Below are 56,651 nucleotides of genomic sequence, written 5' to 3' on the forward strand. Positions count from 1 at the left end.
ATGATCTGCACCGAGGTGATCTCTTCGTCGAGCAGGAATCGCGTCACGTCGACCTCGTGGACGAGTGAGTCCTTGACGATCATCGCGCTGTCGAAGCCGTTCGGAACTGCAGGATTGCGGTGCGCGCAGTGCACAACGAGAGGGCGACCGAGATCGCCGCTGTCGATCAAATCCTTGAGCTGGGTGTATTCGTGATCGAACCGGCGCATGAAACCGACCTGGATCAGTTTCTTTCCCAGCGCTGCTTCGGCTTTGACGATCGCCAGCGAACTGTCCGCGTCGGTGGTCAGCGGCTTCTCGCAGAGCACCGGCTTGCCTGCTTCGAGACAGGCGAGTACCTGCTTCTCATGAGTTGGACCCGGGGTTGCGAGAACAACGGCGTCGACGTCCTCGGCTGCGATGGCATCGAACGGATCGACGACGACGCGTGACCCCGGCGTCAGGGCTGCGATTTCCTCGGCGCGTGCCAGCGAGTAGTCGTTGACGACGGTGACTCTGGCACCGCCGATCTTGTTGGTGATGCGGTCGACGTGATCGGCCCCCATGATGCCGACGCCGAGCACTGCGATCCGAAGATCCTGGTTGTCAGACATGCGGTGGTACTCCTCGATTGTGTTGCTCAGCTGAAACGGACGGCGGGGACGCCACAGGTGGACAGGTACTTCTGAGTGCGCTGTGCGATGGGCAGCGGTGTGTCGGGATGGCAGGGGTACATGTCCTGCTCGACGATCGCGAACACGTCGATGCCGAGCTTCTCGATGGCCTCCAGAAGCGGCGGCATGTCCGGGATTCCGCGCGGTGGTTCGATCATCGCGCCGAGTTTGACGGCTTCGCCGAACGGCAGGTCCTCCGCCTCCACCTTGGCGACAATCGCCGGATCCACCTGCTTGAGGTGCAGGTACCCGATGCGCTCCGGATGCTTGTTGATGATGGCGAGGTTGTCGCCGCCGCAGTAGCTGATGTGGCCGGTATCGAGGCACAGGTTCACGAAACGCTCGTCGGTACCTTCGAGGAACTTGTAGACGTTGTCCTCGATGTCGACATGGCTGTCGGCATGAGGGTGGTACTGCGCCATGACGCCGTACTCCTCGAGCATTGCCTTGCCGAGAGCATTCATGCCGTCGGTCTTCTTGCGCCACTGCTCGGGAGTCAGATTTCGATCTTCGAGTACCGCTCCGGTGGAAGGATCGCGCCACATCTCGGGGATGACCACTACGTGCTTGCCGCCGACGGCTGCGGTCAACTTGGCGACGTCCTTGATCTGATTCCAGACGGCATCCCAGGAATCGTCCTGGTGCAGGTGTTCGAAAACGGTACCGGCCGAAAGCTTGAGGCCGCGTGCTCCGAGTTCGTCAGTCAGCTTGGCTGGATCGGTCGGAAGGTATCCGAACGGACCGAGTTCGATCCATTCGTATCCCGACGCGGACACCTCGTCGAGGAATCGCGTGTACGGGGTCTGCTGAGGGTCGTCCGGAAACCACACACCCCAGGAGTCGGGGGCTGATCCGACGCGAATCGCGCTCATGTCTAGATTCCTTTCGCGGGCAAAGTCTGGGGTGTGGTCAGTCGGATGGACGGAGGTACGGTCGCTGAATCTTCTTCCAGGACTCGTAGGTTGTCCGGGCATTCTTGGTCGATTCCAGTTCGGAGGTGGCCGATACCGGTACATCCCACCAGGATTCGCTGTCGGGGGCGCCGATCAGCGGATCGGTTTCGACGTGGATGACAGTGCTGGTTTCACTGGCTTTCGCGACCTTGATCGCATCGGCGAACTCGGCAGCGGTGTTGGCGCGGATGACGTCGACTCCGAGGCTGGCGGCGTTCGCGGCCAGATCGACCGGGAGCACCCCTCCGTCGAGCCGTCCGTCATTCGAGCGGTAGCGATACTGCGTGCCGAAGCGCTGGGAACCGAGCGACTCGGACAGTGAACCGATGGAGGCGAATCCGTGGTTCTGCACCAGGACGACGATGACTTTGAGGCGTTCCTGCACGGCGGTGACCAATTCGGTGGCCATCATCAGATAGGAACCGTCGCCGACCATCACGAATACGTCGCGATCGGGGCACGCCATCCGGACGCCCAGACCACCGGCAACTTCGTATCCCATGCAGGAGTAGCCGTATTCGACGTGATACCCCTTGGCATCACGGGTTCGCCACAGCTTGTGGAGGTCACCCGGCATGGACCCGGCAGCGCACACCACGACGTCACGTGCATCGGACAACGTGTTGACCAGGCCGATGACCTGATTCTGATTCAGTGAGCCGTCAGCCGCGGGTTCGGCTGGGTTGTAGACGGATTCGACGATCGCATCCCAATTGCGGGCGAGTTCACCGATCCTGGCCGCGTACTCGTCCTCCACCCGGTAGTCGTTCAGTGCGATCGCCAGAGCGTCGAGTGCCTCACGAGCGTCGGCGACAACACTGACACCGCCCTGCTTCACCGAGTCGAGAGACGCAACGTTGATGTTGACGAAGCGAACGTCGGGATTGGTGAAGGCGGTGCGGGACGCGCTCGTGAAATCGCTGTACCGCGTACCGATTCCGATGACAACGTCCGCATCGGTGGCCAGAGCGTTTGCAGCGGTGGTGCCAGTGGACCCCACCGCTCCGACGGATTGTGGATGGTCGTAGACCAATGAACCCTTGCCGGCCTGGCTCTGCCCCACGGGGATTCCGGTCTGCGCGCAGAACGCTGCCAGTGAGGCGGTGGCCTGGCTGTAGATCACGCCGCCGCCGGCGACGATCAGCGGCTTGCGAGCCGAACGGATGATCGCGGCGGCGCGTTCGATCACCGATCGCTCGGGGAGCGGGCGGGCCACGTGCCAGACTCGTTCGGCGAAGAACGACTCTGGCCAGTCGAAAGCCTCGGCCTGTACGTCCTGCGGGATGGCGATGGTGACTGCGCCGGTTTCGACGGGGTCGGTGAGAACTCGCATGCCGGCCAGTAGAGCGCTCGGCAACTGTTCCGGGCGCCATACTCGATCGAAGTATCGTGAGACCGGTTTGAAAGCGTCGTTGACTGTGACGTCACCGCTCGACGGGAGTTCGAGTTCCTGCAAGACCGGGGCACTGGCTCGGGTCGCGAAAGTGTCTGCGGGCAGAAGTAATACAGGGAGACGATTGATGGTGGCCAGGGCAGCGCCGGTGATCATGTTGGTGGCGCCCGGGCCGACGCTGGACGAGACCGCCCACGTCTGCAGGCGGTCCTTCATGCGGGCGTGGGCGACCGCCGAGTGCACCATCGCCTGTTCGTTGCGGCCGAGCACGTAGGGGAGCGTCGGCTCACGGCCGGCGTCGAGATCTTGGATCTCGGCCTGCAGAAGTGCCTGCCCCAACCCGGCGACGTTGCCGTGCCCGAAGATCCCGAAGCATCCGGCAAACAGTTTGGTGCGCTGGCCGTCGCGTTCGGTGTACTGGTTGGCAAGGAAGCGTACGACAGCTTGAGAAACGGTGAGGTGTACGGTCGGCTCGTCGCGAGGTAGACGATTGCCGGTTGCGTTGTCGGTGGGTGCCACAGCTTTCACTTCCGTCAGTTGTGGGACTGCAACGGCAGTCGAGGGTCGATGTCCTGGTGATCCCAGCTTCCACGCAGCCAGGTGTGTTGCGGATCGTCACAGATGTTCCACGCCCGGATCTCGCCCGAACCTGCCATGACGTTGAGGTAGTACATGTGGTGGCCCGGCGCTGCGATGGACGGGCCGTGATAGCCGTACGGTACGAGGACGACGTCGCCGGAGCGAACTTCCTCGAGCACCTCGATTGGTCGCTCGGCGGTTCCGTACACGCGGTGGTAGCCGAACCCCTCGGTGCCGGTGGGGCTTCGGTCGATCTCGAAGTAGTAGATCTCTTCCAGAGCCGATTCGACGTCGCTGTTCTCGTCGTGCTTGTGGCTGGGATAGGACGACCAGTTCCCGCCGGGGGTGATGACCTCACACGCGATGATGGAGTCTGCCTCGAAAGTGTCTGCGGTGGCGAAGTTGTGAACCTGTCGGCTGCAGTTTCCGGCGCCGCGAAGTTCGACCGTGACTCCGGACGCGGGACCGTATCGATGGGGAAGCTTGGCGCCGGCGCGCGCTCCGCACAGGGCGAAGCGGCCTCCGCCCGTGCTGCTGACCGAGTAGTCGGCGTCGCGACCGACGTACGCGAAATCGCTGGGACCGTCGAAAACCGATGCGCGGCCGGTCAGGGGAATCTCCGTCCCCTCGGCAACAACCACGGCTGAACCCGCCAGTGGAACGACGATTATCTCGTTCTCACCGGACTGCAGGTGGACGTCAGCGCCAGGGGCGAGTTCGAGTGTCCACAAGCTGGATTCGGTCCACCCGGCGGACTCCGGTGTGACCACTGTCGTGAAATCACCGTCGGCGGAAGAGCCGGCGGGGACGTAGTACTTGCTGAACATCTTGCTCCTGCCAGGTCGGTTCTAGTGGACGAGCTTGACGGCGGTGTCGACGGCAGCCGTCACGTCGCCGTCGGGTGGGTAGAGCAGCGCGCGCCCGACTATCAATCCGCGCACGGACGGCAGCTGAAGGGCAGCGTCCCACTTCGCATACGTCTCTTCCGGCGCGATCTGCGGATCGCCGCCCAAGAGGAGCGTCGGCAGGGTGGTCGCATCCATGACCCGTTCCATCTCGTCGACTACCGGCAGTTTCATCCACGTGTACGCCGAGGTGGAGCCGAGGCCTTGGGAGATGTGGATTGATTTGATGACGGCGTCGGGGCTGAGATCGTTGACGACCTTGCCGTTGACGCGGCTGGAGAGGAACGGCTCGAGCATCGCGATCAGTCCGGCTGCGGCCAGTTCGTCCACGGCTTCGGCACATGCCGTCATCGTGGGCAGGGTGCCTGCGTCGTCGAGGGCGATGCGCAGCAGCATCTTTCCGCCGTTCATGCCGAACTTTGCGGTGCCGGCCGCGGTGTATCCGGTCATGCGGTCGTCGAGTTCGAAGCTCGCGCCCGCCAGGCCGCCGCGATTCATCGACGAGAAGACGACCTTGTCCTCGAGGGCGCCGAGGAGGAGCAGATCGTCGAGAATATCCGCGGTACCGAGAACGCCGTCGACTCCGGGATTGTCGAGAGCAGTGCGCAAGCGGTCCAGCAGATCGGTACGACTGTTCATCGCTGTCGGCTTGCCGCCGACAGACAGTGCCCCACGCGCCGGATGATCGGCAGCGACGATCATGAGCCGGCCGTTGCCTCGAACAGTGGCGCGAGGAGTTCGTGCAGCCCAGGCCTTTTCGATGATCTGCGGATCGCTCGCACGCAGTTCCGTCACGTCGGCGTAGGTGGTGGCGAGGGGGCGGGCGGCGAGCTTGTCAGACATTGACTGCCTCCGTGGCTGTGGCTTCGGCGAGGTCGTGGACTTCTTCGGCGGTCGGCATCGCCGTGGAGCATTCGAGCCGAGATGCGACTATCGCACCGGCCGCGTTGGCGTAGCGCAGTGTCTTCTCCAGCGGCCACCCGGCCAACAGTCCGTGGCAGAGTGATCCGCCGAAGCTGTCGCCCGCGCCCAACCCGTTGACCACGTCGACGGCGTTGGGCGGCACAGTGATCGACTGCTTTCGCGTTTTGCCGAGTACACCCTTGGGGCCCTGCTTGACGATGGCGAGTTCGACTCCGAGGTCGAGAAGCGCATCGGCGGCCTTGTTGGGGTTGGTCTCACCGACCGCGATCTCGCACTCTTCACGGTTTCCCACGGCTACCGTCACGTGTGCGAGGGCTCGCTGCACCTGAGCGGTCGCTTCCTGGGGCGTCGACCAGAACATCGGGCGGTAGTCGAGATCGAGAACCGTCAGCGGGCGGCGTTCACGGGCTTCCCAGGCGGCGAAGTGTGCGCTGCAACTCGGTTCTTCGGACAGCCCAGTCACCGTCGACCAGTAGAGCGATGCTGTTCGAACGGCGTCGAGGTCGATGTCTTGCGGGGTGATCCGAAGATCGGGCGCATGCGGCTTGCGGTAGAAGTACAGCGGGAAGTCGTCAGGGGGGAAGATCTCGCAGAACGTCACGGGTGTCGGGTACTCGGAATTGGTGACGACAAACCTGTTGTCGACACCCAGACGTGCCAACTCGCGTGTGACGAACTTTCCGAAGGGATCGTTTCCTACCCCGGAGATCAACGCTGCTCGTCGTCCGAGGCGGGCGGCCGCTACCGACACATTGGCGGCGCTGCCGCCGAGGAATTTGCCGAACGTCTCGACGTCTTCGAGTCCGACACCGGTCTGAAGTGGGTAGATGTCCACCCCCGATCGGCCGATGGCAAGCACGTCGAATGGTGCGTCAGGGATGTGTGACCCGCTCTGGTGAGTGTTGATGCTTGTCAAGACTGACTCCCGAGAGTTCGTGGTGGGCTGCCCACGCAGGGCACCGATGTATGACTGAAACTGTGCGCCGCGACACAGCGATTGTCAATAGTTTGTCTGGACATTATGACTTGCGGTCAAGTGAATGTTAGTGTTCGCATACACTGCCGAGAGAAGTAGCGTCGATACGGCGCCTTCCCAAGACAGATCGGAGTTGACCGTGGTCGCAGCACTCGCCGTCGAGTTGGACCGCTCGAGCCCGGTGCCACTGTATTTTCAGCTGGCCCAGGCAATCGAGGGAGCTATTCTCGGTGGCGAACTTGCCCCAGGTGATCGCTTCGAGAACGAACTGGCGTTGGCCAAACGGCTCAATCTCTCGCGTCCGACCACGCGACGCGCGATCCAGGAACTGGTGGACAAGGGCCTACTAGTTCGTAAGCGGGGAGTCGGAACTCAGGTGGTGCAGAGTCCGGTGCACCGCCCGGTCGAGCTCACCAGCCTGTTCGACGACCTCGCGAGGGCAGGCCAGGCGCCGACGACCAAGCTGCTCGAGTTCACGGTGGGAGTTCCCGCCGAGGACGTTGCCGCGGAACTCAACCTGGAACCCGACGCCGAAGTGGCCACCATCAGGCGTCTGCGAAGCACCAACGGCGAACCGCTTGCAGTGATGACCAATTACATTCCGGTGGACATCGCACCCGATCCCGAGGAGTTGGAGACGCAGGGGCTCTACCAAACCTTGCGAACTCGCGGCGTTCACATCCGTGTGGCACGGCAGCGAATCGGCGCTCGGGCGGCGACTCGCGAAGAAGCAGGATTGCTCGACGAGAAAGTGGGTGCTGCCCTCTTGACCATGAGCCGCACTGCATTTGACGATTCAGGTAGTGCCGTCGAGTACGGCAGCCACTGCTACCGAGCGTCGCGTTACTACTTCGACACCACCGTGGTCGACCGCTAGATCTCGATCCCGGTGACACGAGTACCCGCCTGACCGAGTCAGTGGGGGTGATTTGTGGTCCCGACATTTCTGCGATCCTTCGATCATTTGACCCGAACGGAGCCTCATGACAGGCATTTCAGTAGCAGTTGCCGGATTCGGATGGATGGGCCGCGTCCACACGCAGGCGTATCTGCGTCTGCGGCAGCACTATCCCCAGCTCCCCGTGATCCGCCTGGCCGCCGTCGCCGACGAGGTGCCAGGCCGAGGGCAGGAAGCGGCGGACCAATTCGGTTTCGAGGCTTTCACCCAGGATTGGCGTGACATCGCGGCCGATCCGACCATCGACGCGGTGAGCATCACGGCCCCGAACTTCTTGCACCGTGACATCGGCATCGCAATGGCAGAGGCCGGCAAACACATCTGGATCGAAAAGCCCGTCGGATTGTCGACGGATGATGCGAAAGCTGTTGCAGCAGCTGTCTCGAAGGCCGGTGTGCAGTCGACCGTCGGTTTCAACTATCGAAATGCGCCGGCAGTCGCCCTGGCAAAAACCCTGATCGACTCGGGGGAGTTGGGCACGATCACGCATTCGCGTTTTCGCTTCCTGAGTGACTACGCGGCACATCCCGAAGGTGCTTTGAGTTGGCGATACGAGCGTGAGCGCGGCGGCGCGGGCGTCCTGGGCGACTTGGCTTCGCACGGTATCGATCTGATCAGGCATCTCCTCGGCGACATCGACGCTCTCGTTGCGGATACTGCGATCTTCATTCCGGAGCGCGCGCGTCCATCCGCCGCGACCAGTGGGCATGCCCGGGCCAGCGGTGGGGAGATGGGAGCTGTCGAGAACGAAGACTTCGTCAGCGCACTGCTGCGGCTCGGTTCGGGTGGCCGCTGCACCCTCGAAGCGTGTCGCGTCGCCGTGGGAGAGCAGAACAACTACGGATTCGAGATTCACGGCACGAAGGGGGCCGTGTTCTGGGATTACCGCCGGATGGGTGAACTGGGCACCAGTCTCGGCTCGAAGTACCAGGACCAATACGTCACGACGGTGTTGGTCGGCCCCGAATCGGGAGAGTTCGGCCGCTTCCAGCCCGGCGCGGCCAACGCCATGGGTTATGACGACCTGAAGGTCATCGAGGCTCGCAATTTCGTCTCCTCGATCGTGGGCGCAGCGCCGCAGGGCGCGACTGTCGCTGATGCCGTCGCGTCCGCGCAGGCTCTGGACGCGATGGTCGCCTCGGTCTCCTCCGGTGGCTGGATTTCTCTCGGCTGATCGAGAATTTCCCCGAAAGGCTCTGGTGCAGTGACATTTCCCCGCGGACTGGCGTTGCTGGTGGCAGCAGCACTGTTCATGGAGATGCTCGACGCGACGATTCTCACGACGGCGCTGCCGTCGATAGCCCATTCCTTCGGAGTTGACGCCGTCGACGTCAATATCGCCGTTTCTTCGTATCTCCTGGTGTTGGCCGTCCTGATCCCGGCGAGCGGATGGATGGCCGACAGGTTCGGAACGCGACGTGTCTTCATCTCTGCCATAGCCGTTTTCACGGTGGCGTCGGTGGGATGTGCACTGAGCACGTCCCTGCCGATGCTGGTGGGAATGCGCGCACTTCAAGGGGTAGGCGGCGCCATGATGGTGCCGGTAGGGCGGCTCGCGGTATTGCGAGTGACATCGAAGGCGGAACTCGTACGGGCTATCGCATACCTGACGTGGCCGGCGCTCACAGCGCCGGTCCTCGCGCCCGCTGTGGGCGGAGCCGTCGTGTCGATCGCTTCGTGGCGTTGGATCTTCCTGATCAACGTTCCGATCGGGATCGTCGGGTTTCTCCTTGCATTGCGCATGGTGCCCGATCTTCGGAAAGTGCAAAAACGAAGCCTCGACTGGCTGGGCCTGGTGGTGATCGGAGCAGGCGTCGCCGTGCTCGTTGTGGCACTCGACAGCGTGCACAGTTCCGGGACCGATTGGATTCGAGTGGGCCTCGGGATCGTTGTGTCTCTGATCTTGTTGACCTTGGCCGTCATTCACCTCCTCCGGTCGGATCACCCGCTCATTGCGCTCGGGGTCCTTCGGCTCCGATCGTTTCGGATCGTCGCGTCGAGCGGCTCGCTGTACCGGCTCGTGATCACGGGTGTGCCGTTTGTGCTGCCACTGTTGTTCCAAGTGGGATTTGGAATGTCGGCGTTCAAGGCCGGTCTGTTGGTGATGGCCCTGTTTGCGGGCAATATCGCGATCAAACCGCTCACCACGCCGCTCATGCGCAGGTTCGGGATCAGACGAGTTCTGGTGGGAAACGGAGTTCTGTCGGTGGTGTGCTTCGGTGCGCTGGCTCTGATTTCTTCGACGACACCGGACGTCGTCATAGCCGTCGCACTGTTTGTCAGTGGCGCGCTGCGATCCATCGGGTTCACCGCGTACAACAGCGTGGCGTTCGCCGAAGTCGACTCGGGGGAACTGACCGATGCCAACACCCTGCATGCAACTCTGCAAGAGTTGGCGTCCGGTCTGGGTATTGCGCTGTCCGCGTTGGTGATCACGCTCTGCACACCGTTGGCGGAGTCGGGCGATCTCGGCGGCGGAGCACCGTTTTCGCTGACTCTGGGTGTCCTCGGAATCTTGCTGGTGCCGACGGTGATCGAAAGTTGGCGGCTCCCACGCGATACAGGTGCTGTGGTGTTGGCGCGCCGATGAAGAGGGGCTTCCCGCCACTTCCATCATAACGCGGGACCCGGGGCTTGCGGCAAGGCCCGGGTGATGGTGCACACTCGTCTGCTGCGAGCAAGCAAATGCCTTGCCCGAAGGAGGGGATCGCATGAGTGACGTCATCATTGTCGGTGCTGGACCAACTGGATTGATGTTGGCAGGTGAGCTCCGGCTACAGGGCGTCGATGTCGTCGTCGTGGACAAGGACGAGGAGCCGACTCAGTTCGTCCGTGCCCTCGGCATCCATGTGCGCAGCATCGAAATCATGGAGCAGCGCGGGTTGCTGGACAAGTTCCTCGCGCACGGCCGCAAGTATCCGCTCGGTGGATTCTTCGCGGGGATCAGCAAACCGGCACCCGCGCACCTCGATACTGCGCACGGGTACGTACTGGGCATACCTCAGCCCGAGATCGACAGGATTCTTGCCGAACATGCCACCGAAGTCGGCGCGGACATTCAGCGAGGGAAGCGCGTCGTCGCGATCCGTCAAGACGCCGACAAGGCCACAGCGGAATTGTCCTACGGCACAACACTTCACGCGCGGTACCTTGTAGGCTGCGACGGCGGCCGCAGCACTGTTCGGAAGCTGATCGACGTCGGGTTTCCCGGCGAGCCGTCGAGCGCCGACACGTTGATCGGCGAAATGGACGTGACCATGCCGGCTGATGAACTGGCTGCCGTTGTCGCCGAAATCCGTGAAACGCACAAACGATTCGGAGTCGGTCCCGCCGGCAACGGCGCTTTTCGCGTCGTGGTACCCGCGGCCGAAGTTGCCGACGGTCGCACGGTTCCCACCACCCTCGACGACATCAAGCAACAGCTACTGGCCATCGCGGGCACCGACTTCGGTGTGCACTCACCGCGGTGGCTCTCGCGCTTCGGTGACGCCACCCGTCTGGCTGAGCACTACCGGCGTGACCGGATCTTTCTCGCCGGCGATGCCGCCCACATCCACCCGCCTATGGGCGGTCAAGGCCTCAATCTCGGTGTCCAGGATGCCTTCAACCTCGGCTGGAAGCTTGCCGCCGAGATCAACGGCTGGGCACCGGATGGTCTGCTCGACACGTACGAATCGGAACGGCGTCCGGTCGCTGCCGACGTACTGGACAACACGCGTGCGCAGGCAGAGTTGATCTCCACCGCGGCCGGTCCGCAAGCAGTCCGTCGCTTGGTCTCCGAGTTGATGGAATTCGAAGACGTCAAGCGCTATCTGACCGAGAAGATCACTGCGATCTCGATTCGCTACGACTTCGGCGCAGGCGACGACCTACTCGGTCGGAGGCTGAGGGACATCGCGTTGACGCGCGGCAACCTGTACGACCTGATGCGCTCCGGCCGTGGACTTCTGCTCGACCAGGGCGGCAAACTGTCGGTCGATGGTTGGAACGACCGCGTCGATCACGTCATCGACACCAGCGCTGAACTGGACGCTCCGGCTGTCCTGCTTCGACCGGATGGTCATGTGGTGTGGCTGGGGGATACGCAGGCGGAGTTGGACACTCAGCTGTCCACGTGGTTCGGTCGGCCGGCGAGGAACCGCGCGCGACCCCTCGATTTCGACAACCGAGACCCCGAGACGTCTCGGACGCACTACCGTTGACGACTATGAGGCGAAGGTCAGCACAGGTTGCGGCTGCGGCGGCGGGCTCTGTGGGAGCGCTGATGCTGACAAGCTGCGCAACCAATGTCGATGTGCCGAAAACCTTTGCCGCCACGATAACGGTGACCGGTCAGGCAGAGCAGGCCGAGGCGGGCTCCGGAGAGTGCGTGATCGACATGATCCGTGTTGCTCCGAACGACCAGATTCAGATTTTCGGGGGTAGTGGCGCAGCATCTACAAGGTCGCCACTCGAGGTCGAGGCAATCGATCAACTTCCCGACGGAACGAGCACCTGCTCCTACACCGCACACTTTGATGCCGTCCCCGCAAACCAGAGAAACTACGAGGTGAGCTTGGGGCACTTCTCTCCGGAGTCCTTCAGCTCGGACGAGTTGGAGAACGGTGTCACCTATCAACTGCGCGGGTCCTGACCGAACCAATTCTCCCTCGAGTTGTATCCGGTCCGACTGTCACTCGGCTCGCCTGGCGGTCCCGTCGCCCCCACGCTGTCGAGCCCTACCTGGGTTGATGTGGAGCCGAACACCCTCGTAGGCGACTGTGTACGGCACATCGTCGTCGTTGTCCGGATCGCCGGAGTCCGCAGGATCCGGTAGTTCCGCGATCTGTTCGACGACCGTCTGTGCTCGCGCAGCACCGGGATCGAACATCTCCTGAAACGGCCCCACGAACGAGCCACCGAGTCCGCGGCGCTTCGCCCGGACAGCCGCCCACCCGAACACCGCCAACGGGCCGACCATGGCGAACAGCACTAACAAATCCCACCCCATGCTCCGAGCGTACCGACTGACCGGCATTAAGCGGTCCAAGTCTGTTCAGCGCTGCCGTCCCTCAGGCCATTCGTCTCTCGGACTGTGCCTTCAGTAGATTTGCCAGTCGATCAGGTGAGATCCGCTCACGAACCGCCTCCGTCACGAGTTCGGCCTGCGTCTGAGGCGCGAGGCCCTCGATCGGTTGGTCTCGGTCCAGATTGGTCGGGAAGGCGTAGCCCTCGGCAGAGGCTGCGACGGCGCACCGAACTGCGTCGTCGGACCCCGCCTCGCCGAGAGCAAGCAGTGCCGGGTAGATCGCGTTGACGAGTGCTTCCCGGTCGATGGTTCCGAGGGCTCGACCGAAGGCCGACGACACCTGGAGAAGATTTGCCATACGCAGGACGTCGGCGGATTTGTTGTGGCCGGCGGCGTGGAACAGTGCAGGGTTGAAGAAGGCGGCATCTCCCTTCTTCAAAGGTAATTGGACGTAGTTGGCTTCGAAGAACTCCTTGAACTCGGGACGCTCGAACGCGAGGTATCCGGATTCGAATTGCTGAGAGTACGGCAGATACTTCGTCGGCCCCGTCTCGGCCGGCATGTCCACATGGGCGACGGCACCTTGCAAGGTGAGGGCAGGGGTCAAGCGGTGAACATGCGCCCGAAACTTCGCGGCTACGTCGCTCGACATGAAACCGAGGTGGTAGTCGCGATGTGGGTTCTGCGCGGCGCCACCGGGATTGACGACGTTGACGTCCGACGTCACCTGATACATGGGGCCCAGCCAGGCTTCCGAAACCAAATCGACGATGCTGTTCGCGTAGTAGTCCACGTAGGTCCGGGGATCTTCCAGCGCCAACTTCAGTTGTGCACCCCAGATCCGATCGTTGGCGCCAGGCTTGGCGAAGTGATCTCCGGATGCTGCGCCGGATTCGTGTTGGCGCGCAATGAGTTCACGAAAAACCGCGCTGGCGCGATCCAGTATCTCCGCGTCGAACGCGCCTTGAAAGACTGTGATGCCGGGGCCTGTGAGTAACGCCCGGGCGATCTCGTCCTGGATCTCGGCACGGATGTCAGAATTCGCCGATTGCTCGACCAGTGAGTCCGAGCGGTACAGAAGAACGCCGTCGGCCACCGAATCGGCGTACGGGTAATCGGCAAGGTCTGTCTCGTGCGTGACCAGAGCCGCGAAGGCGTCGATGTTGCAGTCTTTTCGGTGCAACCTACCCGCGAACGGCACGGTGTGGTCGGTCAGTGGGGGAGTCATTCGGGACCTTTCCTGCGGTGTTCACGATGAGCTGGTCCTCAAAGACTGCCAAGGTGAAGCCATCGAAACTACCCCTGAAATCCATCAAAAAGCCCTCAGCAAGCGGCCCCGTGGACTGGACCGGTGACGGAAGATCCGCGCGCTGCGACGGGATCACGTTCCCGGGTGAGAGCTAGAGAGTGAAGGCCTTCCGGAAAGCATCGAGTGCGGTGTCACTGTCTCCCGATGCCCACCCCTCCAAACCGATTGTGCCGGTGTATCCCTGCTCGGCGAGAACGCGTGCGATAGCGGGGTAGTTGATCTCGCCCGTGCCGGGTTCACAGCGCCCCGGAACGTCTGCCACTTGAATCTCGCCGATGTTGTCACCACAGCGCCGCACGAGTTCGATGAGATTTCCTTCGCCGATCTGAGCGTGGTAGAGGTCGAGCATCATCCTGAGGTTTGGATGTGAGACGGATTCCACCAGTGCCAGAGTGTCTTTGGCGCGGGCCATCGGTACTCCGGGGTGATCGACGATCGTATTGAGGTTTTCGAGACAGAAGACGACTCCGGCGTCTTCGCCCAGTTGCGCGATCTTCTCCAGAGCGCGTTGGGCCGTCAGCCACATCGCTCCCGTAGTTCGATATTGCGGGCGCGCAGCCTGTCCGTCGACCAGCTCGCCGGTATGGAAGTTCAGCCGGGGAACACCGAGTTTCGCTGCTGGAGCGAGGCACAGCTGCGCCGTGCGGACCAGTTCGGCGCTGCCCGCTTCGTCGAACAAATCGCCGTGGAGGTAGCCGGTCATCGAGGAGAACCGAGCCCCGGTGGCGACCAGAGCATCGAGGTCCTTGTCTTGCCAACTCCAGATCTCGACTGCAAATCCCGCCTCCGAGATCCGCTGGACACGCTCGACGAAGGCGAGTTCGGTGAACGTCATCTCGGCGGAGACCGCCAGGTCGAAGGGGCTCATCGCCGCACCGACAGCAGCGAAACGGGCAGTCCGGTCTCCACGGATTCTTTTGCCGCCAGGGCGATTTCCAGCGCATTGCGGGCATCGAGACCGTCGACTGACGGCGCAGCACCGGAGCGGATGCAGTCGGCGAAATGTGCCAGCTGGGCGACATATGCGTCATGGAACAGTTCGATGTTCACCCGAGGTGTGTCGGCCAGAATGCCCGGTGAGCTGTAATGGCGCATCGCGGTCCGCGTGACCTCGCCTGCGCTGACCATTCCACCGGAACCGAAAACCTCGCCGCGCACGTCGTAACCGTAGGTGGCCTGGAAGTTGGCCTCGGCCGACGCGAGGGCGCCGTTGTCGAAGCGCAACTGAACCATCGACGTATCGAGGTAACCCTGTTCCTTGTACTGCGTGTGGATGAGAGCATCGGCCTGTGCGAACACCTCGACGACGCGTGCGCCGGGGTTGAGCCAGAGCAGAGCGTCGAAGTCGTGAATCAGTGTCTCGTTGAAGATGGTCCACGGTTTGACCCGGGCGGCGACGTCGGCAGTGATGCCAGGATCACGCGTCAGGGAACGCAGTAGCTGTGGGGTTCCGATTCCGCCGGAGGTGATCACGTCGTGGGCCGCCGCGAAATCGGCGGCGAAACGGCGATTGAAACCGACTTGCAGCGCCACGTTGTTCGTGGCGCACGCGTCGATTGCTCGATCGGCGTCCGCGAGTGTCAAAGCCATCGGCTTCTCGCAGAAGACATGTTTGCCGGCCTCCGCAGCCGCGACCACGAGATCGGTATGTGTCGGGGCGGGCGTACTGATGAGCACCGCCTCGACGTTCGGATCGGCAATCAACGCGAGGGCATCGGTGTACGCGCGAGCGTCGGGACTGACGCGCTCGATCAATGACGCTGCAGCGCCGGGCACCGGGTCGGCGACGGCGACCAGACGTGTGCCAGGGATGCGCAGTGCGACGGATTCGCCGTGGAAGCGGCCGATCCATCCGGCGCCGATGAGACCGACTGCAACAGAGGCAGACATTGGGGCTCCGTTCGGAGTGAGAGTGAGGAACTAGATCGTTCTAGTGCTGTCAGTAAAGCGCCGGTTGCTCCTCGCGTCAACGTTTCGGTGCATTTTTTCTGGAACGATCTAGTCTGTGGAGGTGAACAGTCGACGTCCCACCTTGCAAGACGTAGCAGACCTGGCCGGTGTGTCACGCGCACTGGTGTCCATCGTCATTCGTGACGCCCCGGGTGCCAGCGATGCGACGCGCGTTCGGGTCAAGGCGGCCGCTGATCAACTCGGCTATCGACCCGATACCGCGGCGCGACTGTTGCGTCAACATCGCAGTCGCTTGATCGGCGTGAGCTACGTTGCAGCGCAGACATTTCACGCGGAGTTGCTCGACGAGATCTACGACGCGGCGGAAAGGTTGCGCTACGACGTCGTCCTCAGTGCCGTCTCGGATCGCAGGCCTGGCTCGCGCGCCGTGCGTACCCTTCTCGACGACCGATGCGAGGCGATCTTGCTGTTGGGTTCACATGCACCGGAATCGGAGATCGTCGACCTGGCCGCCAAGGTTCCCGTCGTCGTGCTCGCCCGGAAGATGCCCTCAGCACATGTGGACGTTGTCCGCACGGACGACGAGGCGGGCGCCGTGATGGCCGTGAATCATCTCGTCGAACTCGGGCACCGCTCGATCGTCCACGTCGACGGTGGACGCGGTCCCGGCGCTCAGGAGAGGCGTCAGGGCTATCGCAAGGCCATGCGGGCGGCAGGTCTGGAGTCGAGGATCCTTCCGGGCGGTCTCACGGAGGAGTTCGGCGCAGATGCCGCGCAGTCGATGGTCGAGGGGGGACTACCCGGGGCGGTCTTCGCTTTCAACGATCGCTGCGCACTCGGAGTTCTCGACGTCTTTCTGCGAGCCGGAATCTCGGTGCCGGGCGGGGTGTCCGTGATCGGATTCGACAACAGCGCATTGGCCGGTTTGGCGCACATCGATCTGACCAGCGTCGGGCAGGACACGGCGTTTCTGGGTGGCGCTGCGGTCGAGCGGATCTCCGAACGTCTCGACGGCGGAAGTGGGCCATTGGGAAAGGACATTGTCGTGCAGCCGCAACTTGTGGTTCGAGGTTCAACTGGACCCGCGGGGCGTTGACCAGCTGTTTTGGCTCCAACCATTTTGTCCGGTCTTTGATAAGCAGTCCTAATGTCAGAACAAACTATTGACATTCGACTGTGACGGGTATTACATCTTTCACATACAACCGAGCACCATCCGTTCGCGGGCCGTTGGTTGATGTCGAGAGGGAGTTCACATGTCGTTTCTCACGGGACGCAAGAGCGTTGCCGTACTGGCCGGAGCCTCAGTCGTGGTCTTGGGTCTGGCCGCCTGTTCGAGTACCGGTGGAAAGCCGGATTCCTCAGGATCCGGAATGGGTGCGGGTACGGCGGACACGCCCCGCGCCACCATCGCGATGATCACCCACGAAGTTCCCGGTGACACATTCTGGGATCTGGTGCGCAAGGGCGCCGAAACCGCAGCGGCGAAGGACAACATCGAACTTCGGTACTCTGCCGATCCCGAGGCGCCGAACCAGGCGAACCTGGTTCAGAGCGCGATCGACAGCAAGGTCGACGGGATCGCCGTCACCCTCGCGAAGCCTGACGCCATGGTTGCTGCGGTCCAAAGTGCTACTGCCGCAGGCATTCCGGTGGTCGCCCTCAATTCGGGCCTCGAAACCTGGAAGGACATGGGCGTCAAGGAGTACTTCGGTCAGGACGAGTCGATTGCCGGTGAAGCTGCCGGCGAACGACTCAACACCGAAGGCGCCACCAAGGTGCTGTGCGTCATTCAGGAGCAAGGCAACGTGAGCCTCGAATCACGTTGTGCCGGTGTGAAGAAGTCGTTCAAGGGAACGACGGAGATTCTCAACGTCAACGGCAAGGACATGCCGTCGGTGGAGTCGACGATCACCGCGAAACTTCAACAGGACCCGGCAATCGATCGAGTTCTCGCGCTCGGTGCGCCGTTTGCCTTGACGTCCGTGACGTCGGTCGGCAATGCGGGCAGCAAGGCGAAGGTCGTCACCTTCGACACCAACGCGGCGCTCGTCGACGCCATCAAATCGGGTGACGTGCAGTGGGCAGTGGACCAGCAACCCTTCCTGCAGGGCTATCTCGCCATCGATTCGCTGTGGCTTTACCTCAACAACGGCAACGTGATCGGTGGCGGCTTGCCGACCCTGACCGGACCCGCGTTCATCGACAACACCAACATCGACTCGGTCGCCGAGTACGCCAAGAACGGAACTCGCTGATCCGGGCGCACGGAGGGCTGAGACACCACCCCTCCGTGCGCCTGTCCAGCACGGAAGGGAAATCATGTCCACTCAGGCAGATCTCGACCTTGCCGCCCACAAGGTCGTCACCGATGAACGGGTGAAGGAGCAGAAGCGCATTCAGCGTCTGTTGCTCCGCCCGGAGATGGGTTCACTTGTCGGCGCCATCGCCATCTTCATCTTCTTCTGTATCGTCGCGGCACCGTTCCGTACGCCGGAAGCGCTTGCGACAGTGCTCTACTCCAGCTCTACGATCGGTATCATGGCTTGTGCCGTCGCCCTGCTCATGATCGGAGGCGAGTTCGACCTCTCCGCCGGCGTCGCAGTCACCACGTCCTCGCTCGCCGCGTCGATGATCGCCTACAACCTGCACCTCAATCTGTGGGTGGGCGCGATTCTGGCGCTGGTCGTCTCGCTCGCGGTCGGATTCTTCAACGGCTACCTCGTCATGAAGACGAAGATTCCCAGCTTCCTCATCACCTTGAGTTCGTTCTTGATGTTGACCGGTATCAACCTGGCCGTTACCAAGCTGGTGAGTGGTCAGGTTGCAACACCCAGCGTCTCCGACATGGCCGGATTCGATTCCGCCAAAAAGGTATTCGCATCGTCGTTCTCGGTTTTCGGGGTGTCGGTCAAGATCACGGTGGTGTGGTGGCTGCTGTTCACCGCCATCGCCACGTTTGTTTTGTTCAAGACCAAGATCGGCAACTGGATCTTCGCGGTCGGCGGCAATCAGGACAGCGCACGCGCGATCGGTGTCCCGGTGACCGCAGTCAAGATCGGTCTGTTCATGACCGTCGGTTTTGCCGCCTGGTTCGTCGGCATGCATCTGCTGTTCTCGTTCAACACCGTTCAGTCCGGACAGGGCGTCGGTAACGAGTTCCTGTACATCATTGCCGCAGTCATCGGCGGTTGCTTGCTCACCGGTGGTTACGGAACCGCGATCGGCGCTGCGATCGGCGCATTCATCTTCGGTATGACCAACCAGGGCATCGTCTACGCAGGCTGGAACCCGGACTGGTTCAAGTTCTTCCTCGGCGCCATGCTGCTGTTCGCGGTCATCGCCAACAACGCATTCCGCAACTACGCTGCGAAAAGGTGACACATGAGTACCACAGCTGAAGTTCCCGCTCTCTCGAACTCGGGCGGCAACGTGCCACTGATCGAGCTCAAGGACGTCGGTAAGCAATACGGAAACATCATCGCGCTCAAGGGCATCAACCTGCGCGTCGGCGCGGGTGAAGTGACCGGCGTGCTCGGTGACAACGGTGCCGGCAAGTCCACGCTGATCAAGATCATCGCCGGACTGCACCAGCAGAGCGAAGGTGAACTGCTCGTCGACGGCGAACCGACCACGTTCCACTCTCCGAAAGAAGCCCTCGGCAAAGGCATTGCGACGGTCTATCAGGATCTTGCCGTCGTCGCGCTGATGCCGGTGTGGCGCAACTTCTTCCTCGGCCAGGAACTCCGTAAGGGCGGCCTCATCAAGTCGCTCGACGCCAACGCCATGCGCGCGACGACGCTCTCGGAACTGTCGAAGATGGGCATCGAACTGCCCGACGTCGACGCACCGATCGGCAGCCTCTCGGGCGGACAGCGTCAGTGCGTTGCCATCGCCCGCGCCATCTTCTTCGGCGCGCGTGTGTTGATTCTCGACGAGCCGACCGCAGCGCTCGGCGTCAAGCAGTCAGGAATGGTGTTGCGCTACATCACCGCTGCCAAGGAACAGGGATTCGGCGTCATCTTCATCACGCACAACCCGCACCACGCCTACATGGTCGGAGATCACTTCGTACTCCTCAATCGAGGACGTCAGAAACTCGACGCCAAATACGACGACATCTCGCTCGAAGAACTCACCAAGGAGATGGCGGGCGGTGACGAGCTCGAGACACTGACCCACGAGCTTCGCCGCTAGATCGAAACCTTACGACTGCAGCCTCGGTTCGACTCGAACCGAGGCCGCAGTCGTTTCGTCAGAGGATGGTTGTCGGCCGAGCCCCGAGGCCGGAATGCACGTACGCCTCGTCGATCAACGTCATGTTGGCTACGGCGTCGGCCGGCCCGATGGGTAGCGTTGAGACCCCGGACAGATGATCGGCCAACGCCTCGAGTTGGTAGGTGTACGACGACTTCGTGCCCAGATGCTCGATACTTGTGCGCCCACTCGCCGTGACAGAGACACGGTCGTCGACGTCCGGCTGGAGGAAGTTGTGCACCAGGACGTCTCCGTTGGTTCCGAAGACCCGGAAGGTGAAGTGGTACTGCTCGTCCAACATCGTTGTCACAACGGATGCCGTGGCGCCGCCGGGATACTCGAGTTCGATGTCGAACCACGAATCGACCCCCGGAGCATATTCCTCGTGGCGGGTCTCGGTGACACTCGGTGCACCGCCGCATGCGTCACCCAGCGTCCGGGACGCATGTAATCCGTAGCAGCCCAAGTCCATCAGTGACCCGCCTGCCAAGGCGAGCTCCCACCGCGGGTCGTTCTCGGATGGTTTGGGCATCCGCAGTACGGTTTCCACCCGAGTGACCGCGCCGACTGTGCCGCTCCGAACCATATCCAACAGGCGCCGGTTCACCGGATGAAAGAGGTAGTGGAATCCCTCGAGCAGCGTCACTCCGCTCACGCATGCTGCGTCGGCTACAGCACGCGCTTCCACCGCGTTGCTCGAAAACGGTTTCTCCGTCAGCACGTGCTTGCCGGCCTGAACGGCGGCGAGATTCCACGGCCCGTGCAGGCCGTTGGGCAGCGCGTTGTAGACGACGTCCACCGCCGGATCCGAGATCAGCTCGGCGTACGAACCGACAACCCGTTCGATTCCATGTTGTTCCGCATAGGCTTCGGCCCGCTCGGGGTTGCGTGCGGCAACGGCCACCAGGCGGTGCCCAGTGGCCGTTGCAGGTTTGATCATCGCGTTCTCGGCGATGCGTGACGCTCCCAGAATGCCGATTCGCAGCGGAGTGACCGTCACAGAACCGACCGCAGATACTCGACGCTGGCTCGCACGTCGCGCACCGGTCCCTCGTCGGACGGGGCCTCGGTCAAAATGGTGTCCTGCTCGAGCACGTACCACCCGTCGAAACCGTGGCGCTGCAATATGGCTGTGACACCGGCGATGTCGACGTCGCCGCCACCGAGCGGGCGGTACATTCCCGCCTTGACTCCGTCGGTGTAGGTGAGCTCACCGCTGCGAACGCGTGATGCGAGGGCATCGTCGACGTCCTTGAGATGTACGTGGGTGACGCGCTCGGGAGCCTGACGTGCCAGGTCGACGGGATCGGTGCCCCCGATCAACAGATGGCCGGTGTCGAGGCACAGTGGGATGGCCGAGCCGTCGAGCACTCGAAGGACCTCGTCGCGTTGCTCGATCATCGTTCCGACGTGAGGGTGGACGACCGCCCGAATGCCACGCTCGGCCGCGGCGTCAGCGAGGCGATCGAGATTGTGCAGCAGGGTTTTCCAACTCTGCTCGCCTAGTTCCGGACGTGAATCGTAGCCGTCGGAGCCCGTCGCGGCAGCCAGGACCAGAACTTCGGCGCCTGAGGCGACAAAACCGTCGAGGATGGGGGAGATGCCGGGCACCGGATCATGTTCGTGATCATGCAGTAGAACCGGTGCAAACCCGCCGACTGCGCTCAGATCGTGATCCGCGAGCACTCTGGCCATCTCGGCGGGTGCTGTCGGCAGAAAGCCCTCCGGTCCGATTTCCGTTGCCGCCAGACCGACTTCGCGCATTTCGCGGAGAACCTGCGCTGGGTCGAGTTGGTAGCCCCAGCCCGGGACTTCGCACACACCCCAGGAGATCGGTGCGCCGGCGATGCGGGGAGTGCTCATGTGTGTGCCTCATTCTTGTCGTGAAGGAACAGATCTTTGACTTCGGTGATCGTGACGGGCCGACCCTGGCGCAGAGAATGCGTTGCAGCTTCGGAGATCCAGGCAGACTCGACCGCATCTGCGGGGGTACAGGGCGATTCCCGCCGCCCGGCGATTACGTCGAGGAATGCTTCTAGTTCCGCACGGTAGGCGGAGGTGAAGCGGTCCATGAAGAACGTGTACGGCGCCTTCGCGGGGAACGAGATTTCGGGGTCGAGCGAGCGGAGCGGCAAGCGGTCGTCCAGCCCCGCAGCAACCGAATCCACCGAACCGAGCACTTCGAGCCTGCAGTCGTGGCCGCGACCGTTGTAGCGGGTGTTCGACACGACCGCGATGGTTCCGCCTTCGAAAGTGAGAACCGTTGCGGCGGTATCGACGTCACCGGTCTCGGCGATCGCCCGGTCGCCCTGATTCGAACCAGTCGCAAAAACCGTGGTGACTTCGCGGCCGCTGACCCACCGGACGATGTCGAAATCGTGGATCGAGCAGTCGCGGAAGATGCCGCCGGAGTGTTCGATGTACGAGATCGGCGGGGGAGCGGGATCGAGGGTCGTCGATCGGAGAGTGTGTATCCAACCGAGTTCGCCGGATCGAACTGCGTCGTACGCCGCCACGAATGACGGGTCGAACCGGCGCTGAAATCCGATCTGGACCGGTACCGACGTCAGCTCGACGGCTTCGAGTACACGAACAGAAGATTCGATGGAATCGGCGACGGGCTTTTCGCAGAACGTCGGGATTCCCCGGCGGACAGCGGCTTCGATCAGCTCGGCGTGCGAACTCGACGATGCGGCCACCAGGACGCCGTCGACTCCCGAGGCGAAAAGCGCGTCGGGATCGGCAGCGGACTCCACGTCGAGTTCGGTTGCCACGTCCGAGGTTCGACGTGCGTCGACGTCCGTGACAACCAGTGAGTCGACGCCGTCCATAGCAAGCAAGTTTCGGGCGTGGTAGCTGCCGATTCTTCCGAGTCCGACGACTCCGATGCGAGCGCCCATCAGTCCAGCCCTCCGAAGACGTTCTGGTCCCAGTCGATGATCGAACCCGTCACGACTCCGCTGCGATCGGAGAGCAGGAACACGACGAAGTCGGCGATTTCGTCGACCTGGCCGAGCTTGCCCATGGGAAGGGTGCTGCCCGCGCGTTCCTGCCAGTCGTCACCCGCGTCGTGAAAAGCCCTCTGTGTGAGGTCTTCTCCCTCGGTCTGTGTCCACCCGATATCGAGACCGTTGATCCGGATCCGATCCCAGCGATGCGCGTGGGCGGCGTTGCGCGTCAGTCCCGCCAACCCGGCCTTCGCTGCCACGTACGGCGCGAGATACGGCTGGCCGCCGAGTTCGGACGTGGAGATGATGTTGACGATGGACCCCGCAACCGCACGCTCACGCATGTCCTTGACGGCGGCCTGCATCGTGAAGAACGGACCGCGAAGGTTCACCGCGATGTGCTGGTCGAAGAGTTCCTCGGTGGTGTCGAGCAGAGTTCCGCGGGAGGTGAGCCCGGCGGAATTGACCAGAGCATCCACACGGCCGAAGTGAGAGATCGTCTCGGCCACGCTGACGAGCGCGGAATCCGTCTGTGCCACATCGGCTTCGATGAAGTGGGTTCCCGGTAGTTCTGCCTCGAGCGCTTTTCCGACGTCCGGGCGTCGGCCGGTGAAAGCCACCTGAGCGCCCTCACGGACTGCGGCGCGCACGACGCCGGCACCGACGCCTTGGGAGCCGCCACTGACCAGCAGGACGGTGTCGGTCAGGAGTGCGGGCCTGGTTACGCCCGGCGGTGAAGTCATGGGTTTAGTCTGGCTGTGACGAAGACCTCGAGCAACAGCGAAAAACCATCAAATATCCATCATTGTGAGGTAGTTGTGGCGCATCGATTCAAAGTGCGGGAGATTGCCCAGCAGTCTGGCCTGAGTGAGGCCACCGTCGACCGGGTGCTCAACGACCGTCCTGGAGTTCGTGAGGGCACACGATCGGAGGTTCGCCAGGCGATCACGGACCTGGAACGCCAACGCTCGCAATTGAAATTGGTCGGCCGCACGTTCATCGTCGACGTCGTGTTGCAAACTCCCGCACGGTTTTCCGACGCCGTCCGTGACGCGCTCGAGGCCGAACTGCCGACCCTTGCGCCCGCAGTGGTGCGGTCTCGGTTCCACTTTCGTGAAACCGGTTCGGTAGAAGCGATGACGTCGACGCTCGACAAGATTCGCCGGCGCGGCTCCCACGGAGTCATCGTCAAGGCTCCCGACACTCCGGAAGTCGTGGCGGCGATCGACCGGTTGGTGGCGGCAAAGATTCCGGTCGTCACGTTGGTGACCGACGTTGCCGGCAGCAGGCGAGCCGCCTACATCGGCATCGACAACCGGGCCGCCGGAGCCACCGCCGCGTACTTGATAGATCAGTGGCTGGGGGATCGGGACGGCAACGTGCTGGTGAGCATGAGTAGCGAATTCTTTCGCGGGGAGGAAGAACGGGAGATGGGATTCCGCTCCGCCATGCGCGTCTCGGCTCCGCATCGACGGCTGATCGACATTCCGAACAGCGACGGACTCGATCAGACGAGTAGGAAACTGGTGCGAGCGGCACTCGAATCCGATCCACAGATCCGGGCTGTCTATTCGATCGGTGGCGGCAACGTGGCCACGGTCGACGCGTTCGAAGAACTGAACCGGGAGTGCAGTGTCTTCGTCGCCCACGATCTCGACGGAGACAACCGAAAGCTGCTGGGGGAGAGGCGAATATCGGCGGTGCTCCACCACGATCTGCGGGCGGATGTTCGCACTGCCTGTCAGGTGGTCATGAACGAACACGGCGCCATGGGCGCTCACTTCGGCTTTACGACGTCACCGGTTCAGGTCGTGACACCGCTCAACATGCCCCCGACATAGCTGTGCGCGGTTAAGGAGTCCGGAGACTCCCTAACCGCGCACAGGGCCGAAGGCCCGACTACCGAGCGAAGAGCAGCGCTCGCTTGACTTCCTGAATCGCCTTCGTCACCTGGATGCCGCGGGGGCACGCGTCGGTGCAGTTGAACGTGGTGCGGCAACGCCACACGCCGTCCTTGTCGTTCAGGATGTCGAGACGCTCGGAAGCGGCCTCGTCACGGCTGTCGAAGATGAACCGGTGTGCGTTCACGATGGCAGCGGGACCGAAGTAGCTGCCGTCGCTCCAGTACACGGGGCACGACGTGGTGCAGCATGCGCAGAGGATGCACTTTGTCGTGTCGTCGAAACGAGCACGGTCGTGCTGGCTCTGGATGCGCTCACGAGTGGGCTCGTTGCCACTGGTGATGAGGAACGGCTTCACCGCGCGGAATGCGTCGAAGAAGGGCTCCATGTCGACAACCAGGTCCTTCTCGACGGGCAGGCCCTTGATGGGCTCGACCGTGATGGTGACCGGCTTGCCGTCCTTGGGCAGCATGTCCTTCATCAGCAGCTTGCAGGCCAGACGGTTCACACCGTTGATCCGCATCGCGTCCGATCCACAGACACCGTGTGCGCAGCTGCGGCGGAACGTGAGGGTGCCGTCGAGGTAGCCCTTCACGTACAGCAGCAGGTTGAGCAGACGGTCGGTGGGCAGTGCCGGGACCTGGAAACTGTCCCAGTGCTGGCCCTCGCCCGATTCAGGGTTCATCCGCGCGATCTTGAGAGTGACCATGACGGCCCCCTCGGGAACAGCGGGGAGTTTGGGTGCATCTACAGCAGGCGCAGACATCAGTACTTACGCTCCATCGGCTCGTAGCGGGTCTGGATCACCGGCTTGTAGTCCAGACGGATGTCGGAGAGCAGGCCGTCACCCTCCTTGTACGCCATCGTGTGCTTCATGTACTCGGCGTCGTTGCGATCCGGGAAGTCCTCGCGAGCGTGGCCGCCGCGCGATTCCTTGCGGTTGAGGGCGCCGACGACGGTGACCTCTGCCATTTCGAGGAGGAAGCCCAGCTCGATGGCCTCGAGCAGGTCGCTGTTGTAGCGCTTGCCCTTGTCCTGGACCGTGATGTGGTTGTAGCGCTCCTTGAGAGCACGCACATCCTTGAGTGCCTGGGTGAGGCGCTCTTCGGTGCGGAAGACGGAAGCGTTGTTGTCCATCGACTGCTGCAGTTCGGTGCGGATGTCCGCAACGCGCTCGTGGCCGTGATCGGACAGGATGACGCCGACCCAGTCTTCGACCATCGCAGCCGGGGTTTCCGGCATGTCGACGAACTCGGTGGAGTTCGCGTACTCGGCGGCAGCGATGCCGGCGCGACGGCCGAACACGTTGATGTCGAGGAGCGAGTTGGTACCGAGACGGTTAGCACCGTGGACCGAAACGCAGGCGCATTCGCCGGCGGCGTACAAGCCCTTGACGATCTCGTCGTTGTTGCGCAGCACCTCACCGTTGATCTTGGTGGGGATACCGCCCATGACGTAGTGGCACGTCGGGTAGACGGGCACGGGCTCCTTGACGGGGTCCACGCCGAGGTAGGTGCGCGAGAACTCCATGATGTCGGGGAGCTTCTCGTCGAGAACTTCCTCGGGGATGTGGGTCACGTCGATGTAGACGTAGTCCTTGTTCGGGCCGGCGCCGCGGCCTTCGAGAACCTCGAGGACCATCGAGCGCGCCACGATGTCACGGGGAGCGAGGTCCTTGATGGTGGGGGCGTAACGCTCCATGAAGCGTTCACCGTCGGCATTACGGAGAATGCCACCTTCACCACGGACGGCTTCCGAGATCAGGATGCCGAGGCCGGCGAGTCCTGTCGGGTGGAACTGGTGGAACTCCATGTCCTCGAGGGGCAGGCCCTTGCGAAAGATGATGCCCATGCCGTCACCGGTGAGGGTGTGCGCGTTGGACGTCGTCTTGTACATGCGTCCCGAGCCGCCGGTCGCGAAGACGATCGACTTGGCGTGGAAGATGTGCAGCTCGCCGGTCGAGAGCTCGTAGCAGATGACACCGGTGGCAACCGGGCCGTCCTCGGTCTCGGTGATGGCGATGTCGAGCGCGTAGAACTCGTTGAAGAACTCGACGTCGTGCTTGACGCAGTTCTGGTAGAGCGTCTGCAGGATCATGTGACCGGTGCGGTCGGCTGCGTAACACGCACGGCGGACAGGTGCCTTGCCGTGGTCACGGGTGTGGCCACCGAATCGACGCTGGTCGATCTTGCCTTCGGGCGTGCGGTTGAACGGAAGGCCCATCTTCTCGAGGTCGAGCACCGCGTCGATGGCCTCTTTGGCCATGATCTCGACGGCGTCCTGGTCGGCGAGGTAGTCGCCGCCCTTGACGGTGTCGAAGGTGTGCCACTCCCAGTTGTCTTCCTCCACGTTCGCCAGTGCGGCACACATGCCGCCCTGGGCCGCGCCGGTGTGGCTGCGGGTGGGGTAGAGCTTGGTCAGTACGGCCGTGCGGGCACGGGGGCCGGCTTCGATCGCCGCACGCATGCCTGCGCCACCGGCGCCGACGATGACCACGTCATAACGATGTTCCTGCATGAAGTCTGTGCTCCCCTAGCTCGCCGAGATATTGGGGTCGAAGGTGAAGATGACGTACGTGCCCAGGCCCATGATCAGGATCATCGAGAGAACGAGGATCGTGGTCAGCCAGAAGCGCGTGGAGTCCTTGCGGGAGTAGTCCGCGATGACCGTGCGCAGACCGTTACCGCCGTGCAGCTGTGCCAGCCACAACATCGTCAGATCCCAGAACTGCCAGAACGGGCTGGACCAGCGACCTGCGACGAATGCGAAGTTCAAACGGTGAACGCCACCGTCGAGCATCAGCATGATGAACATGTGGCCCAGGACCAGAACGATCAGGGCGACGCCGGAGAAGCGCATGAACAGCCATGCGTACAACTCGAAGTTGTTCCGAGCCTTCGCGCGCGGGGACCGCGGGTTGTCCAGGCTTGCGGGACGGTCGTATGAGGTGCCCAAGCTCTTGGCTTCGGGTCCGTGAGTAGTCGCCATGTCAGTGCTCCGCAAACATGTTGATGAGGATGCGTCCGGCGCCCGGGATCATCACCAGGAACCAGATCGTCAGAATGGTCCAGAGCATGACGCGCTGGTACTTCGGGCCCTTCGACCAGAAGTCCACCAACATCACGCGCACGCCGTTGAGGGCGTGGTAGAGGACTACGCCGACGAGGCCGATCTCCATGAGGCCGACGACGGGGTTCTTGTACGTGTCGATGACGGCGTCGTACGTATCGGGATTGACCCGGACGAGTGCCGTATCGAGAACGTGTACGAATAGGAAGAAGAAAGTAGCGACGCCTGTGATCCGGTGTAGAACCCAGGACCACATTCCGGGGTCGCCCCGGTAAAGCGACCTCGTGCGCTCCTTCTGAGGAGCGGCTTCAGTCGTAGTACTCATCGAGTGCTGTGCCTCCAACGTCATTGGTGGACGCGTCGAGCCTGCAGAGAGCTTCGATGTACCTCAGCCCGGGCTCGACGGGATCCTGAACCGACTTGACTCAGACTCTAAACCTATGTGAAACCGGGAACTAATCAGATGCGGGATTCGTACGCGTACCAAACTCTTTGTAAGGTTTGCCTTTCCAATCTCTGCGAGACGGTTACGGCGTGGTTTCTGCATCCATTCAGTCAGCGTGATTGGATAACGAACCATGGGTGACATCGACTGGAAGTTGTTGCGGCACAACGCGCAAGTGGTCATGCGGAGGGCATACGCACCGTACTCGGGGTATGCGGTGGGTGCAGCTGCCCTGGTAGACGATGGCCGAATCGTCTCAGGATGCAATGTGGAAAATGTCTCATACGGTTTGAGCCTGTGTGCCGAGTGTGGACTGGTCGGTAACTTGGCGGCCTCCGGGGGTGGGCGGCTGGTGGCCTTCACGTGCTGCGACGCGAAGGGGTCGATTCTGATGCCCTGCGGCCGGTGTAGACAGCTTCTTCTCGAACATGGCGGGGGTGAGATGCTGGTCGACACGAGCAGTGGTTTCAGGCCGCTGAGCGAACTGTTGCCCGATGCTTTCGGGCCGGAACAAGCAGAAGGGCTCCGCCATGTTTGACGCAGTTTCCATCATCGGCGCCAAGCGTGACGGTCGCGAGCTGTCGGGAACCGAGATCGACTGGATAGTTCAGGCGTTCACGCAGGGGGTCGTCGGCGACGAACAGATGTCGGCGCTCGCGATGGCGATCTATTTCCGCGGAATGTCGCGGGCGGAGACCGGTCGATGGACCGAGGCGATGATCGAATCCGGCGGGAGGATGGACTTTTCGGACTTGCCGCTGCCCACCGTCGACAAGCATTCGACCGGTGGCGTGGGGGACAAGATCACCCTTCCGCTCGCGCCCCTCGTCGCTGCGTGTGGTCTTGCAGTCCCGCAGTTGTCGGGACGCGGACTCGGTCATACCGGTGGAACTCTCGACAAGCTCGAATCCATTCCGGGTTGGCGAGCCGACCTCACGGCGACGGAGATGGTCGACATTCTCGCGGACCCGAAAATCGGCGCCGTGATCTGTGCTGCCGGAGCGAACCTGGCCCCCGCCGACAAGAAGCTCTACGCGCTGCGCGACGTGACGGGAACGGTGGAATCCATTCCGCTGATCGCAAGTTCGATCATGAGCAAGAAGATTGCCGAGGGAACCGGCGCCCTGGTGCTCGACGTCAAAGTCGGTTCCGGAGCGTTCATGAAGGACCTCGGCGACGCGCGAGAGTTGGCACGCACGATGGTCGAGCTGGGCAACGACGCCGGCGTGCGTACCAGTGCTCTCATCACCGGGATGGACACCCCGCTGGGATTGACAGCGGGCAACGCTCTCGAGGTACGTGAATCCGTCGAGGTGCTGGCCGGCGGCGGGCCCTCGGACGTCGTCGAGATGACCCTGGTCCTGGCTCGGGAGATGCTGTCCGCGGCTGGGATCGACGGGATCGACCCAGCAGACAAACTGGCCGACGGCACGGCCATGGACCGATGGCGCGCGATGATCGCCGCCCAAGGTGGGGACCCGCACGCAGCACTGCCGGTGGCCAGGCACAGCGACGTCGTCACCGCGGACCGAGACGGCGTCCTGACTCGACTCGACGCCATGGCGGTGGGCGTCGCAGCCTGGAAACTGGGAGCCGGACGCGAACGGCAGGGTGAAGCCGTGCAGGCCGGTGCCGGCGTCGAGCTGCACGCAAAGCCTGGCGACGCGGTCCGCGCCGGACAGAAGCTGATGACACTGCATACCGACACACCTGAGAGATTCGACGCTGCGCGTCGAAGCCTCGGCGGTGGCTGGTCGATCGGGACGGAATCCGACACCGTTTTGCGCCCGCTGCTCATCGAGCGAATTGTGGGTGATTCGCGTTAGCGTTGGCGAATGAACGCACCGGAGTTGACCACGATCCGCAGCGCACCCAAAGTTCTACTCCACGACCACCTCGACGGAGGACTCCGGCCCGAGACCGTTCTCGAACTGGCCGAGCAGTGTGGTTACGACGGGCTGCCGGCGAATTCGGCATCCGAACTGGCGCAATGGTTCCGAACTGCCGCCGACAGCGGATCGCTCGAGCTCTACCTCGAGACTTTCGCGCACACCGTCGCCGTGATGCAGACCCCGGAAGGGCTTGCACGGGTAGCGCGTGAGTGTGCCGAGGACCTGGCCGACGACAACGTCGTCTACGCCGAAATCCGTTTTGCGCCCGAGCAGCACCTGGAACAGGGCCTGACCTTGGACGAGGTCGTCGAGCACGTGCTCGAAGGTTTCCGAGCCGGCGAATCCGCGGCCAGGGTCGCGGGACGGGAGATCCGAATCGGGTGTCTCCTGACGGCGATGAGGCATGCCGCCCGGTCACGAGAGATCGCCGAACTCGCCGTACGATTCCGGGACCGCGGGGTGGTCGGTTTCGACATCGCCGGTGCCGAGGCCGGAAACCCACCGAGCCGGCACCTCGACGCATTCGAATACATGCGTGATGCAAACGCTCACTTCACGATCCACGCGGGCGAGGCCTTCGGATTGCCGTCGATCCACGAAGCCATCGCCTTCTGCGGAGCGGACCGGTTGGGGCACGGCGTGCGGATCGTCGACGACATCGACGTGAACGGCCGAGATGGGGCAGAGTTGGGTCGACTCGCGAACTACGTCCGTGACATGCGCATTCCCCTCGAACTGTGCCCGAGTTCGAACGTGCAGACCGGAGCCGTGGCTGCGCTGGCCGACCATCCGTTCGGACTGTTGGCGGACTTGCGCTTCCGCGTGACCGTCAACACCGACAACAGACTGATGAGCGATACCACCATGAGTCGGGAAATGGCAGCGCTGGTCGAGACCTTCGGTTACGGCTGGACCGATCTGGAACGTTTCACCATCAACGCGATGAAGTCGGCCTTCATCCCGTTCGACGAGCGCCTAGCGTTGATCGACGACGTGATCAAGCCGGGCTACGCCGTGCTCATCGGCTAGAGGCCGGTCACCGGTCTACTCGGGCCGCAGCCGAGCCTCGAACTCACGCTCGAGTTCGCGCCAGGTCTCGGATTCCTTGGTGAACGGTGCGCTCGGAGCCATCCGCGACGGATCGGGGTTGAGGAGGTAAGAGACGTACCAGCCCAGCTCGTTCGATGCGGACAGAATTTCCTCGGTGGAGTCGTCGTCGGCGAAATCAGCTGCATCGGTGAACAATTCGACGGCGAGTTCCAGTTGCTCGGCGTCGACGACGTCGGGGCCCTGGGCGAGATCGTCGGCGATGCCGGGCAGGACGTAGACGTTCTCGTCCGTGACTTCGATTTCGAGAGAACCGTCGACGGCAGCATTCTGAATTTCGCCGTACGTGCTGACCTGCGAGAGATCGTGTTCGTGGTTGTCGGCGAGGTACCGAGCGAGTGCGCGCTCGCTACGGAAGACGGTGATCAGTCCGTCCTTGCCGAGGAAGATCGCCTGATCACCCATGTAGCAGCGCAAAGTGTAGAACGTCTCGGCCGAGGTGATGATGCGGATCGGGTCGACGCCGACCTCGCCCCAGAAAGTCTCGATTTCGTCTTCGTCCTCGTCGAGGTCGTCTTCGTCGAATTCCTCGTCCTCGCCCTCTTCGGCGACATCGTCGGCATCGACGGTGTTTTCGGCGGCAGCGAGCAGTTCGGCTTCGGCGACCGCCACGGCAGCTGCATCGACCTTCGGGGAGGTGACCACCTTGTCGATGGCGTCGAGCACGGCGTCCCAGTCCTTGACGATCGCAGCGCCGACCTGATCCCACAGCTCGAGGCCTTCGCGGCCTTCGAAGGTGCCGGCTCCGGTGGCAAGTGCTCCGAGTACCGGATGGCCGCTGAAGAAGCGGATGACCGCGTCGAGTTCGCACACCTCACCGATGTTGCGAGCCATGTTCAGGGTGTCTTCGAGTTCCGAGACCACCAGTGCCTCAGGGTCGCCTGCGGCCAGTTCGGGCACGCCCACGAAGTCGAAGGTGAAGTTCTCCTCCGGTTCGAGCTCGGCTGCCGACAGTCCGGAGACGACGGCCCACGCCGGATGCTCGACCAGATCGTTGTCGGAATCCGTTCGGATGAAGGCCGCGAGTTCTGCGACGGAGGAGAACCCGTACAGGTCTTCCTCATGGCCGAGAAACGCTTCCCACTCGTCGTCGCCCTCGCGCCAGCGGGGAGCCCACAAAGTGACGAGGTCTCCGTCGGTGAGTCCGATTTCGATAGGGACGATGTCTCCAGCCATGGGCGGAAGCCTATCCACCGCAGAGCGAAAGGCATAGCGGGGGTTCGTCACGTTTGTTTCAGTGCCACTCGGAGCTCGCTGACCAGTCGCTCTCGTTGGTCGTTGGACTGTTGAACTGCCTGGTGAATGGTTGCCACCGTCAGTGCGGCCACCGTGCGAGAATTCATCGCGGTGATTGCGTCGGTTACCCGTAGGTCGACCAGAGCGCCCAGCCCGTCGACAGTTGCCGTGACTATCCCACCCTCGCTCGAGACGACTACCCGCAGAGCGTTGACCCCGTCGACGGCGTCCTGCAAGAGTCCGGTCCGGTGTTTCGCCAGCTCCATGATTCGATCCATCTCGTTCACAGCGAACGCATCCAGCTCGACGGAAGGCTCTGATCCTCGGCGGCGTCGACATCGGCCAGTTCGTCTCGGGTCGCGAGACCGAGTCGATCGAGAATCGCCGCCGGAACGCCGGTCGCCTCGAGCTCCACACGATGGAGGGCGCCGGCTTCGACGGCCGCTTTCGAGCACAGCGTGAGTATCTGTTGCGCCAACCGTTCCCCGCCGTACCGCAGTTCGTCCTGGCTGATCCGCAGGTCCACGGGAACGGCGTGCTCCGTGGCGCGGACTGCGATGGTTCCAGATCGGTTGACGGCGACGGCTGTGATGATCGGCGGTGATTCACGCATGTTCTCGGACATGTTTCCTGTCATTCCGTCGGACGGTAGAAGCCGTGAAAGCCCATGCCGCTGTTCGTGGTTCGGATGGCGCTTACCTCGACGGGATCGCCGGCCTCGATCATCTGGCCGCCGCCGATCACCATCGCGACGTGGCCGTCCCAGACCGCGAGGTCGCCCGGCATCAGATTGTTCTGATCGATCTGGTTCCCGATTCCCTGTTCCTGTGCCAACCTCGGAATGTCGACTCCGGCCTGGCCGTACGCCCATTGCGTCAACCCGCTGCAGTCCAGGCCGACTCCGGGTGTCGTCCCTCCCCAGGCGTAGGGGACACCCTGTTGAGTGAGTGCGTTGCGTACGGCGGCAGCGGCCTCGGCGTTCGGTGCGGTGGCTGTCGATCCGTCGGGAAGTTCAACCTCTACTCCGCCTGTGGAACCGGAGCCACCTGTGGCACCGGAAACACCTGTGGCACCGGAACCACTCGCAGAACCGGATGCGCCAGGCGCGGGTTCGGGTATCGGGACGGGTGGGATCAGCGCGGACATCTTCTCGGTCGACCCGGACAGCTCACCGCGTACCCGCTCGATTACCGATACCGCGCGTCCGAGGTGCTCCAACGCGGCCGACAGCAACATCAATTGCCCTGTCGGCGTCATGAGCGTCGGTCCGGCCTTGATCGCGAGGGTCAGAAAGGACTGAAGAATCTCACCGAGTTCGGTCATTCCCGCGGACACCGATGTTGTCGCTTCGTCCACGACACCGGCGATGTCGCTCCCACGATCGGCGAGATTTCGCGTCGACGCCTGCGTCTGCTCGGTTGTGGTCACCGCCGCAGTGAGTGCAGTCGACGAACTCTGCGAGGACGCGAGTTCGCTCAGAGCAGCGCTTCCCAATCGGTATGCGATCTCGAGGACGTCCGAAGCGATTCGGATACCGGCGTCGGGTCCACCGGCGCTGGGAACACCGGTCCCGACGGTGTCGACCAAATCGATGATCGGTCGTGCGAGAGCGTCGACGTCGATCATGAGCGTCCAGCCTCAGCGAGAGTCGTTCGTACCGATTCCTCGGAGTCGAGATAGGTGGCGTGGGCGTCGCGGGTGGCCGACTGGACACTGGAAATCACAGCGGACAGTCGATCGATGTCGTCGATGTGCGCTTGTTGTGCCCGGCCCGCGACACCGATGAAGTCGCTGCCGATCAGCCCCAGGACAGCGGCCAGAGCCAGATGATCGCCGCCCGCCGCGTCCTGTCGCGCTTGGGCGACGTTCTCGGCCACAGTGCCCAACCGCGCAGCGAACTCCGCGATGCTTTCGGTGTCCAGATCCAGATTTGTCAACTTGTCTTCCCCCCGTTGCGCTTACTCCTTCTTGGACGCCGCGCGGGGTGCTCCGGTTCCCGAGGAACTATTCTGATGGTCATGCAAACGCACGTAGTCGACCATCCGCTCGCGGCGGCCCTCTTGACCACAATGCGTGACGCACGCAGTGAGAACGCGACTTTTCGTTCCGCACTTCGCAGGCTCACGCACATGCTGGTCTACGAGGCCATGCGTGACGCGGAGGTCGAGGAGTTCCCGGTCGACACCCCGGTAGCTGCGACGACGGGCATCCGGCTCGCGAAGCCGCCGTTGCTCGTCCCCGTGCTGCGGGCCGGTCTGGGGATGGTCGAACAGGCGAGTGCGCTGATTCCGTCGGCCGGCGTCGGCTTCGTCGGAATGGCACGAGACGAAGAGACGCATCAGCCGGTTCCGTACCTCGAATCCTTGCCGGCGGATCTGTCCGGTATTCCCGTGTTCGTGCTCGATCCGATGCTCGCCACCGGTGGTTCGATGGTGCACACCATCGACTTGCTGGTTGCGCGTGGCGCGACCGATGTCACGGCAGTGTGCGTTGTGGCCGCTCCGGCCGGCGTCGACGCGTTGGCAGCGTCCGGCCACCCGGTTCGTCTGGTCATCGCGAGCATCGACGACGGACTCGACCAGAACGCTTTCATCGTCCCCGGTCTCGGTGACGCCGGCGATCGGCAGTTCGGACCCCGCTAGAGCGAAAGGGCGAAGGTTCGGAGTTCGGCCAGCCGGGCCTTCGCCGCCTCGTGGGCGGTCGCGAGGTCGCCGCGGTTCGCGACCGGGACGACAACTTCGAGATAACACTTGAGCTTGGGCTCGGTTCCGGACGGTCGAACGACCACGCGGATCGACGGTCCGTCGAACATCACTGCGTCGGTGCGCATACCGCCGCGAACTTCGGCCAAGTCCTCGATCGTGACCGGCTCGCCCGCGAGTCGGCCAGGCGGATCGGCGCGCAGTCGTTTCATCATGTCCGCGATGTCGCTCGAATCCTCGACGCGGCGGGACACTTGGTCCCCGCGATGCAGTCCGAATTCGACGGCATAGTCGTCCAGCACGTCCAACAGGGTTCGGTTGCTGTCCGTGAGGGTGGCAGCCAAGTCGGCCACCAGTACGGCAGCCGAGATTCCGTCCTTGTCTCGCACCACATCCGGATCGACGCAGTGCCCGATCGCTTCCTCGTAGGCGTAAACCAGTCCGTCGCCGGCGCGCGTGAGCCACTTGAACCCGGTGAGTGTCTGCGCAAACCTCGCTCCGCGAGCTTTCGCCAACTTCGAGAGCAGAGTCGAGGAGACGATCGTCGTCGCCACCAACGAATCTTCGGGCGCCGTGCTCAGCACGTGGTCGGCCAGGAGCACCCCGGTCTCGTCGCCGCGCAACATGCGCCACTGATCACCGTCGCGAACTCCGACGGCGCAGCGGTCGGCATCCGGGTCGAGTGCGATCGCCAGATCAGCGTCGACTCTTCGGGCCAGTGCGAGCAGGCGGTCGGCCGCGCCGGGCTCTTCGGGGTTGGGGAAGTCGACGGTCGGGAACGTGGGGTCGGGATCGAACTGCTCCGCCACGACGTGCAGGTCCTCGAATCCTGCTGCTCGCAGAGCTGATATCGCGGTTTCGCCGCCGACGCCGTGCATCGCCGTGAGCGCAATTCGGGCCGAGCGGGAGCTACCGTGGGGAAGGGTCGCGACGCGGGCGATGTATGCCTCGACCAGCGATTCGTCGGCTGGAATCACCGAGACTCGAGGGACGTCGGCAGCACCACCGACGCGGGCGATCTCGCTCTCGATTTCACGATCGGCGGGGGAGACGAGTTGCGCCCCACCCGACAGGTACACCTTGTAGCCGTTGTCGGCGGCAGGATTGTGGGAGGCGGTGATCTGGATACCTGCCGCTGCCCCGAGCCTGCGCACCGCGAACGCCACAAGAGGCGTCGGCAGTGGGCGGGGGAGCAGGGTCACCTCGAACCCGGCCGCCGCCATGACCTCGGCGGCAGCGAGAGCGAATTCCTCGGAACCGCGCCGGGCGTCGCGGCCGACGACGATGCGGGACCCGCCCTGGCAGCGAGCTGTCAGCCAGGCCGCCAGACCGGCCGTGGTTCGGATGACGACCGCGAGGTTCATGCCGTTGGGGCCGCCGCGCACTGGCCCGCGGAGGCCAGCAGTGCCGAACGCCAGTGGTGCGGAAAATCGTTCGGCCAGTTCATGTTCCGAGAGTGCTGCTAGTTCTGCGCGAGTGACGGGGTCCGGATCGGCGTCGATCCACTCGGTGACGTTCTGTGGTGTCACAGCTGTTCGACCAGTTGGCGCAGCAGCACTCCCATCCGGGCCGCCGATGCTTTGCCTGCCGCCAGCACTTCCTGGTGATCGAGCGGGGCGCCCGTGATTCCGGCGGCCAGATTGGTGACCATCGAGATGCCGAGCACCCGGGCGCCGAGCGCGCGGGCCGCGATGGTCTCGTGAACCGTCGACATGCCGACCAGATCGGCGCCGAGCGTACGAAGCATTCGAATCTCGGCCGGAGTCTCGTAGTGCGGTCCGGGAAGCCCGGCGTAAACGCCCTCGGCAAGGCCCGGGTCGATCGAGCGAGCCAGCGCGCGCAGCTCCGGCGAGTAGGCGTCGACCAGGTCGACGAACTCCGCGCCGACGAGGGGGGAGCGGGCCGTCAGATTCAGGTGGTCACTGATCAGCACCGGTTGCCCCACTGCGTAGTCCTCGCGGATACCGCCGGCCGCATTGGTGAGGATGACCGTGTCGGCGCCGGCAGCAATGGCTGTCCGGACCGGGTGGACGACGGTGGCGAGATCGTGGCCCTCGTACGCATGCGCGCGCCCGAGCAGCAGCAGGACTTCTGTGTTTGCGACGCGCACCGAACGAATGGTGCCCGCGTGACCGAGGGCGGACGGTGGGGCGAAGCCAGGAAGATCCGCCATCGAGACTTCAGCTGTCACGTCCGCACCGGCGTCACCGAAGACGTCTGCGGCATCGGTCCACCCCGACCCGAGCACGATGGCGACCGACGGTGACGAAGAGCCAGTCATGGCGGACAGAGCAGCGGCGGCGGCCTCGGCGATCGTTCCCATGTGAGCAACCCTACTGAGGAGTCGGGTCGGTTCGCCGGGTGAGTTGGCGGGCGTTACTCTCCCATCCATGCCTTATCTCGAACGCGACGGCGACGTATTCATCCTGTACCTCGGCAACGAGGGCGAAACGGACAACGAGAACCGCTTCGGTCCCGAGTGGATCGACGCTGTTCACAGCAAGTTGGACGAGGTCGAAGCGCACGAGGGGCCGGCGGCCCTGGTAACGACGGCGACGGGCAAGTTCTACACGAACGGCCTGGACACGACGTGGATCTTCGGCAATCTCGACGGTCTGCCCGGTTACCTCGACAAGGTCCACACCATCTACAGCCGTTTGCTGACCTTCCCGATGGCCACGGTCGCGGCCGTGCAGGGGCACGCATTCGGCGCCGGTGCGATGCTCGCCTCCTCGCACGACTTCCAGATCATGCGCGCGGACCGCGGCTTCTACTGCCTCCCCGAGGTCGGACTGAACATGCCGTTCACAGTCGGGATGTCCGCGCTGTTGAACAGTCGTCTGCCCAAGCAGACGGCAGTCGACGCCATGACGACAGGGCGTCGCTTCGGCGGTGCCGACGCGCTTGCTGCCGGCATCGTGCAGGAAACGGTCGACGGCGAGGGAGTACTCGCCGCAGCAGTGGCCAAGGCGTCCGCACTGACGTCGACTCACGGCAAGAACTTGGCGGGAATCAAGGCAGGCATCCACCGCGATGCTCTTGCGGACCTCGCTCAGGTGACTGACAAGAGCAACTTCTCCTTCGGGTGAGACAATGATCGCGTGAACCAGAATGTCGACAGCGCAGTCAGGTCCGTAGAGGCCGATCTGATTGCGCTGTCGCATTCGATTCACAGCGACCCGGAACTCGCCTTCGAGGAGTTTCGCAGCGCTGCCAAAGTGTCGGACCTGCTGGCGCAGCACGGTTTCGCGGTCACCGACGGGATCGTCGACCTGCCGACGGCCTTCGATGCCACCTACGGCAGCGGAGAACTGGTCATCGCGATCTGCGCCGAGTACGACGCGCTGCCCGAGATCGGTCATGCCTGTGGGCACAACATCATTGCCGCCGCCGCGGTCGGGGCCGGCATCGCGTTGGCTACCGTCGCCGATGAACTGGGGATCACCGTCCGAGTGATCGGTACTCCGGCGGAGGAAACCGGTGGCGGCAAGGTCCTGATGCTCGAGCGTGGTGCATTCGACGGCGTCGGCGCGGCCATGATGGTTCACCCCGGACCGATCGACATCATCGGTGCCACCTCGCTGGCCTTGGCGGACATCGCCGTGAGCTATCACGGTCGCGAGGCGCACGCGTCTGCTGCGCCGGAATTCGGTCGCAATGCCGCCGATGCGGCGACGCTCGCGCAGGTGGCGGTCGGTCTGTTGCGTCAGCACCTGCAGCCAGGTCAGCAGATTCACGGAATCGTCAGTGACGGCGGCACGGCTCCCAACATCGTTCCGGCTCGGTCCGAATTGCTCTACTACCTGCGTGCCGAAACGGCCGCGTCGTTGGCCAATCTGTCCGAGCGTGCCGACGCCTGCTTCGCATCTGGAGCGCTCGGCACCGGGTGCACCCACGAAATCCGCACGGTATCGCCTACTTACACCGAGTTGACCCCCGACCCGTGGCTGGCTGCGGCGTACCGTGAACAGATCGTCGATCTCGGACGGGTGCCACTGGCAGCGGAATGGGAGCGCTCCCGTCCACTGGGTAGTACGGATATGGGTAATGTGACCAATGTGATTCCGGGAATTCACCCGGTCATAGGCTTGGATTCATCGGGGGCAGTGACACATCAGCCGGAGTTCGCGGCTGCGTGTATCACCTCCTCCGCAGATCGAGCGGTAGTCGACGGTGCAATTGCGTTGGCCCGCACTGCTGTCCGGGTAGCGTCCGATCCAGAACAACGCGCCCGTCTGTTGGAAGGGGTAGATCGCCGGTGAACGCGGCAATCGATACGTGGATTCACGCGCACACCGACGACCTCGTCGCGTGGCGTCGGCACATCCATGCCAACCCGGAGTTGGCTCGCCGCGAGTACGCGACCACCGAATTCGTCGCCACCCGCCTCACCGCCGCTGGGCTGTCACCGAAGATCCTTCCCGGTGGCACCGGTCTCACGTGCGACATCGGACCGGATGGTCCACGAATCGCACTTCGCGCCGACATGGACGCACTGCCTATGCAGGAGGCGACCGGAGCGACGTACTCGTCCACGGTCCCCGGTGTGTCCCATGCCTGCGGCCACGACGCCCACACCACCATCCTGCTCGGCGCCGGATTGGCTCTGGCCACGTTGCCCGAACTTCCCGTCGGGGTTCGGCTGATCTTTCAGCCCGCCGAGGAAGTCATGCCGGGCGGCGCACTCGACGTCATCGCCGCGGGTGCGCTCGACGGCGTATCCAGAATCTTTGCTCTGCACTGCGATCCGCGACTGGAGGCAGGCCAGGTAGGCATGCGTCTGGGCGCGATCACCTCGGCTGCCGACACGATCGAGGTCGTCCTCGATTCTCCGGGTGGGCACACGTCGAGGCCGCACCTGACCACGGATCTCATCTACGCACTCGGCACAGTCGTGACCGGGCTGCCGGGAATGCTCAGCCGCCGTATCGATCCGCGCACCGGCACCGTCATGGTGTGGGGCGCGGTCAGTGCAGGTCAGGCACCCAACGCGATTCCGCAGACCGGCATGATGACGGGCACGGTCCGTACCGGCGATCACGACACGTGGGAGTTGCTCGAACCGCTCGTGGAAGAAATCGTCCACGGACTGCTCGCACCCACCGGAGTTCGCTACCAACTCAACTATCGTCGCGGAGTGCCACCGGTCGTCAACGACGAGGTGTCCACTCGGATGTTCGAGGACGCCATCGCGACCGTCGGACAGGATGCTTTGGCCGACACCCCGCAATCCGGTGGTGGCGAAGACTTTTCGTGGTACCTCGAGACTGTGCCGGGTGCAATGGCGCGGCTCGGTGTGTGGTCTGGTGAAGGCGATCAGCTCGACATCCACCAACCCACGTTCGATCTCGACGAGCGTGCACTCGGCGTCGGTGTGAAGGTTCTGACGAGCCTGGTTCTGGGATAGTTCCGGTTCCCGTCGGGGGTACCGTTTTTCGTGTCGTTCGAGTGAAGGTACGGGCATGTCCATAGGTGTGGGAGTGCGAATCGGCACATTGGTGTCGACGGCTGTCGTTGCGTCGAACGATCCGGGTTCGGCTGATCCGGTGGTATTGGTCAGGGACACGATCCTCAATCAACGCAAGGACGGAACGACGGTGCTCGGCGGCACCGAGCAACTGGGCGCCGGCCGTGAGTTCGCCGAGAGCTGGTCAGGCTTTGTCGGCCGCGTCGGGGACCCGAGCGGCGTCGCTGGAACGGCCGATACTCGTTACCGCGCCGAGGATTTGGTGGCGACCTCGATTCGCTGTCTGTTGCAGGAATGCGAACCGCTGCCCGATCGTGGTGGGCGGAGCGGGGGAGCCCCCGACATCGTCGCCACGTACCCGTCGCGCTGGGACTCGTCCACTGCTGCCCTCATGAAGGACTCCCTGGTCTACGCGGGCCTCGAACGGGTCACACTCGTCTCGGATGCCGAGGCTGTGTCGGCGTGGTTCGAGTCGGAAATCGCAGCGCTCGCCGGCACGCTCATCGGCATTTATCACGTAGACGACACCGGGGCAGCAGTTACGCTGGTGCGTTCTGGTGTCGCGGCCGGCCGCGCGTTCGGCTTTGCGGGCGACGGGAGTTCGCCGAGTTCACGCCTCGCGACGGCACTGGGTGCATTCGGTTGGATGCCGGAGAACCTGGACGCCGTCGTCGTCACCGGTGACGGGGAGCCGGCGACAGACAAAGCAGCCATGATGTCCATAGCTGCCGGTATCGCCGAAAAGCTCGGTGTCCGATGTGAACTCGGTCCAGGACCCGAGCAGTCCGCCGCGCTGGGGGCCGCGATCCTCGCTGCCGGATTCACCTCGACGTCGCACACGATCGTGCCGATCGGCTTGCCGCCTTCACACGACGTCACCGAGGTGTTCGACACCCTGGGACGCGAGAAGGTGGCGGCTGAAACCGTAGCCGGGGTGGCAACAGCCGAGCCGGAAACTGCAGTTGTCTCAGGCGAATCGGAGTCGCGCGGTTCGAAGCGTATTCTCGTCGGCCTGACGATTGTGGTCGTACTCGCAGCACTGGCAGTACTCGCGTATTTCCTGCTGCTGTGAGCAGGCGAGCGCTCTAGTCGGTCACTCCGTTACCCGGACCGACGTTGCGGCTGTTTCGCGTCCGCAACTCTCGTACATACTCGGCCGGCGCTCCGGCGATTTCGGCCGCGTCGGCCATCACGCCGATGTAGCGGGCCGACGGTAGTCCACCTTCGTACGCGTCCATGACGTAGAGCCACGCAAGTACCGCGTCGCCCGCCGTGTCGACCCGCACTCGGATCTTGCGGTGCAGTCCCAGTTCGGCACCTTCCCAGCGGTCCAGACTCACTTCGTCCTCTTCCGGGACGTCGTAGAGGACCACGAAAACACTGGAGTCGGGGTCTTCGACCACGGTGGCGAGAGCCCCCTCCCAGCCGAGGTCCTCGCCGCTGAAGGTCAGGCGCCAGCCTCGCAGCCACCCTGTCCCGGACATGGGCGAGTGTGGGCAGCGCAACAACATCTGCTCGGGATGCATGTTGGAACCGTAGGCGGCATAAATCGACACGGGCGCAAGCCTAAACCGTGGTCCGAGGGTGTGGCGAAGCGGACCACCGGACGCAAGTAATCTGGTACAAGCACTGCGCGACACGTGGTGCTCGAATAGCGTGACACTGGTCGACGGGAGACCCCTGCCGGCCACGCGAGGACTTGGAGGACACATGACCCGGATCGTGATCATCGGTGGCGGACCCGCCGGCTACGAGGCGGCACTGGTAGCCGCGCAGCACGGGGCCACGGTCACCCTGGTCGATTCGGACGGCGTCGGCGGTGCGTGTGTGCTGTTCGACTGTGTTCCGTCGAAGACATTCATCGCGTCCACCGGAATCCGCACCGACATGCGTCGTGCATCCGACCTCGGCATCACTCTGGACCCGGAGCAGGCTTCGGTGTCGCTGCCGAAGATCCACTCCCGTGTCAAGAGTCTCGCGCTGTCCCAGTCCTCGGACATTCGCGCACGGTTGCAGACGGTGGGCGTCGAGGTTCTCTCCGGCACCGCCGAACTGACCGATCCGCTCCTCGGCATGGCAGCACACCAGGTTCGCGCGACACTCGGAAGCGGCGAGCACAAGACCATCGACGCAGACGTCGTGTTGATCGCCACCGGCGCCAGCCCCCGCATCATCCCGGGAGCCGAGCCCGACGGTGAGCGAATCATGACGTGGCGTCAGCTCTACGACTTGGACGAGCTGCCCGAGCACCTGGTTGTGGTCGGTTCCGGTGTCACCGGTGCCGAGTTCGTCTCCGCGTACACCGAGATGGGCGTCAAGGTCACGCTCGTGTCCAGCCGTGACCGTGTTCTGCCCGGCGAGGATGCCGATGCGGCGCTCGTGCTCGAGGACGCCCTCGCCGAGCGCGGTGTCACTCTCGTCAAGCACGCCCGTGCAGACGCCGTCGAGCGCACCGAGAAGGGCATCGTCGTCAAGCTCTCCGACGGCCGCACGGTCGAAGGAAGCCACGCCTTGATGACCGTCGGTTCCGTCCCCAACACCAACGGTCTCGGCCTGGAGCGGGTCGGCATCGAGTTGGACAAGGGTGGGTACCTGCGTGTCGACAGGGTTTCGCGCACCACGGTTTCCGGTATCTACGCCGCCGGTGACTGCACCGGACTGCTCCCGCTCGCGTCGGTGGCTGCGATGCAGGGACGCATCGCGATGTACCACGCACTCGGTGAAGGCGTCAGCCCGATCAAGTTGAAGACCGTCGCGTCGGCCGTCTTCACGCGCCCGGAAATTGCAACGGTGGGTGTTTCGCAGGCAGCGATCGACAACGGAGAGGTGCCCGCTCGCACCGTCATGTTGCCGCTCAACACCAACCCGCGCGCCAAGATGTCCGGTCTGCGCCGCGGTTTCGTGAAGATCTTCTGCCGCCCGGCTACCGGCGTGGTCATCGGCGGTGTCGTGGTCGCACCCACCGCTTCGGAACTGATCTTGCCGATCGCGATCGCCGTACAGAACAACCTGACGGTCAACGACCTGGCTCAGACGTTCTCGGTGTACCCGTCGCTGACCGGATCGATCACCGAGGCTGCTCGTCAGCTCATGCGGCACGACGACCTGGACTGATAACAGACCAGAGTCTTCTTACAATGTGAGACCTTCGTTTCACATACTGAAGCATTGGTGAGATAGTCGAGATGCCGACCGAATCAAGGGTCGGTATCTCGGCGCTCTCCCGCCCCGTTGACCCAGGACGGCTCAGGGTGTTTTTCCTCTGCCCCTTCATTCTGCGTGCCTGGGAGCTTCACATGACACACGCCGCGCTGTCCGCTCGTATGGACGGACTCCGTAGTTCTGCAATTCGCGATCTGCTCACCCTGACTGCCCGGCCCGACGTCATCAGCATGGCCGGCGGACTGCCCGACGCCGATTTCATTCCGCGGGAACGAATCTCGAAGGCAGCCCACGACGCACTCGGTGACCCGTCGTCCGTTCAATACGGCGAGACGTCCGGCCTGCGGCGCCTCCGTGAGGTGATCGCCGAGCGCGAATCCTCCAAGATCGGGCGGGCACTCGACGTGTCCGAAGTTGTGATCACCCACGGTTCTCAGCAAGGTTTGAGCTTGCTCGCGCAGGTCCTCCTCGACGCCGGTGACGTCGTGGTCGTGGAGGAGCCGGCGTATACCGGTGCGCTGCAAGTTTTTCGAACGGCGCAGGCTCGTCTCGTTCCGGTCCAGCTGGACGAGGACGGGATGGACACCGCCGCACTCGAAGCGAAACTCGACGCCGGTCTTCGACCCAAAGTTGTTCACACCGTCAGTAATTTCCACAATCCGCGGGGCGCGGTGCTCTCGGCGCAGCGCCGAACGCACCTGGCTGCCCTGGCCGACCGATATGGATTTTGGGTTCTCGAGGACGACCCGTACGGCGAACTGTACTTCGGCGAGCAACCGCCCGCGCCGCTGGCGGCGCTGTCGGACAGGGTGATTCGGCTGTCCAGTGCCTCCAAGGTATTGGCGCCGGCGCTGCGAGTCGGCTGGCTGCACGGTCACCGGAAGGTCTGCGAAGCGGTCGAACTGATCAAGCAAGGCGCTGACCTGTGCGGTTCTTCCCTCACTCAGCAGATCACCGCAGATCTCTTCTCGGACCTCGAGTGGTTCGAAACGCACCTCGACATGCTCCGCGAGGGATACGGCGCCAGAGCCAAGGCCTTGGTTGCCGCTGCCGAGGCAGAATTGGGTGGCCTGGCACGCTTTTCCGAGGTCCGCGGCGGCATGTTCTGCTGGATGGATTTCCTCGGCGACGTCGACACCACCGAACTCCTGGGGGTCGCGCTGGAGCACGGCGTGGCATTTGTCCCGGGCACGGCCTTCGCGGTCGAGGCGGACCTCCGTCGAAGCGCTCGATTGTGTTTCGCGACGTATCCCGAGGCCGTGCTGATCGATGCTGTCGGCAGGCTCCGGGACAGTGTCACCTCAGGTACAGCCTGACCTTGTCGATAGTGTTGCGGAGCAGATCGATTTCCGCGCCGGACGGCGGGGTGGTGACAGTGACGTGGTCGGCGACGGCCAGATCCCATCCCGTCGACTCTCGCACCTGATCGACCGAGACGCCTTCGTGGACACTGGTCAGCTCCAACTCGCCGCCGGGGCCCTGGTGTGTCAGGACACCGAGGTTGGTGAACACCTTGGTCACTCCTGCACCTGCCGGCATGATGCCCTTTCCGCTGGCGAAGGCGCGAGCGGGGCTTGGTGAGGTGCAGAAGTCGAGCTCGGCGGGGAAGGAACTGAGGTCGTGGCGGCGCATCACTACGAAGATCTCGGCGGCGTTCGCGATGATCTCGACTGCCCCTCCCGCTCCGGGAAGTCTGACCGTCGGGTTCTTCCAGTCACCGATGAAGCTTGTGTTCAGACTTCCCGTTCGATCGATTTGGGCGGCCCCGAGAAATCCGACGTCGACGTTGCCGCCTTGTAGGACATAACCGAAGAGCGCGGCCATACTGAGCACGGATTCGGCACCGGAGACCACGACGGAGTCGGCTATACCTTCGGCCATGGCCGAAGGATGCGCGCCGCACACTCCGGATTCGTAGATCAGTTCGACGTCCGGATTCGACGTGTGTCGCGCGAGATCGACTGCGAGCGTGGGGAGTCCGACTCCGGCGAAAACCCGGCGCTTACCCGCCAACTCGCGTGCCGCGACGGCGACGATCGTTTCGGTCGAGGTGGTGTTACTGCTGACAATCGTGGTGGTCATAGTCTGCTCCCGTAGTCGACAGGTGTGGAGAGTTTTGATCCGACCTCGAGATCCGACCAGTAGTCTGCTCCGAGCTTGGCGAGATATTCATCGTGATCGCCAAGTGCGTACACCCATTCGTCGAGCCAATTTCTCAGCAGTGAAGGATCTTTGGAAATCTCGGTCCAGCGTCGGTAGAAGCCGCAGTCGCGGTCGTAGTATCCCTGTGCGTACGACGGGTGCGCGCCGCGCGGGCAGACCACAACTGCGTCGACTGCGTGCGAGGGAATCAGAGTTCGGCTCGGGTCTGACCTGATGACCTCGTCGTCGACCAGTTCTTCGACAACGACGATCGCCTTCTTCGCGGCGTACACGGCTTCCTGCTGCACCCCGGCGATGCCCCAGATCTGCGCGTTCCCGGACGAGTCCGCTCGCTGTGCGCCGATGATCGTCACATCCGGATTCAGGGGCGGCACAACGTAGACGCTCCCGCCGCCGTACGGATCCTCGACGAGTCGCAGTTGTTGGTTGAGCGCGGGTAGATCGCTACCAGCGTACGACCGCAGCGGGAAGAAGGGGAGCCTGGCGGCTCCCGCCTGATACCGGCACACCATGCCGTAATGGCTGTATTCCTCGACTGCGAGGGGGAGCGGGTCCTGGTTCTCGATGCGTCTGCGTAACTCGTACAGGGAACCTGCGGAGCCGCTGGCGAAGAACGAGGCAACCAGCTTTCGGACGCAGCCGGCGGCGACGAGTTGATCGGAAACGATGTCCGGCGTCATCCGGCAGAGCGTGAGGTCCTTCCTGCCTTGCCGGATGATCTCGTGCGCCGCCGCAAAAGGAATGAGATGCGAAAATCCCTCCAGCGCAACGGTCATCCCGTCTTCGACGTATCGGCCGATGGCCTCTGTCATCGAGAGGGTCTTGTCCACGGGTGTACCTCTTCTTGTTCTCTCGCGCACTCGGTCGGTTTCGGAAACTTGACATGTTCGGCCGGTGTGGCGCAACAATGTCGGGTGGAAATTCATCAGATCAACGCATTTCTCGCGGTGGCTGAGGAGCTACATTTCGGCCGTGCGGCACAGCGGCTTCGGATTGCGCAACCGCCGCTGAGTCGAACGATCCGGCAATTCGAGAAACAGCTCGGTTCGCCGTTGTTCGATCGAAGTACTCGAACTGTGCGGCTCACTGCTGCCGGTGAAGCGCTGCTGCTTCCGGCGCGCGAGATTCTGGACGCGTGCCGGATGGCCGAGATCGCGGTGTCGGCGGCAGGCAAGGGAACGACAGGTCGCGTTCGCCTGGGCTTTGCGGGAACCTCTTCGCACCTGCTCGTCGGGCGGTGGGCGAAATTGGTGAGAAAGACGAATCCAGGTATCGAATTCGTGCTCGACAGTTCCGCTTTCGCGAACGAAGCGTTGTTGATGTTGCTCGATCGACGACTCGACATCGGGATGGTCCGGTGGACTGTCCCACCGCTCGGGATCACGTCGAGATTGATCGCCGAGGAGGACTTTCTGGTGGCCATGTCGAAAGACCATCCGTTGGCGTCGAGGGAATCGGTTCGGTTGATCGAATTGGAGTCCGAGAATTGGGTGACGCTTCCGTCGGAACCAGGTTCGATTCTCCGAGAGTCACTGCTCACTGCGTCGAAGAACGCCGGGTTTCTGGCTCGGATCGTCCAGACGGCACCCGATTCGATGTCGTTGATCGCGTTGGTGTCCGCAGAAATCGGATGCTCGTTGACGATTTCCTCGGTGGCCCGGAGCATCGTGAACCCGGATGTGGTCTTTGTTCCCGTCATGGATCCACCTCCTCCTCTTCAACTGCGTATCGCCTGGCGAGAGGGAGACGACAGACCTGCTCTTCTCGAAGTGTTGAAATTGTCCGAGCAGGCGCTGCCGTCCCTGGCCTAGACGGTTGCCCGACCGGTAGCGATTTCACCCGCTTCGGATTGCGGTGAGTTCGACGTAGCGGCACGAGTGTTCTCGAGTTCGAGCTCGTCGTGATCCGCCTGCTCGGCCGTCGACAGTTCGCCCGCGTTGTACCCGGTGCGGCGGAGCAGCAGAAGGGTGCAGATCAGCGAGACAAGGGCGTACAGCCCGGACACGATCGCGACCCCGACGATGTTGCCGGACGTGTTGAGCATCCACTGCGCCAGTACCGGAGTTCCGCCGCCGACGACGAGGGAACACAGTTGGTACGCCGTCGACAATCCGGTGTAACGGATGTTGGCGGGGAAGGCCCGGGCGAGAACGCCGGCGATGGCGCCGTAGAACATCGAATGCGGGATCGTGGCCAGGCACATCGCGACGACCGCGATGGTGAAGTTCCCGGTTCGGATCGCGAAGAACATCGCGGGCATGAGTACGAACTCCGGTATCACCATCAGACACATGGCTTTTCGCATGTCGATCTTGGAGACCAGGACGGCACCGAAAGGTTGGACGATGAACTGCACGACAAGCGCGATCGCAATGGCGGCCAGGAAGGTACCTCGATCGTATCCCAGTTCTTTTGTAGCCCAAGACAATGCGAAGGTGTTCTTGAAGTAGGTGACCTGAGCGAGGGGGAGTGCGCCGGCGCCGAGAAGAACCAGTACCCAATGCTTGCGCAATACTTCGGCGAGTGGAAGCTTGACGACCTTCTTGCGGGCGAGAACGGCCTTCATCTCGTCGGACTCTTCGAGTTTGAGGCGGATGATCATCCCGAGAATGACCAGGACCGCCGAGATGATGAACGGGATGCGCCATCCGTACAGGAGGAACGACGGCGTCGGCATCGCGGACAGAAAGAAGAATGCGATGGTGGCCAACAGATTCCCGGCGGGTGAGCCCTGTTGAGCGAACGCGGAGTAGAGGATGCTCTTCCCCTTGGGCGCGTTCTCGCTGGCGATGAGCACTGCTCCGCCCCACTCGCCGCCGACCGCGACTCCTTGGATGACGCGAAGGGTGACCAGGCCGATCGGCGCCCAGATCCCGACCTGTGCGTAGGTGGGGAGGAGTCCGATGCCGACTGTGGCGACGCCCATCATCATCAAGGTGATGACGAGAGTGTTCTTGCGTCCGATCCGGTCGCCGAGGTGACCGAAGATGATCCCGCCGATGGGCCGGGCGAGGAAGCCTGCCCAGAGGGTGATGAAGGCGAGGAGAGTTCCGACTCCGCTCGGGAGAGTGTCGGAGAAGAAGATGTCGCCGAATACCAGGGCAGCCGCGGTGCCGTAGATGTAGAAGTCGTACCACTCGATAGTGGTTCCGATGAACGAAGCGATACCGGCTCTTCGGGCCTTGGCGTTGATCTCCTCGGAACTGCGAGTGGGTGAACTCATGCGTGGCGACCTTTCTCTGCATCATTCGTGGCGCCGAAACGTGGCGCGCCTGAATGAGATTCGCAGAGTGGTGTAGGTCACGTCCAATACCAAGTTGGTCGCCTATTGATACCTCTGAAGTATCAATAGGCGACCAGGATCAGCTTTTCCGGTATGGAAGACGTCAGAGCTAGCCCGAGTGATCTGGGTCGTTACTCGGACCAGTTGTACGTTCTCTCGACGGCCTTGTTCCACTCCGCGTACAGCCGTGCCCGTTCGGACTCGTCCATCGCCGGTTCCCAGGTCTGGCCGACGGCCCAGTTGTTGCGGATGTCGTCGGTATCCGCCCAGTAACCGATGGCGAGGCCCGCTGCGTAGGCAGCGCCGAGCGCTGTCGTTTCGTTGACCACAGGACGGATGACGGGAACTCCGAGGATGTCCGACTGGAACTGCATCAGGGTTTCGTTGACCACCATGCCGCCGTCGACCTTCAGTGCGGACAGTTCGACGCCCGAATCCGCTCGCATGGCGTCGATGACCTCACGAGTTTGGTACGCCGTCGCCTCGAGCGCAGCGCGGGCAATGTGCCCCTTGTTGACGAAGCGCGTGAGGCCGACGATGACACCCCGAGCGTCCGGTCGCCACCGAGGTGCGAAAAGTCCGGAGAACGCGGGCACGAAGTAGGCGCCGCCGTTGTCGTCCACACTCGCGGCGAGCGGCTCGATGTCCTTGGCGTTCTGAATGATTCCGAGGTTGTCTCGAAGCCATTGGACCAAGGAACCGGTCACCGCGACGGAGCCTTCGAGTGCGTAGACGGCAGGCGCCTCGCCGAGCTTGTAGCAGACGGTGGTCAGCAGTCCGTGTTTGCTGTGCACCGGCTTGGTTCCCGTGTTGAGAAGCATGAAATTGCCGGTGCCGTAGGTGTTCTTGGCTTCACCCTCGGAGAGGCAGGCCTGACCGAAGGTGGCTGCCTGCTGGTCACCGAGAATTCCGGCGACCGGCACACCGGCGAGATTGCCACGTGGGCGCCCGGTGCCGTAGACCTCGGACGAACTACGGATTTCCGGGAGCATCGACATCGGGATTCCGAAGTCCGCGCAGATCGATTCGTCCCACTGGAGGGTCTCGAGATCCATCAGCATCGTGCGTGACGCATTGGTGACATCTGTCACGTGGACGCCGTCGGTCAGGTTCCACACGATCCACGTGTCGACGGTGCCGAAGCACAATTCGCCGGCCTCCGCTTGTGCTCTCGCACCGTCGACGTTGTCGAGAATCCAGCGGATCTTCGGCCCGGCGAAGTAGGTCGAGAGTGGTAGTCCGGTCTTGTCTCGGTACTTGTCCGGACCCTCGTTGCCGCCCAGTTCGACACACAGCTGATCCGTGCGCGTGTCCTGCCACACGATCGCGTTGTAGATCGGCTTGCCCGTCGAACGCTCCCAAACGACGGTCGTCTCACGCTGATTCGTGATTCCGACAGCAGCGATGTCGGCCCGCGTGAGATCGACCTTCGCGAGCGCGCCGGCCACCACCTCCCGGGTGTTGATCCACAGCGCCACCGGATCGTGCTCGACCCAACCGGCGCGCGGGAAAATCTGCTCGTGTTCTTTCTGCGCAACGCTCACCACGGCGCCGTCGTGATCGAAGATCATGCAGCGGCTCGACGTCGTGCCTTGGTCGATGGCGGCGATGTATTGATTCACTGTGCTCCTAGGTTCGGGCGCGTTCGTGGTAATCCGTGCGCTGTCGCAGTATGTGGATCAAGCTACTAGCCTGTAAACGGATTCGTCGTCGACTTACAGGAGACCGGGTTGAGTAAGCAGCAAGGTGCGCAGTTTCTCGGCCCGCAGCAGCGCGAAGCTGCTTGGGAACAACTTCAGACCGAGCAATTCGACGTCGTCGTTGTCGGCGGCGGTGTTGTCGGTGTCGGAGCTGCGCTCGATGCGGCCACCCGCGGACTCAAGGTTGCGTTGGTCGAGGCCCGTGACTACGCATCCGGCACGTCCAGTCGCTCGTCGAAGATGTTCCACGGCGGTCTCCGCTATCTCGAGCAACTCGAATTCGGCCTCGTTCGTGAAGCATTGCGTGAGCGCGAACTCTCGCTGACCACGCTCGCTCCGCACCTGGTCAAGCCGCTGAAGTTCCTGTTCCCTCTGGCTCACCGAGTGTGGGAGCGCCCGTACATGGCGGCGGGAATCTTCCTGTACGACCGAATGGGCGGCGCAAAGTCGGTCCCCTCCCAGAAGCACTTGACGCGGGCGGGCGCACTACGCATGTCGCCGAGCCTCAAGCGCAGTTCGCTGACCGGTGGCATCCAGTACTACGACACCGTCGTCGACGACGCTCGGCACACCATGACCGTCGCACGGACCGCTGCACACTACGGCGCGGTCGTCCGAACGTCGACGCAGGTCGTCGGCTTTCTGCGGGAAGCGGATCGGGTCTCGGGAGTTCGTGTTCGCGACTGCGAAGACGGCCGTACCGCCGAGGTCAAGGGTCACGTCGTCATCAATGCGACCGGTGTCTGGACGGACGAGATCCAAGCGCTCTCACGTCAGCGCGGACGGTTCCGGGTGCGAGCGTCGAAGGGCGTACACATCGTCGTCCCGCGCGATCGCATCGTCAGTGAAGCCGCCATCATCCTGCGTACCGAGAAGTCGGTGCTGTTCGTCATTCCGTGGGGCAGTCACTGGATCATCGGCACCACTGATACCGACTGGAACCTGGATCTCGCACATCCGGCGGCAACCAAAGCAGATATCGACTACATCCTCGGCCACGTGAACTCCGTCCTGGTCACGCCGTTGACGCACGCCGACATCGACGGTGTGTACGCCGGCCTGCGTCCGCTGCTTGCCGGTGAAAGCGACGAGACGTCGAAACTCTCGCGCGAGCACGCCGTCGCACGGGTCGCTCCCGGTCTGGTCGCCATCGCCGGCGGAAAGTACACGACGTATCGGGTCATGGCGGAAGACGCCGTCGACGTGGCTGCAGAAGACATTCCCGCGCGCGTGGCGTCGTCGATCACGGAGAAGGTGCCGCTCGTCGGTGCCGACGGCTACTTCGCGTTGATCAACCAGACCGTGCAACTGGGTGAGCAGTACGGCTTGCATCCGTATCGAGTCAAGCACCTGCTCGACCGTTACGGTTCGTTGATCACCGAGGTCCTCGAACTCGGCCGCCAGACGCCGGAGTTGTTGCAGCCCATCACGGATGCGCCCGATTATCTCCAGGTAGAAGCTGTGTACGCGGCTGCGGCCGAGGGCGCCCTGCACCTCGACGACATCCTGGCTCGCCGCATGCGCATCGCGATCGAGTATCCGCATCGTGGGGTCAACTGCGCGCAACAGGTCGCCGGTTTGGTCGCACCGATTCTCGGTTGGGATGCCGCCACCGTCGAGCGTGAAGTCGACACCTACCGAGCACGTGTCGAAGCGGAGATCGAGTCACAGACCCAGCCGGACGACGAGTCGGCCGATGCCTTGCGCGCCGCAGCGCCGGAGTCGCGGGCCGAGATCCTCGAGCCCGTCGTCGTGGTGCCGGATCGGGTCTGAGTCGCCCGTCGTTTGCTCTCGCTCTGTCGTGGGTAGGCCGGATGACGAATCACCACCCGTGTCAGCACAGACCGGTCGAGCGTCGCCCAGGAGGATCCCAATGTTCGGTAGTCGGTCGAGGTCTGCTGAGGAGCACATAGCCACCGCTTATCTGGTCACTCACCTGTGCGGAGCGATGGTAGGGCTGCAACTCTCGCGGTCACTCTCGGACTCGTACGGTGCCTGGGCTGAAGGCGAGCTGGACTCGTTGCCGGGTGAGCTCGAGTACGAGATCGAACAACTGCTTCAGCTGATCGAGGACACGCAGGGCATATCGCTGCCGCGGTACTCCAAGATCGATGCGACGGTCAATCGGATCCGACGCCTCGTTCACGTCGACGCCATCTGGCGTAATCGCCTGGTCAAGCTGGCGACTCTCGAGATCATGCGGACCGCGCTGTGCGGCAAGAGCGCGATGTGGGAGGTTCTGAGAGACATTCCGGCCGGGGAGACGGAGGAGCAGTACCGCGAGCTCAACGACCTGGTGTCCAAGCAGATCAGGACCGTGACGGGACTGCATCACCGCGCAGCCACCGAGGCATTTCAGGGGGCAGACGGGCGGCAATCGGCGAGCGGCGGCGACCCCATCCGCTCGAGTAAGTAAGGTTTGTACCGTTCCATGAAGAATTCGATGAACGGTAGACCCCGAGGTGTATGGAGATGGCTGAGCGCGACCAAGCACTGACAGATCCCAAGGCAGTGTTCGCGGCGTTGGCGGAGATTCTCTACTCCGCGGCAGACAGCGCCGAGGTGTACTCCGCAATCTGTTCGGCGGCCGTCGAGTTGATTCCCGGTTGCGACCACGCAAGTCTGATGCTGCGACGGGGAAACACGAACGTCACGGTAGCTGCTAGCGACGAGATTGCCGAGTACGCAGACGATCTCGAGCGGGCCACGGGTGAGGGGCCGTGCATCGACGCTCTCGACACGGAGGCGCCGCAGCTCGAGTCGGACCTTCGCACTCCGAATCAGTGGCCGGAATTCGCCCGGAAGGTAGTGGCGGAGACACCCATTCGCGGCTCGATGGGGTTCCGACTGATGGTCGATCGTCAGAAGTTCGGTGCCCTCAACCTCTTCTCGGATACTCCGGGTGCTTTCACCGAGACCGTTGCCGACCACGCGATCATGTTGGCGTCGTTTGCGTCCGTGGCCGTCACCGCGCTGAACCGAGGAGAGGATGCCGACTCGCTGCGGCGCGGCCTGGCGAGCAGTCGCGAAATCGGTCAGGCCGTCGGTCTACTGATGGCATTGCATCGTGTGTCCGACGACGAGGCCTTCGACATTCTCGTGCGAACCTCGCAGAACATGAACGTCAAGATCGCCGAGTTGGCGCGTAAGGTCATCGTCCAACATCGTTCGACTCTGGACTGAGCGCTTCGTTCGTCCCGGGTGAGCCGAGGAGTTGAGATCGCTTGCGATCCACCGTCTCTCGAAGTGCCGTCACCACCGCTGCGACTTCCGGGCGTCGCAAGGATTCCGAACGGGCCACCAGCCAGTACGAAAGTCTGACTTCGATGTGAGCCGGCAGTACGCGAATCAGATCGTCGTGCTGCTCGGCCATGAAACAGGGGAGCAGGCCGATGCCGGCACCCGCGCGCGTTGCCTCGATGTGGACGAACACGTTGGTGGACGTGACGGCCTCGCGCATGGAAACCGTGAGCTTGCGAGCCAGATCGAGTTCGTCGACCTGCAGCATCGAGTCGATGAAATACACGAGCGAGTGTTCGGCCAGATCTTCGGCACTTTCGGGAACGGCGTTCTGACGTAGATATTCGCGGGAGGCGTACAAACCCAGCGCGTAGTCGGCCAGATGAACGGCTTCGGCGCGGTGAACTTGAGGCTTGCCGACAACAACCTCGATGTCGAGCCCCGAGCGTATCTGCGACGCCTTTCTGGTCGCGACAACTATCTCCACGCTCACGCGAGGATGGTGTCTGCGAACTGCTGCGCCGGCAGGGGCCGCGATGTACGCGCTGAATCCGTCGGTTGCCGAGACCCGCACCACGCCGTCGAGTTGCTGCTGACCGGTGGAGTCGAGCGCCAGTTCGTTCACCGCAGCCTCGATGCGCTCGGCCGCGTTGAGTGCTTGTCTGCCCAGGTCGGTCAACTCCCAGCCGCCGGACGAGCGAACCAGGACACGACCGCCGAGACTCTTCTCGAGTGAGGCGATGCGGCGCGAGATGGTGGTGTGATTGAGACCCAGGTCGTCCGCGGCGGTGTTGAAGCGGCCGGTGCGGCCGACTGCGAGAAGGACGAGTAGGTCGTCGGGGCTCAGTCCGAAAGTCATATCTGCATTTTTGCACCTATATGGTGCGAGATTTGCCATTGTCGCGCCGTCAATCTGCACTGATACTCATCGAGTCACGAAAAATGTGCGAGCGGTCACATTCCTGATCGTGAAGAGCAGGCGAATCGCGAACTGAAGACGAGGGAGTCCACGATGAGCGTCGACAACATGCCGAAGCCCGAGAGCCAAGCCCCACCATCGGGGCTGAAGAAGGTGGTGGGCGCCTCGATGGCGGGTACCGTCGTCGAGTGGTACGAGTTCTTTCTGTACGGCACGGCGGCCACGCTGGTCTTCAGCAAGGTCTTCTTTCCCGGCGGCGGCAACGAGCTGGATGCGATCATCGCGGCTTTCATCACCTACGCCGTCGGATTCGCCGCACGCCCACTCGGCGGGATCGTCTTCGGATACTTCGGCGACAAATTCGGCCGAAAGCAGTTGCTGCAGTTCAGCTTGCTGCTGGTCGGTGCCGCGACCTTCCTGATGGGCTGCCTACCGACCTACGGTCAGATCGGCTACTGGGCGCCGGCACTGCTGGTCACGCTGCGCTTCATCCAAGGATTTGCCGTCGGCGGCGAATGGGGTGGGGCGGTACTCCTTGTCGCCGAACACAGCCCGAATCGATCTCGCGGGTTCTGGTCGTCCTGGCCTCAGGCGGGCGTGCCGATGGGTAATCTGGTGGCCACTGTCGTGCTGTTGATCCTGACATCGACGCTCTCGGACGAATCCTTCATGAGTTGGGGCTGGCGCGTTGCCTTCTGGCTCTCCGCAGTCATCGTTCTGGTCGGCTACTACGTTCGGACCAAGGTCACTGATGCTCCCATTTTCATTGCCGCACAGAAGGAAGCGGAACTGGTCAAGGCAACCTCGTACAGCGTTTTCGAGGTAGTCAAGCGTTACCCGCGCGGAGTGTTGACCGCGATGGGCCTGCGTTTCGCCGAAAACGTCATGTACTACCTCGTGGTGACCTTCTCGATCACCTACCTCAAGGTCGTCGTTCATGCGGACACGGCGCACATCCTCTGGTGGATGCTGATGGCACATGCCGTGCACTTCGCAGTGATTCCGTTGGTAGGCAAGCTGTCCGACACGATAGGTCGACGCCCGGTGTACATGATCGGCGCCGTCACCGCCGGAACGTGGGGGTTCTTCGCCTTCCCGATGATGAACAGCGGGCACAATGCAGTCATCTTGTCGGCAATCATCATCGGGCTTGTGTTCCACGCGTTCATGTACGCCGGCCAACCCGCGATCATGGCTGAGATGTTCCCGACTCGGATGCGCTATTCCGGTGTCTCCCTGGGATATCAGGTCACGTCGATCGTGGCGGGGTCACTGGCTCCGATCATCGCGACCGGACTGCTGAGCAAGTTCGATTCTTCGGTCCCCATCGCGATCTATCTTCTGCTGGCATCCCTGGTCACCATCGTCGCAGTCATCTTCGCGCGGGAGACCAAGGGAATCTCGCTCGAGTCCGTCGACGCCGCTGACGCGCGAGTGCTCGCCGACGAGCGGGCCGGTGTGTTCGCATGACGCTCTCCGGTAAGACGGCACTGGTCACCGGCGGTGCCGGCGGGATCGGTGAGGCGTGTGCTCGACTCCTTGCCGCCCGCGGCGCGCGTGTGACCGTCGCTGATCTCGACGACGTCGCCGC

General features: G+C 63.1%; 57 protein-coding genes (2 of these 57 running past the window's edge). 26 read left to right on the forward strand and 31 right to left on the reverse strand.

Going from position 1 to position 56,651, the window contains the following annotated elements; translation table 11 throughout:
* The 6 genes in view from V3587_RS16235 to iolC are tightly spaced (at most 37 nt apart) and all read right to left on the reverse strand, a layout consistent with a single transcriptional unit that may run on beyond the window.
* A protein-coding gene (locus V3587_RS16235; RefSeq protein WP_283376953.1) for a Gfo/Idh/MocA family protein crosses the window boundary here: on the reverse strand, positions 1-593 show its 5' portion. Its footprint begins 454 nt before the window's first position; the window shows 593 of its 1,047 coding nt (coding positions 1-593); it begins with the start codon at positions 591-593; its stop codon lies off the left edge, out of view.
* Positions 594-619: 26 nt separating this feature from the next.
* The gene (locus tag V3587_RS16240; protein WP_095969268.1) at positions 620-1,525 is read right to left on the reverse strand and encodes a sugar phosphate isomerase/epimerase family protein; all 906 of its coding nucleotides are present in this window, start codon (positions 1,523-1,525) and stop codon (positions 620-622) included.
* 37 nt (positions 1,526-1,562) lie between these two features.
* Positions 1,563-3,518, reverse strand: coding sequence for a 3D-(3,5/4)-trihydroxycyclohexane-1,2-dione acylhydrolase (decyclizing) (gene iolD / locus V3587_RS16245; protein WP_283376954.1), 1,956 nt, complete (start codon positions 3,516-3,518; stop codon positions 1,563-1,565).
* Between the two features lie 14 nt (positions 3,519-3,532).
* Complete coding sequence (gene iolB / locus V3587_RS16250; protein ID WP_283376955.1) at positions 3,533-4,405, reverse strand: 5-deoxy-glucuronate isomerase; 873 nt, start codon at positions 4,403-4,405, stop codon at positions 3,533-3,535.
* Between the two features lie 21 nt (positions 4,406-4,426).
* A complete protein-coding gene (locus V3587_RS16255; RefSeq protein WP_020969139.1) occupies positions 4,427-5,326 on the reverse strand; it encodes a Cgl0159 family (beta/alpha)8-fold protein in 900 nt (299 codons plus the stop codon).
* The gene (gene iolC, locus V3587_RS16260) at positions 5,319-6,323 is read right to left on the reverse strand and encodes a 5-dehydro-2-deoxygluconokinase (RefSeq protein WP_283376956.1); all 1,005 of its coding nucleotides are present in this window, start codon (positions 6,321-6,323) and stop codon (positions 5,319-5,321) included. Before iolC ends, V3587_RS16255 begins: the two co-directional genes overlap by 8 nt.
* 199 nt (positions 6,324-6,522) lie before the next feature.
* Between iolC and V3587_RS16265 the strand changes: the two genes are divergently transcribed.
* The 5 genes from V3587_RS16265 (at position 6,523) to V3587_RS16285 (ending at position 11,974) form a co-directional block, all read left to right on the forward strand.
* Positions 6,523-7,260, forward strand: coding sequence for a GntR family transcriptional regulator (locus V3587_RS16265; RefSeq protein WP_003941006.1), 738 nt, complete (start codon positions 6,523-6,525; stop codon positions 7,258-7,260).
* 106 nt (positions 7,261-7,366) lie between these two features.
* On the forward strand, positions 7,367-8,515 hold the full coding sequence (locus V3587_RS16270; RefSeq protein WP_283376957.1) for a Gfo/Idh/MocA family protein: 1,149 nt from the start codon (positions 7,367-7,369) through the stop codon (positions 8,513-8,515).
* 30 nt (positions 8,516-8,545) lie between these two features.
* Positions 8,546-9,931, forward strand: a complete 1,386-nt coding sequence (locus V3587_RS16275; RefSeq protein WP_283376958.1) for an MFS transporter — start codon at positions 8,546-8,548, stop codon at positions 9,929-9,931.
* A gap of 121 nt (positions 9,932-10,052) precedes the next feature.
* Positions 10,053-11,543 (forward strand): rifampin monooxygenase Iri, encoded by a 1,491-nt coding sequence (gene iri, locus V3587_RS16280; protein ID WP_283376959.1) that lies wholly within the window; start codon positions 10,053-10,055, stop codon positions 11,541-11,543.
* 5 nt (positions 11,544-11,548) lie between these two features.
* Entirely contained in the window at positions 11,549-11,974 is a 426-nt protein-coding gene (locus V3587_RS16285; RefSeq protein WP_283376960.1) for a hypothetical protein, read from the forward strand.
* Between the two features lie 39 nt (positions 11,975-12,013).
* Here the strand turns inward: V3587_RS16285 and V3587_RS16290 are convergent, their stop codons facing one another.
* From V3587_RS16290 to V3587_RS16305, 4 genes are all read right to left on the reverse strand, one after another.
* Positions 12,014-12,331 carry a hypothetical protein gene (locus tag V3587_RS16290; protein WP_234036784.1) on the reverse strand — a complete coding sequence of 106 codons (318 nt, stop codon included), beginning with the start codon at positions 12,329-12,331 and terminating at the stop codon, positions 12,014-12,016.
* A gap of 61 nt (positions 12,332-12,392) precedes the next feature.
* Entirely contained in the window at positions 12,393-13,577 is a 1,185-nt protein-coding gene (locus V3587_RS16295) for a phytanoyl-CoA dioxygenase family protein (RefSeq protein WP_283376961.1), read from the reverse strand.
* A gap of 172 nt (positions 13,578-13,749) precedes the next feature.
* Positions 13,750-14,526 (reverse strand): TIM barrel protein, encoded by a 777-nt coding sequence (locus V3587_RS16300; protein ID WP_283376962.1) that lies wholly within the window; start codon positions 14,524-14,526, stop codon positions 13,750-13,752.
* The gene (locus V3587_RS16305; RefSeq protein WP_283376963.1) at positions 14,523-15,548 is read right to left on the reverse strand and encodes a Gfo/Idh/MocA family oxidoreductase; all 1,026 of its coding nucleotides are present in this window, start codon (positions 15,546-15,548) and stop codon (positions 14,523-14,525) included. The genes V3587_RS16300 and V3587_RS16305 overlap by 4 nt, the downstream gene beginning before the upstream one ends.
* A gap of 115 nt (positions 15,549-15,663) precedes the next feature.
* Between V3587_RS16305 and V3587_RS16310 the strand changes: the two genes are divergently transcribed.
* From V3587_RS16310 to V3587_RS16325, 4 genes are all read left to right on the forward strand, one after another.
* Positions 15,664-16,665, forward strand: coding sequence for a LacI family DNA-binding transcriptional regulator (locus V3587_RS16310; protein WP_283376964.1), 1,002 nt, complete (start codon positions 15,664-15,666; stop codon positions 16,663-16,665).
* A gap of 160 nt (positions 16,666-16,825) precedes the next feature.
* Positions 16,826-17,827, forward strand: coding sequence for a substrate-binding domain-containing protein (locus V3587_RS16315; RefSeq protein WP_007727338.1), 1,002 nt, complete (start codon positions 16,826-16,828; stop codon positions 17,825-17,827).
* A 64-nt stretch (positions 17,828-17,891) separates the two neighbouring features.
* Complete coding sequence (locus V3587_RS16320) at positions 17,892-18,950, forward strand: ABC transporter permease (protein ID WP_003940759.1); 1,059 nt, start codon at positions 17,892-17,894, stop codon at positions 18,948-18,950.
* 3 nt (positions 18,951-18,953) lie between these two features.
* Complete coding sequence (locus V3587_RS16325; RefSeq protein ID WP_007727336.1) at positions 18,954-19,766, forward strand: ATP-binding cassette domain-containing protein; 813 nt, start codon at positions 18,954-18,956, stop codon at positions 19,764-19,766.
* Between the two features lie 58 nt (positions 19,767-19,824).
* Here V3587_RS16325 and V3587_RS16330 read toward each other — a convergent pair whose 3' ends face one another.
* From V3587_RS16330 to V3587_RS16345, 4 genes are read right to left on the reverse strand one after another with little or no spacing between them, the layout of a single operon-like run.
* Positions 19,825-20,826, reverse strand: coding sequence for a Gfo/Idh/MocA family protein (locus tag V3587_RS16330; RefSeq protein ID WP_283376965.1), 1,002 nt, complete (start codon positions 20,824-20,826; stop codon positions 19,825-19,827).
* A complete protein-coding gene (locus V3587_RS16335) occupies positions 20,823-21,689 on the reverse strand; it encodes a TIM barrel protein (protein WP_283376966.1) in 867 nt (288 codons plus the stop codon). The genes V3587_RS16330 and V3587_RS16335 overlap by 4 nt, the downstream gene beginning before the upstream one ends.
* Positions 21,686-22,726 (reverse strand): Gfo/Idh/MocA family protein, encoded by a 1,041-nt coding sequence (locus V3587_RS16340; RefSeq protein WP_283376967.1) that lies wholly within the window; start codon positions 22,724-22,726, stop codon positions 21,686-21,688. The genes V3587_RS16335 and V3587_RS16340 overlap by 4 nt, the downstream gene beginning before the upstream one ends.
* Complete coding sequence (locus V3587_RS16345) at positions 22,726-23,517, reverse strand: SDR family oxidoreductase (protein WP_283376968.1); 792 nt, start codon at positions 23,515-23,517, stop codon at positions 22,726-22,728. The genes V3587_RS16340 and V3587_RS16345 overlap by 1 nt, the downstream gene beginning before the upstream one ends.
* 75 nt (positions 23,518-23,592) lie before the next feature.
* Between V3587_RS16345 and V3587_RS16350 the strand changes: the two genes are divergently transcribed.
* Positions 23,593-24,615, forward strand: coding sequence for a LacI family DNA-binding transcriptional regulator (locus tag V3587_RS16350; protein WP_283376969.1), 1,023 nt, complete (start codon positions 23,593-23,595; stop codon positions 24,613-24,615).
* A gap of 58 nt (positions 24,616-24,673) precedes the next feature.
* On the opposite strand, the gene V3587_RS16355 is transcribed toward V3587_RS16350, so the two are convergent.
* Genes V3587_RS16355 through sdhC form a run of 4 tightly spaced genes read right to left on the reverse strand, consistent with a single transcriptional unit; the run spans position 24,674 to position 28,069 of the window.
* Positions 24,674-25,441, reverse strand: a complete 768-nt coding sequence (locus V3587_RS16355; protein ID WP_003940925.1) for a succinate dehydrogenase iron-sulfur subunit — start codon at positions 25,439-25,441, stop codon at positions 24,674-24,676.
* Entirely contained in the window at positions 25,441-27,192 is a 1,752-nt protein-coding gene (gene sdhA / locus V3587_RS16360; RefSeq protein ID WP_003941011.1) for a succinate dehydrogenase flavoprotein subunit, read from the reverse strand. The genes V3587_RS16355 and sdhA overlap by 1 nt, the downstream gene beginning before the upstream one ends.
* A gap of 15 nt (positions 27,193-27,207) precedes the next feature.
* Complete coding sequence (locus V3587_RS16365) at positions 27,208-27,663, reverse strand: succinate dehydrogenase hydrophobic membrane anchor subunit (protein ID WP_003940699.1); 456 nt, start codon at positions 27,661-27,663, stop codon at positions 27,208-27,210.
* 1 nt (position 27,664) lies between these two features.
* Complete coding sequence (gene sdhC / locus V3587_RS16370) at positions 27,665-28,069, reverse strand: succinate dehydrogenase, cytochrome b556 subunit (RefSeq protein WP_185564407.1); 405 nt, start codon at positions 28,067-28,069, stop codon at positions 27,665-27,667.
* A gap of 253 nt (positions 28,070-28,322) precedes the next feature.
* Between sdhC and V3587_RS16375 the strand changes: the two genes are divergently transcribed.
* From V3587_RS16375 to V3587_RS16385, 3 genes are read left to right on the forward strand one after another with little or no spacing between them, the layout of a single operon-like run.
* A complete protein-coding gene (locus V3587_RS16375) occupies positions 28,323-28,727 on the forward strand; it encodes a cytidine deaminase (RefSeq protein ID WP_095969016.1) in 405 nt (134 codons plus the stop codon).
* Entirely contained in the window at positions 28,720-30,015 is a 1,296-nt protein-coding gene (locus V3587_RS16380) for a thymidine phosphorylase (RefSeq protein WP_283376970.1), read from the forward strand. Before V3587_RS16375 ends, V3587_RS16380 begins: the two co-directional genes overlap by 8 nt.
* Positions 30,016-30,024: 9 nt before the next feature.
* Positions 30,025-31,110, forward strand: a complete 1,086-nt coding sequence (locus V3587_RS16385) for an adenosine deaminase (protein WP_095969018.1) — start codon at positions 30,025-30,027, stop codon at positions 31,108-31,110.
* Between the two features lie 15 nt (positions 31,111-31,125).
* Here the strand turns inward: V3587_RS16385 and V3587_RS16390 are convergent, their stop codons facing one another.
* The 5 genes from V3587_RS16390 to V3587_RS16410 are packed head-to-tail and all read right to left on the reverse strand — an operon-like array spanning position 31,126 to position 34,361.
* Entirely contained in the window at positions 31,126-32,364 is a 1,239-nt protein-coding gene (locus V3587_RS16390) for a primosomal protein (RefSeq protein WP_095969019.1), read from the reverse strand.
* A gap of 47 nt (positions 32,365-32,411) precedes the next feature.
* Entirely contained in the window at positions 32,412-32,690 is a 279-nt protein-coding gene (locus V3587_RS16395; RefSeq protein ID WP_283376971.1) for a YbaB/EbfC family nucleoid-associated protein, read from the reverse strand.
* 17 nt (positions 32,691-32,707) lie between these two features.
* Positions 32,708-33,061 carry a hypothetical protein gene (locus V3587_RS16400; RefSeq protein WP_387412440.1) on the reverse strand — a complete coding sequence of 118 codons (354 nt, stop codon included), beginning with the start codon at positions 33,059-33,061 and terminating at the stop codon, positions 32,708-32,710.
* A complete protein-coding gene (locus V3587_RS16405; protein WP_200315611.1) occupies positions 33,058-34,050 on the reverse strand; it encodes a C40 family peptidase in 993 nt (330 codons plus the stop codon). Before V3587_RS16405 ends, V3587_RS16400 begins: the two co-directional genes overlap by 4 nt.
* Complete coding sequence (locus tag V3587_RS16410; protein WP_124566460.1) at positions 34,047-34,361, reverse strand: type VII secretion target; 315 nt, start codon at positions 34,359-34,361, stop codon at positions 34,047-34,049. The genes V3587_RS16405 and V3587_RS16410 overlap by 4 nt, the downstream gene beginning before the upstream one ends.
* 81 nt (positions 34,362-34,442) lie before the next feature.
* On the opposite strand from V3587_RS16410, the gene upp reads away from it, so the two are divergent.
* Positions 34,443-35,066 (forward strand): uracil phosphoribosyltransferase, encoded by a 624-nt coding sequence (gene upp / locus V3587_RS16415; protein ID WP_283376972.1) that lies wholly within the window; start codon positions 34,443-34,445, stop codon positions 35,064-35,066.
* Here the strand turns inward: upp and V3587_RS16420 are convergent.
* Both V3587_RS16420 and V3587_RS16425 read right to left on the reverse strand, forming a co-directional pair.
* Positions 35,063-36,655, reverse strand: a complete 1,593-nt coding sequence (locus V3587_RS16420) for a phospho-sugar mutase (protein WP_166811045.1) — start codon at positions 36,653-36,655, stop codon at positions 35,063-35,065. The genes upp and V3587_RS16420 overlap by 4 nt on opposite strands.
* Entirely contained in the window at positions 36,652-37,449 is a 798-nt protein-coding gene (locus tag V3587_RS16425; RefSeq protein ID WP_200315605.1) for a purine-nucleoside phosphorylase, read from the reverse strand. The genes V3587_RS16420 and V3587_RS16425 overlap by 4 nt, the downstream gene beginning before the upstream one ends.
* Positions 37,450-37,516: 67 nt before the next feature.
* Here V3587_RS16425 and V3587_RS16430 point away from each other — a divergent pair, with 67 nt between their 5' ends.
* Genes V3587_RS16430 through V3587_RS16445 form a run of 4 tightly spaced genes read left to right on the forward strand, consistent with a single transcriptional unit; the run spans position 37,517 to position 41,665 of the window.
* The gene (locus tag V3587_RS16430) at positions 37,517-38,215 is read left to right on the forward strand and encodes an enoyl-CoA hydratase-related protein (protein ID WP_095969025.1); all 699 of its coding nucleotides are present in this window, start codon (positions 37,517-37,519) and stop codon (positions 38,213-38,215) included.
* A gap of 12 nt (positions 38,216-38,227) precedes the next feature.
* On the forward strand, positions 38,228-39,388 hold the full coding sequence (locus tag V3587_RS16435) for a M20 family metallopeptidase (RefSeq protein ID WP_124566457.1): 1,161 nt from the start codon (positions 38,228-38,230) through the stop codon (positions 39,386-39,388).
* Positions 39,385-40,533, forward strand: coding sequence for a M20 family metallopeptidase (locus tag V3587_RS16440; RefSeq protein WP_124566456.1), 1,149 nt, complete (start codon positions 39,385-39,387; stop codon positions 40,531-40,533). Before V3587_RS16435 ends, V3587_RS16440 begins: the two co-directional genes overlap by 4 nt.
* Positions 40,534-40,588: 55 nt before the next feature.
* Positions 40,589-41,665, forward strand: coding sequence for a hypothetical protein (locus tag V3587_RS16445; protein WP_200315601.1), 1,077 nt, complete (start codon positions 40,589-40,591; stop codon positions 41,663-41,665).
* Between the two features lie 13 nt (positions 41,666-41,678).
* Here V3587_RS16445 and V3587_RS16450 read toward each other — a convergent pair whose 3' ends face one another.
* Entirely contained in the window at positions 41,679-42,149 is a 471-nt protein-coding gene (locus V3587_RS16450; RefSeq protein WP_003940753.1) for a gamma-glutamylcyclotransferase, read from the reverse strand.
* A 154-nt stretch (positions 42,150-42,303) separates the two neighbouring features.
* On the opposite strand from V3587_RS16450, the gene V3587_RS16455 reads away from it, so the two are divergent.
* Together V3587_RS16455 and V3587_RS16460 are read left to right on the forward strand one after the other, a co-directional pair.
* A complete protein-coding gene (locus tag V3587_RS16455) occupies positions 42,304-43,707 on the forward strand; it encodes an NAD(P)H-quinone dehydrogenase (protein WP_283376973.1) in 1,404 nt (467 codons plus the stop codon).
* A 182-nt stretch (positions 43,708-43,889) separates the two neighbouring features.
* A complete protein-coding gene (locus tag V3587_RS16460) occupies positions 43,890-45,071 on the forward strand; it encodes an aminotransferase-like domain-containing protein (protein WP_283376974.1) in 1,182 nt (393 codons plus the stop codon).
* Here V3587_RS16460 and V3587_RS16465 read toward each other — a convergent pair.
* Together V3587_RS16465 and V3587_RS16470 are read right to left on the reverse strand one after the other, a co-directional pair.
* A complete protein-coding gene (locus tag V3587_RS16465) occupies positions 45,052-45,837 on the reverse strand; it encodes a CoA-transferase subunit beta (RefSeq protein WP_124566454.1) in 786 nt (261 codons plus the stop codon). The two genes, V3587_RS16460 and V3587_RS16465, sit on opposite strands and share 20 nt — an antisense overlap.
* Positions 45,834-46,748 carry a CoA transferase subunit A gene (locus tag V3587_RS16470; RefSeq protein ID WP_283376975.1) on the reverse strand — a complete coding sequence of 305 codons (915 nt, stop codon included), beginning with the start codon at positions 46,746-46,748 and terminating at the stop codon, positions 45,834-45,836. Before V3587_RS16470 ends, V3587_RS16465 begins: the two co-directional genes overlap by 4 nt.
* 84 nt (positions 46,749-46,832) lie before the next feature.
* Between V3587_RS16470 and V3587_RS16475 the strand changes: the two genes are divergently transcribed.
* Positions 46,833-47,729 carry a LysR substrate-binding domain-containing protein gene (locus tag V3587_RS16475; RefSeq protein WP_283376976.1) on the forward strand — a complete coding sequence of 299 codons (897 nt, stop codon included), beginning with the start codon at positions 46,833-46,835 and terminating at the stop codon, positions 47,727-47,729.
* Here the strand turns inward: V3587_RS16475 and V3587_RS16480 are convergent.
* Complete coding sequence (locus tag V3587_RS16480; protein ID WP_095969031.1) at positions 47,726-49,141, reverse strand: MFS transporter; 1,416 nt, start codon at positions 49,139-49,141, stop codon at positions 47,726-47,728. The two genes, V3587_RS16475 and V3587_RS16480, sit on opposite strands and share 4 nt — an antisense overlap.
* 191 nt (positions 49,142-49,332) lie before the next feature.
* Positions 49,333-50,823: a glycerol kinase GlpK gene (gene glpK, locus V3587_RS16485; RefSeq protein ID WP_235171869.1), complete on the reverse strand. Its 1,491-nt coding sequence runs from the start codon at positions 50,821-50,823 to the stop codon at positions 49,333-49,335.
* A 108-nt stretch (positions 50,824-50,931) separates the two neighbouring features.
* On the opposite strand from glpK, the gene V3587_RS16490 reads away from it, so the two are divergent.
* The 3 genes from V3587_RS16490 (at position 50,932) to V3587_RS16500 (ending at position 54,084) form a co-directional block, all read left to right on the forward strand.
* On the forward strand, positions 50,932-52,674 hold the full coding sequence (locus V3587_RS16490; RefSeq protein ID WP_003940825.1) for a glycerol-3-phosphate dehydrogenase/oxidase: 1,743 nt from the start codon (positions 50,932-50,934) through the stop codon (positions 52,672-52,674).
* Between the two features lie 100 nt (positions 52,675-52,774).
* A complete protein-coding gene (locus tag V3587_RS16495) occupies positions 52,775-53,317 on the forward strand; it encodes a hypothetical protein (protein ID WP_095969033.1) in 543 nt (180 codons plus the stop codon).
* A gap of 50 nt (positions 53,318-53,367) precedes the next feature.
* Positions 53,368-54,084 carry a GAF and ANTAR domain-containing protein gene (locus V3587_RS16500; protein WP_095969034.1) on the forward strand — a complete coding sequence of 239 codons (717 nt, stop codon included), beginning with the start codon at positions 53,368-53,370 and terminating at the stop codon, positions 54,082-54,084.
* Here V3587_RS16500 and V3587_RS16505 read toward each other — a convergent pair.
* On the reverse strand, positions 54,053-55,000 hold the full coding sequence (locus V3587_RS16505) for a LysR family transcriptional regulator (protein WP_283376977.1): 948 nt from the start codon (positions 54,998-55,000) through the stop codon (positions 54,053-54,055). The two genes, V3587_RS16500 and V3587_RS16505, sit on opposite strands and share 32 nt — an antisense overlap.
* 153 nt (positions 55,001-55,153) lie before the next feature.
* Here V3587_RS16505 and V3587_RS16510 point away from each other — a divergent pair, with 153 nt between their 5' ends.
* On the forward strand, positions 55,154-56,530 hold the full coding sequence (locus V3587_RS16510; protein WP_283376978.1) for an MFS transporter: 1,377 nt from the start codon (positions 55,154-55,156) through the stop codon (positions 56,528-56,530).
* On the forward strand, positions 56,527-56,651 hold the 5' portion of the coding sequence (locus tag V3587_RS16515; protein WP_095969037.1) for a 3-hydroxybutyrate dehydrogenase. 619 nt of this gene lie beyond the right edge of the window; the window shows 125 of its 744 coding nt (coding positions 1-125); its start codon is at positions 56,527-56,529; its stop codon lies off the right edge, out of view. The genes V3587_RS16510 and V3587_RS16515 overlap by 4 nt, the downstream gene beginning before the upstream one ends.

Source organism: Rhodococcus sp. IEGM 1306 (assembly GCF_036541985.1).
GTDB classification, from domain to species: Bacteria; Actinomycetota; Actinomycetes; order Mycobacteriales; family Mycobacteriaceae; genus Rhodococcus_F; species Rhodococcus_F qingshengii.

Bases quoted from the DNA above. Each gene is read 5' to 3' on its own strand.
- V3587_RS16240 (WP_095969268.1), bottom strand. From the start codon at position 1,525: ATGAGCGCGATTCGCGTCGGATCAGCCCCCGACTCCTGGGGTGTGTGG.
- iolB (WP_283376955.1), bottom strand. From the start codon at position 4,405: ATGTTCAGCAAGTACTACGTCCCCGCCGGCTCTTCCGCCGACGGTGAT.
- V3587_RS16255 (WP_020969139.1), bottom strand. From the start codon at position 5,326: ATGTCTGACAAGCTCGCCGCCCGCCCCCTCGCCACCACCTACGCCGAC.
- V3587_RS16270 (WP_283376957.1), top strand. From the start codon at position 7,367: ATGACAGGCATTTCAGTAGCAGTTGCCGGATTCGGATGGATGGGCCGC.
- iri (WP_283376959.1), top strand. From the start codon at position 10,053: ATGAGTGACGTCATCATTGTCGGTGCTGGACCAACTGGATTGATGTTG.
- V3587_RS16285 (WP_283376960.1), top strand. From the start codon at position 11,549: ATGAGGCGAAGGTCAGCACAGGTTGCGGCTGCGGCGGCGGGCTCTGTG.
- V3587_RS16290 (WP_234036784.1), bottom strand. From the start codon at position 12,331: ATGGGGTGGGATTTGTTAGTGCTGTTCGCCATGGTCGGCCCGTTGGCG.
- V3587_RS16295 (WP_283376961.1), bottom strand. From the start codon at position 13,577: ATGACTCCCCCACTGACCGACCACACCGTGCCGTTCGCGGGTAGGTTG.
- V3587_RS16300 (WP_283376962.1), bottom strand. From the start codon at position 14,526: ATGAGCCCCTTCGACCTGGCGGTCTCCGCCGAGATGACGTTCACCGAA.
- V3587_RS16305 (WP_283376963.1), bottom strand. From the start codon at position 15,548: ATGTCTGCCTCTGTTGCAGTCGGTCTCATCGGCGCCGGATGGATCGGC.
- V3587_RS16315 (WP_007727338.1), top strand. From the start codon at position 16,826: ATGTCGTTTCTCACGGGACGCAAGAGCGTTGCCGTACTGGCCGGAGCC.
- V3587_RS16320 (WP_003940759.1), top strand. From the start codon at position 17,892: ATGTCCACTCAGGCAGATCTCGACCTTGCCGCCCACAAGGTCGTCACC.
- V3587_RS16325 (WP_007727336.1), top strand. From the start codon at position 18,954: ATGAGTACCACAGCTGAAGTTCCCGCTCTCTCGAACTCGGGCGGCAAC.
- V3587_RS16335 (WP_283376966.1), bottom strand. From the start codon at position 21,689: ATGAGCACTCCCCGCATCGCCGGCGCACCGATCTCCTGGGGTGTGTGC.
- V3587_RS16340 (WP_283376967.1), bottom strand. From the start codon at position 22,726: ATGGGCGCTCGCATCGGAGTCGTCGGACTCGGAAGAATCGGCAGCTAC.
- V3587_RS16345 (WP_283376968.1), bottom strand. From the start codon at position 23,517: ATGACTTCACCGCCGGGCGTAACCAGGCCCGCACTCCTGACCGACACC.
- V3587_RS16355 (WP_003940925.1), bottom strand. From the start codon at position 25,441: ATGTCTGCGCCTGCTGTAGATGCACCCAAACTCCCCGCTGTTCCCGAG.
- sdhA (WP_003941011.1), bottom strand. From the start codon at position 27,192: ATGCAGGAACATCGTTATGACGTGGTCATCGTCGGCGCCGGTGGCGCA.
- V3587_RS16365 (WP_003940699.1), bottom strand. From the start codon at position 27,663: ATGGCGACTACTCACGGACCCGAAGCCAAGAGCTTGGGCACCTCATAC.
- sdhC (WP_185564407.1), bottom strand. From the start codon at position 28,069: ATGAGTACTACGACTGAAGCCGCTCCTCAGAAGGAGCGCACGAGGTCG.
- V3587_RS16375 (WP_095969016.1), top strand. From the start codon at position 28,323: ATGGGTGACATCGACTGGAAGTTGTTGCGGCACAACGCGCAAGTGGTC.
- V3587_RS16380 (WP_283376970.1), top strand. From the start codon at position 28,720: ATGTTTGACGCAGTTTCCATCATCGGCGCCAAGCGTGACGGTCGCGAG.
- V3587_RS16385 (WP_095969018.1), top strand. From the start codon at position 30,025: ATGAACGCACCGGAGTTGACCACGATCCGCAGCGCACCCAAAGTTCTA.
- V3587_RS16390 (WP_095969019.1), bottom strand. From the start codon at position 32,364: ATGGCTGGAGACATCGTCCCTATCGAAATCGGACTCACCGACGGAGAC.
- V3587_RS16395 (WP_283376971.1), bottom strand. From the start codon at position 32,690: ATGGAGCTGGCGAAACACCGGACCGGACTCTTGCAGGACGCCGTCGAC.
- V3587_RS16400 (WP_387412440.1), bottom strand. From the start codon at position 33,061: ATGACAGGAAACATGTCCGAGAACATGCGTGAATCACCGCCGATCATC.
- V3587_RS16405 (WP_200315611.1), bottom strand. From the start codon at position 34,050: ATGATCGACGTCGACGCTCTCGCACGACCGATCATCGATTTGGTCGAC.
- upp (WP_283376972.1), top strand. From the start codon at position 34,443: ATGCAAACGCACGTAGTCGACCATCCGCTCGCGGCGGCCCTCTTGACC.
- V3587_RS16425 (WP_200315605.1), bottom strand. From the start codon at position 37,449: ATGGGAACGATCGCCGAGGCCGCCGCCGCTGCTCTGTCCGCCATGACT.
- V3587_RS16430 (WP_095969025.1), top strand. From the start codon at position 37,517: ATGCCTTATCTCGAACGCGACGGCGACGTATTCATCCTGTACCTCGGC.
- V3587_RS16445 (WP_200315601.1), top strand. From the start codon at position 40,589: ATGTCCATAGGTGTGGGAGTGCGAATCGGCACATTGGTGTCGACGGCT.
- V3587_RS16455 (WP_283376973.1), top strand. From the start codon at position 42,304: ATGACCCGGATCGTGATCATCGGTGGCGGACCCGCCGGCTACGAGGCG.
- V3587_RS16460 (WP_283376974.1), top strand. From the start codon at position 43,890: ATGACACACGCCGCGCTGTCCGCTCGTATGGACGGACTCCGTAGTTCT.
- V3587_RS16465 (WP_124566454.1), bottom strand. From the start codon at position 45,837: ATGACCACCACGATTGTCAGCAGTAACACCACCTCGACCGAAACGATC.
- V3587_RS16480 (WP_095969031.1), bottom strand. From the start codon at position 49,141: ATGAGTTCACCCACTCGCAGTTCCGAGGAGATCAACGCCAAGGCCCGA.
- V3587_RS16495 (WP_095969033.1), top strand. From the start codon at position 52,775: ATGTTCGGTAGTCGGTCGAGGTCTGCTGAGGAGCACATAGCCACCGCT.
- V3587_RS16500 (WP_095969034.1), top strand. From the start codon at position 53,368: ATGGAGATGGCTGAGCGCGACCAAGCACTGACAGATCCCAAGGCAGTG.
- V3587_RS16505 (WP_283376977.1), bottom strand. From the start codon at position 55,000: ATGACTTTCGGACTGAGCCCCGACGACCTACTCGTCCTTCTCGCAGTC.
- V3587_RS16510 (WP_283376978.1), top strand. From the start codon at position 55,154: ATGAGCGTCGACAACATGCCGAAGCCCGAGAGCCAAGCCCCACCATCG.